We start from the raw sequence: 56,807 nt of genomic DNA on the forward strand, positions 1-56,807 counted from the left end.
TCGGCAGAATTCAGCATGTGCATCCGGCCGCTTCAAGCGGAGTTGAGTGACAATACTCTGACCCTGTATGCACCGAATCGCTTCGTTCTGGACTGGGTACGCGACAAGTACCTGCTCCGGGTCAATGGCATCATCAACGAGCTGTGCGGAGCCGATGCTCCCACCCTGCGTTTTGACATCGGTAATCGTCCCCATCCCGTCGCGGTCGCCAGAGCGCCGGCGCGCGGTGTCGATCCTGTGAATAACTCTCACAAGAGCTGGGAAAGCAAGGCGGAAGCCAAGCCCGAGCCGAACCACAAGAGCAACACCAACGTGAACTACACCTTCGAGAATTTCGTCGAAGGTAAGTCCAACCAGTTGGCCCGTGCGGCGGCCCGTCAGGTGGCCGACAATCCGGGTGGCGCCTACAACCCGCTGTTCCTCTATGGCGGCACCGGTCTGGGCAAGACCCACCTGCTGCACGCCGTTGGCAACGCCATCAAGGAACGCAAGAAAGACGCCAAAGTCATCTACATGCACTCCGAACGGTTCGTGCAGGACATGGTGAAGGCGCTGCAGAATAACGCCATTGAAGAGTTCAAGCGTTATTACCGTAGCGTCGATGCCCTGCTCATCGATGACATCCAGTTCTTCGCCAACAAGGAGCGCTCCCAGGAGGAGTTCTTCCATACCTTCAACGCCCTGCTTGAAGGCAACCAGCAGATCATCCTGACCTCGGATCGTTATCCGAAGGAGATCAACGGTGTCGAGGATCGTCTCAAGTCCCGCTTCGGCTGGGGTCTGACGGTGGCGATCGAACCGCCCGAGCTGGAGACCCGCGTCGCCATCCTGATGCGCAAGGCGGACGAGAACCAGATCCATCTGCCGGACGAAGTGGCCTTCTTCATCGCCAAGCGTCTGCGCTCCAACGTCCGTGAGCTGGAAGGCGCCCTCAACCGGGTGATCGCCAACGCCAACTTCACCGGTCGTGCCATCAACATCGACTTCGTGCGCGAGGCGCTGCGCGACCTGCTGGCCTTGCAGGAGAAGCTGGTCACCATCGACAACATCCAGAAGACGGTGGCGGAGTACTACAAGATCAAGCTGGCGGATCTGCTGTCCAAGCGTCGTTCCCGCTCCGTTGCCCGCCCGCGTCAGCTGGCGATGGCCCTGGCCAAGGAGCTGACCAACCACAGTTTGCCGGAGATAGGGGATGCCTTTGGTGGCCGTGACCACACCACCGTTCTTCATGCCTGCCGCAAGATCGAGCAGCTGAAGGAGGAGAGTCACGACATCAAGGAAGACTATTCCAACCTGATCCGTACCCTTTCTTCCTGATAACGGAACGGAGTGGACAGATGGGGCTCGAATATTCCAACCTGATCCGAAAATTTTCCTCCTAATCACAACGGAGAGCACAGATGCAGCTCGAAATTAGCCGTGAGGCCCTGTTACGTCCTCTGCAACTGGTGTCCGGTGCCCTGGGTGGCCGGCCGACCCTGCCCATCCTCGGCAACGTCCTGCTCGATGTCAGCAATGGCCTGCTGTCGCTGACCGGGACAGATCTCGAGGTGGAGATGATAGGCCAGGTCTATCTCAGCAGCGACAGCCAGGATGGGCGCACCACAGTGCCGGCGCGCAAGTTGCTGGATATCTGCCGCGGCCTGCCGGAAGGGGCGGATATCCGTCTCAACACCGAAGGGGAGCGCCTCATCATCCGCTCCGGTCGTTCCCGCTTCAATCTCTCGACCCTGCCGGCGACCGAGTACCCGAACATCGAGGACTGGGAATCCGTGCTCGAGTTCGACATCAGCCAGCTGGAGCTTAAAAAACTGATCGATGCGACCCAGTTCTCCATGGCCAGCCAGGATGTGCGTTACTACCTGAACGGCATGTTGTTCGAGAGCGAGGGCCACGGCCTGCGCACCGTCGCCACCGACGGTCACCGCCTGGCCACCTGCCGCCGCGAAGTGGTCGGGGAATCGCTGCCCGATCATCAGGTCATCTTGCCCCGCAAGGGCGTGCTGGAGCTGGTGCGCCTCCTGGAGGCAGAAGACAAGCCGGTGCGGTTGCAGGTCGGTCGCAGCAACCTGCGCGCCGCCCTGGATGGCTTCATCTTCACCTCCAAGCTGGTGGATGGCCGCTTCCCGGACTGGCGTCGCGTCATTCCCCGGGGGAGTGACAAGGCCCTGATCGCCGGTCGTGAGGATCTGCGCCAGGCCTTCGCCCGCGCCGCCATCCTCTCCAACGAGAAATTCCGTGGGGTGCGTCTCAATCTGCAGGAAAACCTGCTGCGCATCACCGCCAACAACCCGGAACAGGAAGAAGCCGAGGAGCTGCTTGACGTACAATATGCCGCTGGCGAGATGGAGATCGGCTTCAACGTCTCCTATGTGCTGGACGTGCTGAATACGTTAAAATGTGACCAAATTCGGATCAGCCTGAGCGATTCCATCAGCAGTGCCATTATTGAGGATTTTGACAGCCAAGATGCCCAGTATGTGGTGATGCCGATGCGGATCTAGTCGTGTCCCTGGTCAAACTCCAGCTCAGCGACTTTCGCAACATCCAGCACGCCAGTCTCGCGCTGTCCCCCGGCCTCAATATCCTGGTCGGGTGCAATGGCAGCGGCAAGACCAGTGTGCTGGAAGCCATCCATTACCTCGGTCTCGGTCGTTCTTTTCGTACTCACCTGACCGGGCGGGTCATCCGCCAGGGGGAGAGAGCGTTTACCCTGTTTGCCCAGTGCGAGCTGGAAGGGCGTCAGGTGCCCATCGGGCTTGCCAAGGACAAGGGGGGCGAGACCCAGCTCAAGATCGCCGGGGCCCAGGCCCAGCGATTGGCCGATCTGGCCGAGCTGTTGCCGGTGCAGTTGATCCACCCCGATGGTTTCAACCTGCTGACCGGCGGGCCTCAGGCTCGCCGGGCCTGGCTGGACTGGGGTGTCTTTCATCAGGAGCCGACCTTCTTCTCCCTGTGGGGGCGGGTGCGGCGTCTGCTGAAACAGCGCAATGCGCTGCTGCGCCAGAGCAGCCAGTATCGCCAGCTGGCATTCTGGGATCAGGAGCTGGTGCGGCTCGGGGGTGAGCTGGCGGAGTTTCGCGCCAGTTATTGTCAGGCCATTACTCCCCTGATCAAGGAGATGACGGCGGATTTTCTGCCGGAATTCGACATCAGCCTCGGTTTCTATCGGGGCTGGGAGAGAGAGACTCCCCTCGGCGACTTGCTGGAGGCGGGGTTCGAGCGGGATCGTTCGCTGGGGTACACTGGGGTCGGTCCGCAGAAGGCGGATGTGCGGCTCAAGGCGAACGGGGTACCCGCTCAGGATATTTTGTCCAGGGGTCAGTTGAAGTTGCTGGTCTGTGCCATGCGACTGGCTCAAGGGCTCTATTTGAATCAACATAGCAGCCGTGGCTGTATTTTTTTAATTGACGATTTTGCCTCTGAACTGGATGTCGACAAACGTCGCCTGCTGGCCGCAAGGCTGAAGCAGTGCGCGTCCCAGGTGTTTATCACCGCCATCGATACCGGTCAGCTCGCAGACATGATGGATGCGAGTGACTGCAAGCTGTTCCACGTGGAACAAGGCAAGATCTCCGAAACGTTAGAGAAGGCAGAGAGTAAGCTATGAGTGAAAATACTTACGACTCCTCGAATATCAAGGTGCTGAAGGGCCTGGATGCGGTCCGCAAGCGCCCGGGGATGTATATCGGCGATACGGATGATGGCTCGGGCCTGCACCACATGGTGTTCGAGGTCGTCGATAACTCCATTGACGAGGCTCTGGCTGGCTACTGCTCCGATATTCAGGTCAAGATCCATTCCGACGGTTCCGTCTCCGTCCGTGACAACGGCCGGGGTATTCCGGTCGACATGCACGAGGAGGAGGGCCGCTCCGCCGCCGAAGTCATCATGACGGTGCTGCACGCCGGCGGCAAATTCGATGACAACTCCTACAAGGTATCCGGCGGCCTGCACGGCGTGGGTGTCTCGGTGGTGAACGCCCTCTCTGACAAGCTGCTGCTGACCATACGTCGCAACGGCCACGTCTACGAGCAGACCTATCACCTGGGTGAGCCGCAGGCGCCGCTCAAGCAGATTGGCGACAGCACCGGTACCGGTACCGAAGTGCGCTTCTGGCCGAGCCCGACCATCTTTACCGATACCCTGTATCACTACGAGATCCTGGCCAAGCGCCTGCGTGAGCTCTCCTTCCTGAACTCCGGTGTCTCCATCCGCCTGATGGACGAGCGGGATGGCCGCGAGGCTCACTTCTGCTACGAGGGCGGCATCAAGGCCTTCGTCGAATACCTGAACCAGAACAAGACCCCGATCCATCCCAAGGTGTTTCACTTCACCACAGAGCAGGATGGCATCGGCGTCGAAGTGGCGATGCAGTGGAACGACGCCTATCAGGAAGGGGTCTACTGCTTCACCAACAACATCCCGCAGCGGGATGGGGGCACCCACCTGGTGGGCTTCCGTACCGCGCTGACCCGTACCCTCAACTCCTACATGGATAAAGAGGACTACAGCAAGAAGGCCAAGTCTGCCGCCAGTGGCGACGACGTCCGTGAAGGCCTGATTGCTGTCATCTCCGTCAAGGTGCCGGATCCCAAGTTCTCCTCCCAGACCAAGGACAAGCTGGTCTCTTCCGAAGTGAAGACTGCCGTTGAACAGGCGATGGGCGAGAAGCTGGCGGACTTCCTGCTGGAAAACCCGGGCGACGCCAAGATAGTGGTCAACAAGATCATCGATGCGGCCCGTGCTCGTGAAGCGGCCCGCAAGGCCCGCGAACTGACTCGCCGCAAGGGCGCCCTGGACATCGCCGGTCTGCCCGGCAAGCTGGCGGACTGTCAGGAGAAAGACCCGGCCCTCTCCGAACTCTACATAGTGGAAGGGGACTCTGCTGGCGGCTCCGCCAAGCAGGGTCGCAACCGCAAGAACCAGGCCATCCTGCCACTCAAGGGCAAGATCCTGAACGTGGAAAAGGCCCGTTTCGACAAGATGATCTCCTCGCAAGAGGTGGGCACCCTGATCACGGCGCTGGGCTGCGGCATAGGTCGCGACGAGTACAACCCGGACAAGCTGCGCTACCACAACATCATCATCATGACGGATGCGGACGTCGATGGTGCGCACATCCGTACCCTGCTGCTGACCTTCTTCTACCGTCAGATGCCGGAGATCATCGAGCGTGGCTACGTCTTCATCGCCCAGCCGCCGCTCTACAAGGTCAAGAAGGGCAAGCAGGAGCAGTATCTGAAAGACGAAGATGCACTGCTGCAGTACCAGACCTCCATGGCGCTGGACGGTGCTACCCTGCACGTCAACGAGTCTGCCCCGGCCATCGGTGGCGAGGCGCTGGAGCGTCTGGTCAACCAGCACCGTGCCGTCTCTCACCTGATCACCCGCATGTCCCGCCGCGCCCCGGATGCCGTGCTGACCCAGCTGATCTATCAGCCTGAGTTGAACGAAACCCTGCTGGCCAGCGAGACCGATCTGCTGGCCTGGTGCCAGGGGATGGAAGCCGTGCTCAACGAGAGCAACCACGGCATCCAGTACCAGATCCAGGTACGTCGTGACGAAGAGCGCAGTCTGTTCGTGCCGCACGCCGTGGTACGTCAGCACGGTGTCGACCGGGAATACCCGCTCAGCTACGACTTCCTGCAGTCCGGTGAGTACCGTCAGCTGGTCTCCCTGGGCAAGGAGATTGCCAACCTGATCGAGGAAGGTGGTTTCATCAAGCGTGGCGAGAAGGTCAAACCTGTGGCCAACTTCGTGGAAGCGGTCGACTGGCTGATGGGCGAAGGCAAGCGTGGCATCTACATCCAGCGCTATAAAGGGCTGGGTGAGATGAACCCGGATCAGCTGTGGGAAACCACCATGGATCCGGAAGCCCGTCGCATGCTGCGCGTCACCATAGACGACGCCGTCGGCGCCGACCAGCTCTTCTCCACCCTGATGGGGGATGCGGTCGAACCCCGTCGTGACTTTATCGAGACCAACGCCCTGCGGGTCGCCAACCTCGACGTCTGATCGACGCAGTCAGACAGTAAAAAGCCGCTCCTTGTGAGCGGCTTTTTGTTTTCTGTGCGAGAGGAAAGTGGCGTGTTCCACGTGAAACGTGAAATCGCCTTGGTGTTGATAGCACCGACTCAGCCCGGTTCTGCTGCCAGGCAGTAGAGGCGCAGGCGATGGCCATCGGGATCGAGGGCCATACCGGTATAGCCAAACTCCATCCGGATCGGCTGCTGGATGATGGTCAGGCCGCGTGCCTGCCACTCGGCCAAGCCAGAATCGACACTGGCTTCATCGGGCAGCGGGAAGGCCAGCTCCATGGCGCCGGCACACTGGGTCACGGCAGGCTCCACGGTAGCGCTGGACCAGAGCGCCAGTTTTGCTCCCGACTCGAACACGAACATGACAAAGGTAGGGGACTCCTCTACCGGTGGGCGACCGAAAAGCTCGCGATAGATGCGGGCGCTGCGGGCCGGATTAGAAACATAGAGAATGGTGAACGGTGGGACTAACAACATGGTGATGCTCCTTGATTCGGGGAGGGCGCATCTGCGCCGACCCCGTCAGCATGGCGCTACCTGCTGTCAGTTTCTGTCAGCAATGAATTTCGGCTGCGGGATCTGCTGGGTGGCGCGCCACGCTTTCAGCAAGCTCTCCCTGCTTTTGGGATAGCGGCAATCTTGCGGCTGCATCCGGGTGATGCGATCGACCCGAAAGTGGCGAAAGCCCTGACGCAGTTCGCACCAGGCGACCAGTACCCGCACCTGCTCGAAGTAGCCAAGAGCAAAGGGCCAGACGGTGCGCTCAGAAGCATCTTCCTTGAGATCGCGATAGCTCAGGAGCACTTTGCGCTGCTGGCGGATGGCGCTGCGCAACGGGGCTTCATCGGTGAGGCTGTCGCTGCGGGAGGTGCCGATCAGCAGGGCATTGCTCTGGAGCTGCTGGCGATAGTCGGCGGGCAACACGGCTTCTATCTTGGCTAGTGCGCTGCTGGCCGATGCACTCAAGGCTCCGTCACCGTGCGCGACCACCCAGCGCGACCCCAGCACCAGTGCATCCAGCTCCTCTTCGCTGAACATCAGCGGCGGCAGCATGAAGCCGGGGCGTAGCATATAACCGATACCCGGTTCTCCCTCGATATAGGCACCTTGCGCCTGCAGGGTGGCGATATCCCGATAGAGGGTGCGCAGGCTGATGCCAAGCTGGCTGGCCAGTTCAGAGCCTGTGATGGCGTAGAGGTGGCCGCGCAGCAGCTGGAGCAGGTCCAGCAGGCGTTCGGAACGGGACATGATATGACTCCTGAGTATTTCTGGTTAGCCTGCCATAGCGGGTTGAACCGGTACAGGGGGCGTCATCAGACGTTGTGGCCACGAAAAGAGCGGCGCCATTCACTCGGGGATACCCCGAAACGGGCACGAAAATGCTGGCGCAGTATGGCGGCCGTCTTCAGCCCCACCAGCTCGGCGATGCGATCCATGGAGTGGCCGCTCGTCTCCAGCAACTCCTGGCTGCGCCTGAGACGCTCGGCCAGCAGCCACTCCCCGACGGAGAGACCGGTCGCCTGCTGGAAGCGACGGGTGAAGGTGCGCCGGCTCATCAGGCAGTGCGCTGCCAATGCGTCCAGGTTGTGAGGCTCGGCCAGATGCATGCGCAGGTGATCGAACAGTTGGTTGATCCTGGCGTCCCGGGTGGAGGCGGGCACCGGCTGCTCGATGAACTGGGCCTGGCCCCCTTCTCTATGGGGCGGCACCACCAGCCGTCTGGCCAGCTTGTTGGCGATCCGGCTGCCATGGTGCTCGCGCACCAGGTAGAGGCAGCAATCCAGCCCGGCGGCGGTGCCGGCCGAGGTGATCAGACCCTCATCGTCCACGTAGAGGGCATTGGTATCGAGCCGCACGGCGGGAAAGCGGCCCATGAAGTCCTGCTCGAACTCCCAGTGGGTCGAGGCCCTGCGTCCCTCCAGCAGACCGGCATAGGCCAGCACATAGGTGCCCAGACAGAGCCCCACTATCTGGGCACCCCTGCTTCGGGCGGCAACCAGGGCATCGAGCAGGGGCTGGGCCGGTCGCTCGGCCGGATCGCGCCAGAAGGGGATGATGACGATGTCCGCCCCGATCAATCCCTCCAGCCCGTGGCTGGCGTCGATGCGAAAGCCCTGGGCGGAACCGGGCTGGCGGGTGGCGTCACCGGCGCAGAGCCTGAGTTCGAACAGGGAGGCACCTGGCATCATGGTGTCGCCGAAGATGAGGCAGGGCACAGCGCAGTGAAAGGGGCTGAAGTGATCGAAGGTGATGACGGCGACGACGATGGGATTGGGCATAGTAGCAGACTCCTTTGCACTCGGATCCCCATGATAAGGGGCGGCAACAGAAAGCCGAAGGGCCATGTGGTCACATGGCCCGCTCGATCAGAGGACGATGGACTCGCCATCCTCGGGCACCAGCACCCGCATTGCCATCCCCTGTTTGCCGAGGTAGTCGCGCAGCTCGCGCCTTGTCAGCAGGGCATGATTGACCGCCTCCATGTGGCTGGCGATCAGGATGGCCTGTGGCGCTGCCTGATAGACGGCGGCGACATCCTCCTTGCCCATGATGATGGAACCCAGCCCCGGCACCTGGGCATCGCCACAGTTGAGGATGACGACCTCGGGCTGGTGCTGTTGCAGCGCTTGTTCAACCTGGGCGTTCCAGACGGTGTCACCCGCCAGATAGAGGGTCTTCTCTGCGGGGTGGGAGAAGACCACCCCGGATACCTCACCCAGCCGCTCGCCCAACACCGCCATGACCTGATCGTTGCCGTGTTGCCCCTCGGTCTGTTGCAACCTGATCCCGGCAAACTCGACCTGCTCGCTCAGCAGGCGTACATCCCTGAAGCCGCAGGCGCTTATGGTGTTGGCATCTTTCTGATGCTGCACAAACAGCGGGAGGTGCTTGGGGATCTGCTGCTGAGCGACAGGGTCCCAGTGGTCGAGGTGATCATGGGTCACTATCACCGCATCCACATCGAGGATCTCCGCCATGGGCAGGGGCAGTTCGACCAGCGGATTGCGCAGCTGGCTGTTGGCCGTTCCCTCAAACCCCGGGAGGCTGCCCTTGGCAGACAACATGGGATCGATCAGGAAGCGGGTGCCGGCGTAGCGGATGAGCAGGGTGGCATTGCGAACCTGGGTAACTTGCATGGTGTGCTCCGGTCTCTGGTTGGGGGACGCAACCAGTATGGCGCGCAGCGGATCGGGGGATGAGTGGCCCGCGGGCCGAATATCATATCAATCGGGCCATTTTCGACGCTGACAGGCGACCAAAAATTTCTTTTCATTTTTTCCCTTGAAAGGAAAAAGTGAGCCCCTATATAGGTAACAAGGCCGTAACGCTCGACAGAGGTTTCGACCAGGCGCCCGTCCATATGGAGGGCAAACAATCAGTTATCGCTCACAAGAGGGTAATACTATGCGTTCTATCGACTTTTCTCCGCTCTATCGTTCTGCCATTGGTTTCGATCGTCTGGCCAATCTCATCGAATCTGCGGCCAGCAATGGCAATGCCGGTTATCCCCCCTACAACATCGAGCAGCTGGGTGACAACGACTACCGCATCAGCATGGCGGTGGCGGGCTTTACCCAGGAAGAGCTGGAGCTGAGCTTCCAGGAAAATCTGCTGACGGTGAAGGGCAACAAGCAGGCTGACTCCGAGCGCCACTATCTCTATCAGGGCATAGCCGAGCGCGGCTTCGAGCGTCGCTTCCAGCTGGCAGACTATGTGCGGGTGAAGGGTGCCGATCTCAAGAATGGTCTGCTGCACATCGATCTGGCCCGTGAAGTGCCCGAGGCGATGAAGCCCCGCAAGATTGAGATCAACGGCTGACAGCCTGAACTCACAGCGATTTTCAAATTTCCCGGGTGCCGATGACGGGCCTGTGGAGAGTCAAACCTGTTGCTTACTAGAAGGATAGGATTATGCGTAACCTCGATTTTTCTCACCTCTCTTCCAATGCCGTCGGCTTCGAGCGGATGGCCCGCGAGCTGGAAGGCCTGTTCGCCCAGAAGGCGGCGGCCTATCCCCCTTACAACATCGAAAAGCGGGAGCATGACGGCTACCGCATCACGGTTGCCGTGGCTGGCTTCGAGCGCGACGAGCTGGAGCTGGAGACCGAAAACGGCACCCTCAAGGTGAAGGGGCGCAAGGCCGCTGCGGCCGGTGAGCGTCAGTTCCTCCATCAGGGGATTGCCGAGCGTGACTTCGAGCTCGCCTTCAAGCTGAGCCAGCACGTGGAGGTGAAGGGGGCCAGACTGGAGCATGGTCTGCTGACCATAGATCTCGCCCGCGAATTGCCGGAGGCACTCAAGCCCCGCGCCATCCCCATCGGCAAACCCGATCAGCTGGCGCTGCCGAGTTAAGCCGGGGAGCTGACACCAGAGACGAGAAAGGCCTGCGATTGCAGGCCTTTCTTTTATCCGCAGGCGAGTCAGCTGCCGCGGTAAATGGCGTTGATCTCGTCCGCCAGTATGGCGATGCCGCGCCGCACCAGCTCCTCGCTCTGGGAGTAGTTGAGGCGGATGCACTCCTGACTGTGGCGCCACTCGGGGTCGTCGATGCCGGGGAAGAAGTAGTGACCCGGCACTATCAGCAGGTTCTTCGCCTTCAGCCGCTCGTAGAGCGCCTGGCAGTGGATCGGCAGGCCTTCGAACCAGAGCCAGAGGAAGAGGGCGCCTTCCGGCTTGTGGATGTGGAAGCGCGGATCGGGAATGGCTTCTCGCAGCAACTGGACCGCGAAGTCGGCCTTCTGCTTGTAGAAGGGTTTCACCACCTGCTCGCTCAGGGCGATGATCTCGCCGCTCTCTATCATGGGGATGGTGATGGCGGGCCCCAGGCTGCCCGGTGCCAGGTTGATGATGCCGCTCAGGTTGGTGATGGCCTGGATGATCTTCTCGTCGGCGATGACGATGCCGCAGCGGGTGCCCGGCAGCCCCAGCTTGGAGAGGCTCATGCAGAGTATGGTGTTGGCATTCCAGAACGGCTTGGCCTCGCTGAAGATGATGCCGGGGAAGGGCACGCCGTAGGCGTTGTCGAGCAGCAGCGGGATCCCCTTGTCGCGGGCGATCTGATCCAGATGCTCTATCTCTTCATCGGTCAGCACGTTGCCTGTGGGGTTGGTCGGGCGGGAGACGCAGATCACCCCTATGTCGTCACCCACCTCCAGGCTCTCGAAATCCACATGGTATTTGAACTGGCCGTCGGCCAGCTTCTCTATGGTGGGCTTGTAGGCGACGAAGTGATCCTCCGCCAGGGCCGAGTCCGCATAGCCGATGTATTCGGGGGCCAGGGGGAAGAGCACCTTCTTCTTGCGGCCATCGGCGAATTCGCCGGCCAGCAGGTTGAACAGATAGAAGAAGGCATTCTGGCTGCCGTTGGTCAGGGCTATGTTGCGGGCCGAGATGTCCCAGCCCAGCTCTCTCTTGAGCAGGGCGGCCAGCGCCTTGGTGAACCTGTCCTTGCCTTGCGGGCCATCGTAGTTGGCCATGGCCTTGATCAGCTCGCCATTGTCGAGCAGCTGCTTGGCCTCGGTCTGAAAGCGTTCCAGCATGGCGGGGATGGGTGCCGGATTGCCGCCTCCCAGCATGATGGCGTCCGGATTGAGCAGCCCCTGATTGAGGTCATCCATGAGTTGGGTAATACCGGCGTGGCGAGTGAACTTCTCGCCGAACAAGGAGAATTCCATTCGGTGACAGATCCAGAGTCAGTTACGGGGGAGCTAGCACCATAGCTCAGTTTAAAAGCGGGTGTCGATCAAAATCATGGGACGTTCCACGTGGAACGGGCCCAGGAAAATGGATGTGGTAAAAATAACCACTAATGGGTTTCAAAATAACCAACAAGATGGGAAGGAATGCCTCAAATGGTATCTGTTTTGATTTTATTTAAACAAAATCAACTGTTTATATAGTTGGCACGACTATTGGACTAACTCTCTGGTCATCTCAACCACACCGGAGCAAGCCAGATGAAGACCCTGATCGCGACCCTGATACTGAGCAGCCTGAGCCTGAACGCCATGGCCAACGACAACCCCAGGCCCGAGCTGGATAGCGCCAAGCTGGCGCAGGAGATGCTTGCCCAGCAGCAGCAGGCATCCCGGGAGGTGGTACTGGATGCCATCCACAACCTCCAGCCATTGGCACTGGATACCCTGGTGGTGGAGGTCAGCCCCGCCGTGACGACTCACCCCGAGAGTTGAGGTGACGCAGGGGCGTCTGCCCCGAGTGCTGTTTGAAGAAGCTGATGAAGGCGCTGTCGCTGGAAAACTCCAGGGAAGCGGCAATCCGGCTGATGGGTTCGCTTTCGGCCAGCAACTCCATGGCTCGCAGCAGTCGCCACTGCTGACGCCAGGCCTGATAGTTCATGCCGGTCTCTCTCATGAAGATGCGGCCTATGGTCTTGTCACTGGCACCCACCTCCTCGGCCAGCCGGTTGAGCCGAGGGGGCAGGGTGTCGCCCCGCTTTATCTTCTGCAGCCAGGTCGCCAGACGCGGGTCTGACGGCAACGGCAGCTGCCAGGACTCTCGGGGTGCCTGCCCCAGCTCCTCCATGAACAGTGCCAGCGTCCGCTGCTGCTCCTCTTGCGGCTGGTCCCACGGCCAGAGCGCCATCCGTTCGATCAGGGCGTGCAACAGGGGATTGACCGCCAGTACCGCCATGCTGGTCGGCAACTCGGGGTGCGGGGTGAAGTAGAGAGAGCGATAGGCCACCACCCCGCGCATCAGGACCCTGTGGGGCGTGCCCGCCGGCAGCCAGGCCGCTCGCGTCGGCGGGAGCAGGCAGACCCTGTCTGCCAGCTCCATGGTCATGCAGCCTGATTGGGCGAACAGCAGCTGGTGGCGCTGATGCCGATGCAGGCCGGAGTCGTGCCAGCCGAGCGCGGAGGCGATGCCGATCACGCTGCCCGTCAGCTGGTCGGGGTCGAAAGGGTGATCGGGAAGAATAAAGGCCATGTGTCCGATTCTTGATGTATATAGTCCTGCTTATTGTAATCAGACAATCGGCATCTCTCTAGAATGGCGACCTCTTGTGAAGGAGGTTTGTCATGAACAACAAGTTGCCACCGCGCTGGCTGGTGGTGGGATTGATGATGTTTCCCCAGATAGTGGAGACCATCTACAGCCCGGTGCTGACCCAGATCGCCACCCAGTTCCGGGTGAGCGAGGGGCAGGCATCCCAGACCCTGTCGGTCTATTTTCTGGCGTTTGCGGTGGGTGTGGTCTGCTGGGGCAGGCTCTGCGATCTGATCGGGCGGCGTCCCGCCATGCTGGCAGGTCTGCTCACCTATGGCGTCGGCACCCTGCTGGCGCTGTTGGCCAATGAGTTCGAGGTGTTGCTGCTGGCCCGGGTCATCTCGGCCTTCGGCGCCGCCGTGGGATCCGTGGTGACCCAGACCATGCTGCGCGACAGCTATCAGGGCAGCGATCTGGCGCGGGTCTTCTCGGTGATGGGCATGGCGCTCTCCCTCAGCCCCGTGCTGGGGTTGGTGAGCGGCGGACTGCTGGCCGAGCGGCTTGGCTATCTCGGGGTCTTCAGCGGCCTGCTGGTGCTGGCGGCTGTGTTGCTGCTGGTGGCCGGTCGGTGGCTGCCGGAAACCCGTCCGGCCACGACTCAGCGGGTTGCGCTCTGGCCGCTGGCGTGCCGGATGATGAAAGATGGCGGGCTCTGGCGCAGTGCCCTGCTGGTCGCCCTGTTCAACACCATGCTGTTTGGCTACTACAGTCTGGCGCCCTTCCTGTTTGCCGGGCTGGGATTGAGCACCGGCGAGTTTGGTTACTCGGGGATCTTGCTGGCGCTGGCGACCCTGCTCGGCAGCCTGTTCAACAAGCAGCTGCTGGGAAGAGGGTGGCAGCCGTCATCTCTGATCAGGCTGGCCTGCACTCTGGCACTGGTTGCCGGGCTGCTGGTCTGGGCGAGTCAGGCCTCGCTCTGGTTCCTGCTGCCCATGATGGGGATAGTGGTGGCCTACGGGGTGGCGATCCCCAATGTGCTGAGCCAGGCGCTGCTGGCCTATCGCGAGGTGGCAGGCAGTGCTGGCGCCCTGTTCGGGCTCGGCTACTACCTGCTGCTCAGTCTGGGGTTGGCGGTGGCGGCCGGATTGCAGGATCTCGGCCTGTTGCTCTGTGGTTGTGGTCTGCTGGCGCTGATTTGCTGCGGGCGTCGTTCCACGTGAAACGTCAGTTGCCGATACCGGGTATGGTGTTTCGAACGGGGTAGGCTGCCTGTGACGGTTTCAACTGCCGATGAAGCGGTAGCCGATGCCGGATTCGGTCTCGATCAGACTGGGGTTCTGGGGGTTGTCTCCCAGCTTCTTGCGCAGGCTGGCGATGACGATGCGCAGGTAGTGGGTATCCTCCTTGTGGCTTGGCCCCCAGATGTCGTTGAGCAGCTGGGTCTGCAGCACCAGCTTGCCGGGGTGACACACCAGGGCCTGCAGCAGGGCGAACTCCTTGCGGGAGAGGGGGATCTCCTTATCTCCCATGGTGACCTTGTGACTGCCGGTATCCAGGCTCAGGCCGCATTGGGGAAAGTGGCGGCATTCGCCGCTGCTGACCCCGGCGCGCTGGCGCAGCAGCACCCGGATGCGGGCCATCATCTCGCCGATGCCGAACGGCTTGCTCATGTAGTCGTTGGCCCCGGCATCCAGCAGCCGCACCTTCTCCTGCTCCGAATCTCGTGCCGACAGCACCAGCACTGGGTTGGGGTGGTGCTCGCGGATGGCCTGCAAGATCTGGATGCCGTCCCCGTCCGGCAGGCCGAGATCCAGGATCACCAGATCGGGGTTGAGGTGGCGGTACTGCGCCAGCCCTTCGTTGACGCCCACCGCCTCGCTCACCTGGTGCCCCTCGGCGACCAGGCTGATCCGCAGAAAGCGGCGAATGGCCGCTTCATCATCTATGACCAGGATATGAGCCATCTAACCTCCAGAGGCGAGTGTTGAAGGGTCAGAAACCCGAAATGTATGCATCATACCTCAGGTGAGTTGAGAGAGAGTGGCAGGGAGATGCGCATGCAGGTGCCGTTGCCGTTGGGGCCGGCAAATGCCCAGATGCGACCACCGTGGGCCTCTATCATAGCGCGGGAAATGGCGAGGCCAAGTCCGGTGCCGCGACTGCCGCAATCCCCCACCGGCTGGGTATAGAACAGATTGAAGATCTTGTCCCGATCCGATTCTGCGATGCCGACCCCGATGTCGATGATGTCGATGATGAGGTCGGGATCCGCCAGCATCACCTTGAACTCTATGGGGGTGCCGGCTGGTGAATAGCGGGAGGCGTTGTCGAGGATGTTGACCAGCACCTGCTCGATCAGGGCGCCGTGCACATAGAGCTGGGGGATCTGCTGATCGAAGTGGATCAGCAGCTTGTGCTGGCGCCAGGAGGAGTCCAGCCGCTTGCGGGCACTCTCCACCAGGTCGGCGAGGTCGACCCACTCCCGCTTCAGCTGGAAGTCCGGGGAGCCTATGCGGGTCATGTCCAGCAGGTTCTGCACATAGCTGTGCAAGCGGCGCGCCTCCTCCTGCACCGAGTGGAGCAGCTCGTTGCGATCCTCGGCACTGATCCTGTCACCGTATTCCAGCAGTGTGCTGCCGGCCCCCATGATGGTGGCGAGCGGCGTTTTCAGATCGTGGGAGACCGAGGAGAGCAGGGCGGCGCGCATCCGATCCGTCTCCGCCTGCAGCTGGCTGTCGGCCAGCCGCTCGTTGAGATCGATCCGCGCCAGGGCGGCGCGGATGTCGGTGAGCAGCGCCTGCAACTGATGTTCGGCGGAGGAGGCGAGCGGGCTGGCCAGCCGTATCCCCAGCACCAGTTCATCGGTGAGGTGGTGGTACTGGGCCTCGGCCGCATTGAGGGTGGCGGTGTGGGCCCCGGCGCTCTGCTTCTGGGCCAGGCACCAGTCGATGGCGGCCTTGTCGGTCTGGCCCGGTGCCCGCACCTCGTCTCCGGCTCTGTACTGGTACTCCTCATCCAGGGCGAACACGGGCTGCCCCAGGGCGAGGGAGATGGCCTGGGTACCCTGCCTGAGCACCTCCACCGGGCTGCTGGCGGTGGCCAGCCCCTGGCTGAGAGAGAGCAGGGCGTTGCCGAGCTGCTGGGTCTCGCGCAAGCCTACCAGCTGCTGGCGCTGGCGGGAGGCGAGCCGCCCCGCCGTCATGCCGACGATGAGCAGCACGAACAGGGTGAGCAGGTCGCTGTGGCTGGCGACGCTCAGGGAGAAGTAGGGGGCGGTGAACAGCAGATTGTGCGCGACGAATCCCAGCACGGCCGCCAGGATGGCGGGCACCAGGCTGGTGGTGAGGGCAGTGGCGAGTACCCCCAGCACGAACAGCAGCGGCAGGGAGGCGGGCGGCAGCCAGTGGGAGAGCCCCCAGGCGCTGGCTGAGGTCACCGCCATAATGGCGATGGCCAGCAGGCTCTGGCGAATGTCCTTGGGGTGGAGTGGTTGCAGCCTCAGCCCTGGCTTGTTCTTCTCCGTGTCCACCAGCGTGATCTCGAATCCCTGTGCCTGTTTCAGCAGGTGCTGCACCAGGGAGCGGCGCCAGGGCGGGTTGTGGGGCTTGCCGAGCAACAGCTGCGAGACCTGCTGCTGTTCGGCCGTCTCCAGCAGGGCATCGGCGACCGCCGGGCTGGAGAGGGTCAGCACCTTGGCGCCGAGGTGAGAGGCCAGCGCCAGCGCCTGCTCCAGCTCAGGGGAGCGCTGCCCCTTGCTGTCGATGTGCACCACCAGCCAGGGTAGCTGGCGGCGCTGGGCGAAGCGGTGGCCGTAGCGCACCAGGGCCGAGCCGTGCTGATCCCCGAGGCAGACCATCAGCTTGCCCCGCAGCGGCAGCGTGGTCTTGCCCGCCGCCTGCCATTGCAGTTGCAGATCCCCCTCCACGTGGCTGGCGGCAGTCTGCATCGCCAGCTCGCGCAGGGCGGTCAGGTTGTTGAGGGAGAAGAAGGATTGCAGGGCGGCCTTGGCCTGATGGGGCACATAGACCTTGCCCTCCTTGAGCCGGCCGAGCAGCTCCTTGGGGGGCAGGTCTATGAGGACTATGCTGTCCGCCTCCAGCAGCACCTGATCGGGCAGGGTCTCCTTGACCCTGACTCCGGTCAGCTGCCACACCAGATCGTTGAGGCTCTCCAGATGTTGTACGTTGAGGGTGGAGTAGACGTCTATGCCGGCGCCGAGCAGCTCCTCCACATCCTGCCAGCGTTTCTCGTGGCGGCTGCCGGGAGCATTGGTATGGGCCAGCTCATCCACCACTACGATGGATGGCTTGCGTTCGAGCAAGCCATCCAGGTCCATCTCCTCCAGTCGTTGCTGGCGGTGGTGATGCAGCTTGCGTGGCTGGATGGCGAGCTTGTCGAGCAGCGCCAGGGTCTCCTGGCGCCCGTGGGTCTCGACCACGCCGATGAGAATGTCGACCCCTTCCTTGGCCTGTTCCCGCACCGCCTGCAACATGGCGTAGGTCTTGCCTACGCCGGGGGCGGCGCCGAGGAAGACCTTCAGCTTGCCCTTGTGTTCCTCTTCCAGGCTTGCCAGCAAGGCGTCGGCCCGAACCTCATCACGCATTCACGTGCTCCTGCTTCATGCTTGTCAGCAAGGCCCCCGCCTTAACCTCATCACGCATTCCCGTGCTCCTGCTTCATGCTTGCCAGCAAGGCACCCGCTTTTACCACATCACGCATCATCATCCTTATGGAGCAACTGCCGGCTCGGTTCGAAAATCTGGGTCGCCCTCCAACTCGGGCCAGCCAGGCGCGCCATCATGCGTCCTTGTGCTGATCGAGCAACAGATTCAACTGGAGGATGTTGACCACCTGGGGGCCAAGGATACCAGCTTGTGTCGACGACTTGACCTGCTCCGTCAGGGAAGCGGGATCCAGCCCGCGTTGCTTGGCGACGCGCTCCACCTGGGCCAGCACGGCATCCAGGGGCAGGTGGGGATCCAGGCCCGAACCTGAGCGGGTCAGCATGGCGGGGGACTGGTAATTACCCTGTGCCTTGGCAAATTCGCTGCGCAGGGGGGAGCTCATCCCCAGGTTGCTGGCGCCGCTGCCTATGGTGGTGAAGTCGCTGGCGGAGGGACGGGAGTGGAAGTACTCCGCCCGCTCGAATTTTTGCGCCAGCAGGGCGCTGCCGATCAGCTGCTGCTTGGCATCGGTCAGCTGGCTGCCGTTGGCCTGCCAGGGGAACAGCAGCTGGGCCAGTCCGGTGACGGCCAGGGGGTAGCCGACACCCAGCAGCAGGGTCAGGGTCAGCAGGGTTCTGATTGCTATCATGATTTTCTTGCTCCAAACAGATTGATGGGGTGCAGGCCAGGCTTGCACCCGTTATGTGGTTACACCAGACCCAGGCCTGTGATGACCAGATCGATCAACTTGATTCCAATGAAGGGCACGACCAGGCCACCGAGACCATAGATCAACAGGTTGCGGCGCAGCAGGCTGGCGGCGGAGCCCTTCACGTTGACCCCCCGCAGCGCCAGCGGTACCAGCGCCACTATGATCAGGGCGTTGAAGATGATGGCCGACAGTATGGCGCTCTCTGGGCTGCCGAGTTGCATCAGGTTCAGTGCCCCCAGCTGCGGGTAGGCCGCGATGAAGAGGGCCGGCAGTATGGCGAAGTACTTGGCCACGTCGTTGGCGATGGAGAAGGTGGTCAGGGCACCCCGGGTGACCAGCAACTGCTTGCCCACCAGCACCACGTCCAGCAGCTTGGTGGGGTTGGAGTCCAGATCCACCAGGTTGCCCGCCTCCTTGGCGGCCTGGGTGCCTTCGTTCATGGCCAGCCCCACGTCCGCCTGGGCCAGGGCCGGTGCGTCGTTGGCGCCGTCACCGCACATGGCGACCATGCGGCCATCGGCCTGCTCCTGACGGATATAGGCCAGCTTCTTCTCCGGGGTTGCCTCGGCGATGAAGTCATCCACCCCGGCTTCGGCGGCGATGGCGGCGGCGGTCAGCGGGTTGTCCCCGGTGATCATCACGGTGCGGATCCCCATGTGACGCAGGATCTGGAAGCGGGCCTTGATGCCTGGCTTGATGATGTCCTTGAGGTACACCACCCCCAGCAACTGCTCGTGGGTGCAGACCAGCAGCGGGGTACCGCCCTGACGGGCGATGTTGTCGACCGCCTTCAGGATAAGCTCGGGCACTCCCTTGCGATCGAGGGAGAGGTAGTTGAGCACCGCATCCACGGCCCCCTTGCGATATTGATGACCGTTGCGATCCAGACCGCTCAACCGGGTCTCGGCGCTGAAGGGGATCACCTTGTCGCTCTCGAGCTGGCTCGGCTTGGCCATGCTCTTGCCGGCCAGGGTCAGGATGGACTTGCCCTCGGGGGTGTTGTCGCCGAGGGAGGCCAGCATGGCGGCCTGGGCCAGCAGGGAGGGATCGACGCCGGGGGCAGGGATCAGCTCGTCGGCCATGCGGTTGCCGAAGGTGATGGTACCTGTCTTGTCCAGCAGCAGGGTGCGCACGTCACCGGCGGCCTCCACGGCACGACCTGACTTGGCGATCACGTTCAGCTTCACCAGCCGGTCCATGCCGGCGATGCCGATGGCGGAGAGCAGGCCCCCTATGGTGGTCGGGATCAGGGTGATGAACAGCGCCAGCAGGTAGAGGCGCGGTACCTGGGTGCCGTTGTAGTCGAGGAACCAGGGCAGGGTGGCGACCACCAGCAGGAAGATCAGGGTCAGACCCACCAGCAGGGCATCGAGTGCCATCTCGTTCGGGGTCTTCTGGCGCTTGGCCCCCTCGACCAGCGCTATCATTCGGTCGAGCGTGCTCTCCCCGGGATTGTTGGTCACACGGACCCAGATCTCGTCGGAGACCACAGTGGTGTTGCCGGTCACGCCGCTGCGGTCGGTGCCGGACTCGCGGATGACGGGGGCGGATTCACCTGTGATGGCGGCCTCGTTGACGGAGGCGATACCGGCAACGACTTCACCGTCGGCCGGGATCATCTCGCCGCTGCGCACCAGCACCAGATCCCCTTTTTGCAGGCTGGTGGCCGCGACCCATTCGCCCTGGCCATCTTTCGGATCCCGCACCTTGCGCGCCTGGAGCTGGCTCATGCCCGCCTTCAGGCTGTCGGCCCGCGCCTTGCCGCGGCCTTCTGCCAGGGTTTCGGCGAAGTTGGCAAACCACAGGGTCAGCCACAACCAGGCCGTCAGCTGCCAGGCCAGTGAAGGGGTGACACCGGAAAGTGGCTGCCCCAGCAGGGACTCCACGGTCGCCATCACGGCGGCCAGCCAGAGGGTGAACAGTATGGGGCTGCCAAACAGCGCCTTGGGGTTGAAGCGATAGAAGGCTTCGATCATGGCCTGCACGACTTGTGAGGTCTGTTTCTTGCCCTTGCCCTTCACCTTTTCGGTGCGGGCAGGGATGGAGATGGACTTGCTCATTTGAATGCTCCCAGCATCAGATGTTCGGTCATTGGCATCGGTAAAGTGACTGACATGAACAGGGTCATCAGAGCGCTCCCAGTATCAGGAGATGCTCGGCGACGGGGCCCAGCGCCAGTACCGGCAGGAAGGAGAGACCGCCTATCAGCAGCACTGTGATGATCAGCAAGGTAATAAACAGCGGACCGCGGATGGGGAAGTCACCCTCGCCGGCATCCTGTTGGGAGGCGCGCGAGAGCTGACCGGCGATGGCCAGTACCGGAATGATGTAGCCGAAGCGACCGAGCAGCATGGCCAGACCGATGGCGACGCACTGCCAGTTGTCCGCGGCGGCGAAGCCCCCGAAGGCCGAGCCGTTGTTGCCGGCGGCCGAGGCGTAGTTGTAGATCAACCTGGACAGGCCGTGGGGGCCATCGTGACCCATGATGGTGGCGGCATCCGGCATCAGCAGCGTTACCCCGCCGATCACCAGAACCCCGACCGGCATCACCAGCATGCTGGCGACCACCCATTTCATCTCGGTGATCCCGAGGCGCTTGCCGAGATAGGTCGGCGTGCGCCCGACCATCAGGCCGCACAGGAACACGGTCAGCAGCACGAACAGCATCATGCCGTAGATACCGGCACCCACGCCGCCGAAGATGACCTCACCGAGCAGCATGTTGATCATGCCGACCATGCCACCCAGCGGGGTGAAGCTGTCGTGCATGGCGTTGACAGAGCCGTTGGAGGCCGAAGTGGTCGCCACTTCCCAGATGCTGGAGAGCACGGGGCCGAAGCGGCTCTCCTTGCCTTCCCAGTTGCCTGCCTGGGTGGTGAGCTGGGCGAGCGCAGGATCCGGTTGCAACTCCTGATAGACGGAGAGGCCGAGCCCCATCACGAACAGCAGCGTCATGGCGGCGAGGATGGCGCGGCCGTGACCAGAATCCTTAACGTAACGGCCCAGGGTGCAGACCAGGGCGGCGGGAATGGTCAGCAGGGTGACCATCTCCAGCCAGTTGGAGAGGGCGGTCGGGTTCTCGAACGGGTGGGCCGAGTTGACGCCGAAGAAGCCGCCACCGTTGGAGCCGAGCTGCTTGATGGCGATCTGCGAGGCGGCAGGGCCGAGCGGCAGCAGCTGCTCCTGACCTTCCAGGGCATGGAACGGCAGATAGGCCGACAGACTCTGGGGAACCCCTTGCCACACCAGCAGCAGCGCCATGATCAACGCCATGGGCAGCAGCACGTAGAGGCAGAAGCGCACCAGATCCTGCCAGAAGTTGCCAAGGTGTATGGTCTGCTGGCGGGAGAGACCGCGGAACAGCGCGACGGCGACGGTAGCACCGGTGGCGGCGGAGACGAAGTTCTGGGTGGTGAGCCCCACCATCTGGCTGAAGTAGGAGAGGCTGGCCTCACCGGAATAGGCTTGCCAGTTGGTGTTGGTCATGAAGCTGACGGCGGTGTTGAAGGCGAGTTGCCAGCTCAGGCCCGGCAGCTGTTGCGGGTTGAGGGGCAGCAGCCCCTGAGCCATCAGGATCAGGAACAGCAGACCGAAACCGGCACCGTTGAAGGCCAGCAGGCTGAGGGCGTAGGACTTCCAGTCCTGCTCCCGTCCGTCCGTGCCGCAGCAGGCCAGGGTGGCGCGCTCGACCGGCGCGAGCCAGCGACTCTTGCCCTCGAACACGCGATACATATAGCTGCCGAGCAGGGGTGCCGGCAGCAGGACCAGCAGCACGAAGGCCACCGGATAGATTATTTCTTGCCACATATCAGATCCCTCACTCGTGGTCGCAGTGCATCAGTGCACGCATTGGATAGCCCGTGAGGCCCGGTTGCTTGCAGGCTACCGGATGGATAATTACTTGCCGCATCTTCAAGTCCCTCACTCGTGGCTATGCGTCAGTGCACGCATCAGGTAACCCATCAGGGCGAGGACCAGCAGCAGATATAGCCAATTCATAACGACTCCGTTGAGATAATTAGCGTCGAGAGTCGATGCATATCCATATCGACTCCGTTGGTGTCATTGACGCTGAAAGGGTATGTAAAACGGGCGTAAAGGCGCCATAAAGGGGCATTGGGGGAGCGTAAAATCGGCGTAAAGAACGCCGATTTCAGAGGGAATCGGGTGGGGAGGGATCAAAAAAACCGGCCTGGGCCGGGTTTGGAGAGCGAGGCTTATGCCGTTGCCAGCGGCTCTCAACGCATGGTCACAGACTCTTCTGCGCTGGTGGGATGGGAAGGGGGAACGCAGTTGTCGGTTTGACCTCTGTCTCCCTGTTCCCCTTCCTCAGCCTCAGCGCATGGTGACAAATTCTTCCGCGCTGGTGGGATGGGAAGGGGAACGCAGTTGTCGGTTTGACCCCCGGTGTTCCTGTTCCCCTGCCTCAGCCTCAGCGCATGGTGACAAACTCTTCCGCGCTGGTCGGATGGATGGCGACGCAGTTGTCGAAGTCTGCCTTGGTGGCACCCATCTTCATGGCGACGCCAAAGCCCTGCAGTATCTCGTCCATCGCAAAGCCGATGCCGTGCAGGCCGACCACCTTCTCCTCGGGGCCGACGCAGACCAGCTTCATCCGGGTGGGCTGGCGATGCTGGGTCAGGGCCGAATACATGGCGGTGAACTGGCTGCGGTAGACCTTGACCTGATCTTCACCGTATTCGGCGATGGCTTCCGGCTCGGTCAGACCTATGGTGCCGATGGGGGGGTGGCTGAACACCACGGTCGGTACCAGATCGTAGTTGAGGTGCTCGCTCGGCTTGTTGTTGAACAGCCGCTCGGAGAGGCGGCGACCTGCCGCGACGGCCACCGGGGTGAGCTGGATGCGGCCGGTGTTGTCACCCACCGCATAGAGGTTGGCGACGGCGGTGTTCTGGAACTTGTCGGTGGGGATGAAGCCCTTCTCGTCCAGGGTGATGCCGGTGGCGGCCAGATTGAGGTTGTCGGTGGCGGGCACGCGGCCGATGGCCCAGATCAGGCAGTCCACCGTGAGGTGGCGACCATCTTCCAGTTGCAGGGTCAGGCTGTCGTCGGCGTTCTTGACCACGGCCTTGGGCACGGCGTGGGTGTGCAGCCTGGGCCCTTCCTGGGCCATGATCTCCACCAGGGTCTCGTGGATCATGGGGTCGAAGTTGCGCAGCGGCGCATGCTTGCGCACCACCAGATGGGTCTCGGAGCCAAGCGCCTGCATCACGCCGGCGATCTCGACCGCGATGTAGCCGGCACCGACCACGGCGACCCGCTTGGGCTGGCTTTGCAGATCGAAGAAGCCGTCGGAGTCGATGCCGAGTTCGGCGCCCGGTATGGTCGGGACCTCGGGGCGGCCACCGGTGGCGATCAGTATGTGATCGGCGCTGTACTGCTCGCCATCAACCTCGATGGTGTTGCTGCTGACGAAACGGGCGAAGCCCTTGATGACGGTGATCTGGTTCTTGCCCAGCACATTCTCGTAGGACTTGTGGATGCGGCCAATATAGGCCTGACGGGACTCGACCAGCCTGGCCCAGCTGAAGTGATTGAGGGTGGTGTCGAAGCCGTAGTCGGCCCCGTATCTCAGGGCATCGGCGATCTGGCCGGCATACCACATGGCCTTCTTCGGCACGCAGCCGACGTTGACGCAGGTACCCCCCAGCTCTTTGGCTTCAATCAGGGCGACTTTCTTGCCATACATGGCAGCCCGGTTGGCCGAGGCGATGCCGCCGCTGCCGCCGCCGATGGCGATATAGTCAAAATGCTGTGCCATTGCGAGGTTCTCCGCTCGTTAAGAATGCAATCACAGCATGATGGGGACAAAGTGGCCGGCTCACAAGAGCCGGCGTTCAGTTCTGCCGGATCGGCAGGCGGATATGGAACTGGGCACCCTGGCCAGGTTCGCTGGCGCAATGGATGCGGCCGCGCAGCAGTTGCACCACTAGGTTGTAGATGATGTGGGTGCCGAGCCCGCTGCCACCCTGGCCTCGCTTGGAGGTGACGAAGGGATCGAAGATGCGCGGCAGTATCTCCGGGGGGATGCCGCGACCGTTGTCGCTGTAGTCGATGACCAGCTCGTCACCCTGCTGCTCCACCCTGATGGTGATCTTCTTGGGCCTGTCCCAGCTGTCGAAACCGTGATGGATGGAGTTGAGGATCAGGTTGGAATAGATCTGGGTGAAGCTGCCGGGGAAGGAGTAGATGGCCAGCTTGGGATCGCATTGAATGTCGACCTCGCATTGGGCCTTCTTCAGCTTGTAGCCGAGGGAGACCACCACCTGATGCAGGTTGTCGGCGAGGCTGAAGTTGTAGCGCGCCTCGGACGACTGATCCACCGCCACCTGCTTGAAGCTGGCGATGAGCTCCGAGGCCCGCCTCAGGTTGCCCTGCAGCAGTTGCATCGACTCGTCTAGGTTCTGGGTGAACTCGTTGAGATAGGTGCGCGGCAGCTGCTTGGCCTCGAGGTGCTGCTTGAAGTCGGCCACCCGCTCCTGCAGATAGGAGGAGGCCGTGACGCTGATGCCGATGGGGGTGTTGATCTCGTGGGCCACGCCGGCCACCAGCGAACCCAGGGAGGCCATCTTCTCCGACTCCACCAGGGTCTGCTGCGCCTGTTTCAGATCGTCATAGGCCTTGCCCAGCTGGTCGTTGGCATCGCTCAGGCTGCGGGTACGCTCCGCCACCTTGCCTTCCAGCTGTTCGTTGAACAGTATGATTTCACGCTCCACCTTCTTGAGGGGGGTGATGTCGTAACCGAAGCCAATCAGATACTTGAGATTCGGCCCCTCGTAGAAGGGGGCGAAGGTCCACTGCAGGACGAGTTCGCTGCCCTGCTGGTCGTGCATGGTGATCTCCCTGTCCTCGAGGGAGCCCTGATCCGCCAGGGTGGCCGCGAGCTCGGCCCGCTGCTCCTCGCTGACGAAGAGATCCAGCCAGTTGTGCTGCAGCAGCTCCTCGTGGTGATAGCCGGTGAGCAGTATGGCGGCCGGGTTGATGCTGGCGATGTTGAGATCCGGCTCCATGCAGCAGATGACCATGTTGGCGGAGTTGATCAGGGTGGCGGAGAAGTCCCGCTCCTGCTGGAGTTGATCCGCTGCCTGATGGCGGGCGTTGAACTCGTCATTCAATCGGGTGCGCATCTGGTTGAGGGTGGCGGCCAACGCATCGAACTCGTCCGGGTGCTTGCGGGGTAGGGGACGCCCTTCCAGCGTCAGCTCCACCGCCAGCCGATCCAGGCTCAGTTTCTGGGCGTAGCTGACGATGCGGTTGATATGGCGGATCACCAGGTAATAGATGATGACCAGGATGCAGAGGGAGACGACCAGGGTCTTGATGGTCTGGCTGACCAGGATCAGCACCGATTTCTCGATCAGCCGCTGGTAGACCTGATCCAGGGTGGCGGCGACGAACAGCTTGCCGACCACCTCTCCCTGATAGGTGAGGCTGAATTCGCGGGAGATGTCGTATTGCGCCTGCTCCACCCCCTGGGTCAGCAGCGGCACTTCCGAGTTGCCCAGCATCTCCTTGACCATGACGAACTGCATGTTGGGCAGGTTCATGATGCCTTCGATCTGCACCTTGACCTGCTCTTCATCCAGGTTCCACAGGCTGGCGGAGATGGGTTGCAGGAAGGAGGCCTCGATCTGGTCGATGCTGGCCTCGATGACGGTGACGTCCTTGTTGTAATCCCAGGCGAGCTGCAGCACCGTGATGACCAGTGCCAACACTGTGCTGCAGATCAGAATGTAGGAAAGCAGACGATAAGAGAGTCCGTTAAGGCCTATGGCCCTGGAGAAGATTCCTGACATGGCATCCTTGCGGTCTGGATTGCGAACGGCCTAGTTTAACTGCTTCATGGACTCATGTCGTGGGTCATGAAATGGATAAAAATAAGGCCCCTTTCGGGGCCTTGTTGCTGTTGGCTGAGGATCAATGGTTTCCTTTCGCCTTGGCCGGAATGGACTCGTCGAATTCCGGCAGCGGTTTGTGCTCCGAGGCCAGGAAGGTGTAGATCACCGGCAGCACGAACAGGGTGAACAGGGTGCCGATGGCCAGACCCGCCACGATGACGATGCCGATGCTGAAGCGCTGGGCCGCCCCCGCACCCGCCGCATAGAGCAGCGGGATCAGGCCGGCGATCATGGCCGCCGTGGTCATCAGGATGGGGCGCAGACGCACCTTGGCAGCCTGCATCACGGCCTGCATCCGGTTCATGCCGTGCAGCAGCTGCTCCTCCTTCGCCACCTCGCAGATCAGAATACCGTGCTTGGTAATCAGACCCACCAGGGTGATGAGGCCCACCTGGGAGTAGATGTTCATGGTGGCCAGGCCCCATGCCAGGGCAATCAGGGCCCCGCTGATGGCAAGGGGGACCGACACCATGATCACCAGGGGGTCACGCACCGACTCGAACTGGATCGCCAGCACCAGGAAGATGATGGCCAGGGCCAGGGCGAAGGTGGCATAGAGCGCATTGCCCTCGGTCACGAACTGGCGGGCTTCACCCATGAAGTCGTAGCGATAGCCTTGCGGCAGCTTCTCTTCGGCGGTGGCCTTGAACCAGTTGATCGCATCCCCCATGGCCACACCGGGTGCCGGTACGGCGCCTATGGTGGCAGAGTTCAGCTGGTTGAAGTGGGGCAGGGCGCGGGGCTCGCCAACCACTTCAATCTTGATCAGGCTGCCCAGCGGGATCGACTTGCCGTCGGCGGCGCGCACGTAATAACCCTTGATGGACTCGGGGTTGAGACGGAATTTGCGCTCCACCTGGGGGATCACCTCGTAGGAGCGGCCATCCAGATCGATCCGGTTGACGTAACCGTCCGCCATCATGGTGCCCATGGTGATGCCGATGTCCTGCATGGTGATGCCGTAGGCACCCGCCTTGTCCTTGTCGATGCTGATCTTCATGGTGGCCGAGTCGTAGTTCAGATCGAGATCCGAATAGACGAACTGGCCGTTGGCCTGGGTTGCCGCCAGCATCTCACCCGCGATCAGGAACAGGCTCTCGAAGCTGTTCGGGGTGGTGATGACGAACTGGATGGGCAGACCGCTGGAGGCGCCTGGCAGTTCCGGGAACTGGAAGGTGGTGATGGCCATCCCGGGGATGTCCTTCACCAGACCGGCCACTCGATCCAGCACCTCTTTCTGGCTCGCCTCACGCTGGCTCCAGGGCACCATGGAGGCGATGCCGAAGGCCTGGTTGGCGTTGAACACCCCGGAGAAGACCTGGGAGTAGGCGATCTCGGGCTGGTCATCCAGCACCTTGTTCACGTCCGCCATGGTGTTCTCGATGTAGTCCAGGTTGGCATTGGACGGTGCCGTCCCCAGCACGGCCATGACCCCCTTGTCCTCGGACGGGGCCAGCTCGCTCGGGATGAACTTGAACAGCAGCGGCAGGCTGCCGAACACGATGACGGCGAACAGGATGACCACGATGCGGCGCTGCATGACCGCATGCAGCATGCTGTCGTAGCGGGCCGTCATCTTATCCAGCAGGTGATGCACTGTGCTCTCGAACTTGCCTGGCTGTTCGTTGGCCTTGAGCATCTTGGAGCACATCATGGGCGACAGGGTCAGCGCTATGATGCCGGAGACGAACACGGCCCCCGCCAGGGTCAGCGCGAACTCCTTGAACAGGGAGCCTGTGATGCCTCCCATCAGGGCGATAGGCGCATATACCGCAGCCAGGGTCACCGTCATGGCGATGACGGGCACGGCGATCTCCCGGGTCCCTATGATGGCGGCCCTGAACGGTTCTTCCCCCTCCTTGATGTGTCGGTCGACGTTCTCCAGCACCACGATGGCGTCATCCACCACCAGACCGATGGCGAGCACCATGGCGAGCAGTGTCATCAGGTTTATCGAGAAACCGAACATGTCCATCATCATCACCACGCCGATGAGGCTCAGCGGGATTGTGATGATCGGGATGATGACCGCCCGGAAGGAGCCGAGGAACAGGGTGATGACCACCAGTACGATGGCGGCCGCTTCCAGTATGGTCTTGATGACCTCGTTGATGGACTCGTTGATGGCGATGGTGGAGTCATACAGGATGTTGACCTGCATGGTGCTCGGCATGTTGCTCTTCAGGCTCGGCAGCAGCTCCAGCACATCGTGGGCGATGTTGATGGGGTTGGCGGTCGGCGCGGCATTGATGGCAAGTACCACGGCCTCGCGGCCGTTGGCGCTGGCGCGATAGATGTCGTGGCTCTTCTCCAGCGACACCTTGGCAATGTCGGAGAGACGGATCACCTTGCCATCGCGGGTCGCCACCACCAGACGCTTGAGCTCATCGGTATTGCTGACCTGGGTCTCGGCATTGCCGTTGAACAGGGTGAAATAGCCGGTGGCCTGACCGGTGGCCGACTGATAGTTGTTGCTGTTGAGCACAGTCATCACGTCGCTGGAGGTCAGGTCGAAGGCGGCCATCTTGGCCGGATCCAGCCACACCCGCAGGGCAAACTCGACCCCGCCGTAGAGGTCAACCTTGGATACCCCGCCCACGGTGAACAGCTGGGGCTTGATGACCCGCTCCAGATAGTCGGTGATCTGGCTGGAGTTCAGCTCCGGGCTGGTGAAGCCCATGTAGAGCACCGCAGTGGTGGAACCCGTGGAGGAGGTGACCGAGGGGTCTTCCGCCTCTTTGGGCAACTGGGAGCGCACCGAGTTGACCTTGGCCAGGATGTCGGACAGCGCGGCGTTCGGATCGGTGTTCAGCTTCATGTAGGCCGTCACCGTGGAGCTGCCCAGCTGGCTGGAGGAGGTCATGAAGTCGATGTTGTCGGCTTGCGCGACCGCCTGCTCCAGCGGCTGGGTGATGAAGCCCTGGATCAGATCCGAGCTGGCGCCGTAGTAGCTGGTGTTGACCGTGATGACGGTGTTGATTACCTCGGGATATTCCCGCACCTGCATCTTGAAGATGGCCTGGAAGCCCAGCAGGGCTATCAGGAAGCTGAGCGAGATCGCCAGTACCGGCCGTTTTATGAATATGTCAGTAAATCGCATCGCAGATCTCCGCGCTTACAGCATCGGGGTTTGTGCCGGAACGGCAAGGGCATCATTCTCGACCACGTGCACCTTGGTATCGTTGCTCAGGCGAACCTGACCCGACAGCACGATTTGATCGCCAGCCTTGATGCCGGACAACACATGGACATCATTGCCGCGACGCTCACCCGCCTTGACCACCACCTGCTTGGCGCGTTTCACGCCGTCTGCCTCGTGAATGACGTAGACGTTCTCGCCATAGAGGGTGAAGGAGATGGCAGACTGCGGGATCACTATCTGGTCTTTCACCGTGGGCAGTATGATGCTGGCGCGGGCGAACATGCCGGAGCGCAGCTGGCCGCCGTTGTTCGGGATGTTGGCTTGCACCTGGATCAGGCCGCTCTGGTAGTTGACCGCCGGCTCGATGGCGGTGATCTGACCGTCAAACTGGGTCTGGGGATAGGCATCCACGTTGATCTTGACGGTCTGGCCGAGGGAAATCTTGGAGATGTCGGTCTGGGGCACGGTGAAGCGCAGGCGCATCACGCTGGTATCTTCCAGTCGCACTATCTCGGTACCGGGTTCCAGATACTGGCCGAGGAAGACGTTGCGCAGACCCACGACGCCACCGAAGGGGGCGCGGACTTCGCGGCGGGCTATGGTGCCCTTCAGGCTCTCGATGTCCGCTTCCAGTGAACGGTAGCTCGCTTCGGCATCATCCAGCTGATCCCGGGAGATGGAGTTCTTCTGGTACAGGTTCTGGTAGCGCTCGAACTTGGCACGAGCCGCAGGCAGCCTGGCCCGGGAGGAGTTCAGGTTGGCCTTCTCCACGCTGGAGTCCAGGCTCAGCAGCAGTTGATCCGCCTTGACCTGAGCCCCGGATTCGAAACTGATGTTGTCTATGGTGCCAGCCAGTTCACTGGAAAGGGTGACCCCCTGGTTGGGCTCGATGAAGCCGATCGCCTCTATGGTGGGGATCCAGTCCTGCGCCTTGGTCACCATGGCGGTCACCGGGAACTCGGGCTCGGGTCGATTGGCCATGAACTCTGCAATCTTCTTCTGCTTGAACATATTGAAGCCGATGACACTGCCGAACAGGGCGAGTGCTATCAGCAACATGATGGCCATCCACTTTTTCATGAACAGGCTCCTGTGATGGAATAATTAGGGTTTAAAATGGCATTCCAGCTGGCCCGGATGACCGTTTCCAACTGTTCTTGTGTCAACTCAAATTCGTGAGCCTGGCGTTGTTGTACCAGGTTGACCACGCTGCTCAGACTCAGGGCCTCCAGCACCAGAACGGGCAAATCGATGAACAGACCCTGCTGGCGTCCCTGTTCGAAGAAACGCTCAAGTGGGGCCCATGTCGCCATTATGACCGGATCACGCTCCAATTCAGCCCCCAATGGAGAACTTTCGTACTGCAATTTGCATTTAAGTACGTTGGGGTGGCTGGCAAAGAGGGCGTCGATATTGAGCCAGAGGCGTCGATACTGCCGATAGGACACCTCTTCTATCTGCACATCTTCCATGACCAAGGGATGACACTTGAGAATGGTGTGCTGATAAAGCTGGCGGACAAGATCATCCTTGTCGCTGAAGTAGCGATAGATGGTGCCTGCCGCTACCTTGGCTTTCTTGGCAACCGCGGCAATGGAAAGGCCGTAGAAGCCCTGCTCGCCGAGGATTTCGTGCGCTGCCTCGAAAATCCGTTCTTTCTTATCCATGATGATCAGGTTTTGGCGAGTGAATGAACGTTCATTCATTCTAGGTGGAGAAGAAAGCAAGTCAAGGGATGCCGGCCACTTTACTGTCAGAAGAGGATCCAAAAGTGGGCCGAGTGAGGACGTTTTTGGCCGAACCGCTGAAGAAGAGGCATAAAAGTGTACGAAAAGATTGAAAAACAGACACTTGAACCATGAGGATAAAAAAAGAGTAGACAAGGTGGGCGCCATCATCAATAATGCGCCCCGTTCGACAGCGTAGCGCCCGTAGCTCAGCTGGATAGAGCGCTGCCCTCCGGAGGCAGAGGTCACAGGTTCGAATCCTGTCGGGCGCACCATCAAAGTGTGCCAGTTAAGCGGGCGTTGTTGTGGAACAAAACAGCTGTGGTGGCTGTAGCTCAGTTGGTAGAGTCCCGGATTGTGATTCCGGTTGTCGTGGGTTCGAGCCCCATCAGCCACCCCATTTTACAGCTTGTCAGGTATGCGAAGGTGGCGGAATTGGTAGACGCGCTAGCTTCAGGTGTTAGTGCCCCCCGGGTGTGAGGGTTCGAGTCCCTCTCTTCGCACCATACTTGCTGTATGACGAGGATGACCACATGGTCATCTTTGTATTTTGGAACTACCCCATCGGTGATTAGCGCAGCCCGGTAGCGCATCTGGTTTGGGACCAGAGGGTCAAAGGTTCGAATCCTTTATCACCGACCACATTCTGAAAACCTCGCTTCGGCGGGGTTTTTGCTTTTCTGCGTGTCCGTCGCGCCTCTGTCACCTCTTCTTACATTTCTGCAGGCGCCTGTTCGCCGCGAGTTCGTTATGCTTGGCCGGGAGCCACCCGAAGAGTGGACACCCGCGACCCATTCAGACACAGGCTTATGCACCATCATGCCCCTTCACATCCGATTGTTCGCCCTGATGGCACTGCTGCTCGGCGGCTGTGCCTTGCAGCCGAGACCAGAGAACCTTCTGCTGGGGGTCGCCCCCAGGTCAACGCCGGAGCCCCCGGCCACCCTGGTGACCGACGGCGGTTTCTGCGTGGCCCTGGGCGAGCAGGGCAGCCTGCTCACCCAGCCTTGCGATCAGAGCCCCCGTCAGCTGTTCAGCTGGGATGCGGGGGCCTTGCAGCTGGCGCAGGGTTGCCTGATCGCCAGGGGGGAGGACGGCCTCGCCGTGGGAGAGTGCCAGGACGACAGCCGTCAATGGCAGTGGCAGGGGGATAGACTGTTTAACCGGCAGGTTTCACTCTGCCTGGATGTGGCTGGTCGCCGCCACAGAGCCGCGGTGCCGCTGCGGCTGGCCGAGTGCTACGGTGGCGCCAATCAGAGCTTCACCTGGACGCCGACCGGCAGCCTGCTGGATCGCCTTGGGCTGCCTGGCCTCAGCGGATGAGGCTGTCCCTCGACTCCTGACGGGAGCCGCGCTGGACAGCGGGCAGGGGCACCAGACGCCAGACATCCTCGGGACCGGCCCCTTCCAGTGCATCCAGCCGGCTGATGAGCAGGGTCTGGATGCCGTGCAGTTGATCCGCCCGTTGCAGCGTCTCGACCAGCGGGCAGTGGAGGTGCCGGGGTGACTCGTCCAGATAGTGGAGCGGCCTGACCCCCCGCAGTATGGTCATCTGGTTGAGCAGTGGCTGATCATCGGAGAGCGCCCAGATGGGCCCCTGATGCGTGCCGCGGGAGATGGCGGTGACGGCCTGGCCACCCTTGGTCAGGATGGCGATGCCGCAGGTGTTGTCCAGGCCGAGGCTGGATGTCAGGGTGGTCAGCGCCATGTGATGACCGGCTTGCACCTGGGGTGTGCTGCCCTGAAGCCAGAGTGGCTGCCCGCCGCCCCCGTCCTGCTCGGCCCCCAGGGTGATGCGGGCCATGGCCTCCACCGCCTCGACGGGAAAGTGGCCGGCGGCCGATTCGGCCGAGAGCATGACGGCATCGGTCCCGTCCAGCACGGCGTTGGCCACATCCAGCACCTCGGCCCGGGTCGGCATGGGGCTGGCGAGCATGGACTCCATCATCTGGGTCGCCGTGATCACCGGCCGACCGAGCAAGCGGCAACGCTGGATCAGCGTCTTCTGCACGCCGGGCAGCCTGGCATCCCCAATTTCGACCCCGAGATCTCCCCTGGCCACCATGATGATGTCGGCGGCATGAATGATCTCGTCCATGGCCTCGATGGAGGCGACCACCTCGGCCCGCTCCACCTTGGCGATGATGGCCGCCCTGCTGCCGGTGGCGCGGATCAGCTGGCGAGCCTCCTGCAAGTCCGCCGCGCTGCGAGGGAAGGAGACGGCCACGAAATCGGCGTCAATCTGCCGGGCAAGGAGAATGTCGGCCCTGTCCTTGTCGGTCAGGGCCGGTGCGCTCAGGCCACCGCCGAGCACATTGATCCCCTTGCGACTGGACAGGGTGCCGCCGACCAGCACCCGGGTGTGCACCTCGGTCCCCGCAATCCGCTCCACCCTGAACTGCAGGCGACCGTCATCGAGCAGCAGTATGTTGCCGACCCCGACCTCCGCCACCAGTGCCGGATAGTCGAGCCCGACTCTCTCCTGGTTGCCCTGTGCGGGATCCAGATCTGCGTCCAGGATGAAGCCGTCTCCCGGCTTCAGCTGAATGCTGCCCGCCGCCAGGCTGGCGATCCGGATCTTGGGGCCCTGCAGGTCGGCCAGTATGCCGATGTGCAGCCCGAGCCGGCTGGCGACCTCGCGGATCCGCCTTGCGACTTGCCTGTGCTGCTCGTGGCTGCCGTGGGAGAAGTTGAGGCGAAAGACATTGGCGCCCGCGAGCAGCAACTTCTCCACCATCTCGCAGGAGGAGCTGGCCGGGCCCAGGGTGGCGATAATCTTGGTTTTACGCATGGGGTGACTCTCTTGGGTAGTGCAGGAAACAAAAAAGGTGGTCAAGCGACCACCTTTTTTGCGAGCCGGCATCAGTAGTTGACGACTTTCTTGGCATTCCACACCGTCATGGCGAGCAGCATGGAGACCACAGAGGCTCCGAGCCAGAAGTACTGGGCACTGCTGAAGTCATAGTGGGTGACTCCGTCGACCACGCTGGTCTCGATCAGGGCGGCGGAGACCAGCTCCTGGCCGGAGGCGGCGATGTAGGAGCACAGACCGATGAAGCCCTTCACCGCCCCCACTGCCGTCTTGGGCATCAGGTCGCAGGCGGTCAGACCGGCCAGGAACACCACCAGACCCCCGATGGAGTAGCCGATCAGGGAGAGGGCGACGGCATCCATCATGCGGCTCTGGGGGCCCCAGAACATCAGGCACATGCCGGCGATGTTGGCCAGGCCGTACAGCAGGGTCGGAATGTGGCGGTTGGCGTTGAACAGCTTGTCTGAGATGACCCCGGCCAGGATGGCGCCGATGAAACCGGCGATGGGGTAGGCGGACATGGCGAAGCCGGCATCGATCAGGCTGTAACCCTTCTGCTCCTGCAGATAGAGCACGGCCCAGGAGCTCATGGCATAGCGGGACATGTACATGCAGGCGCAGGCGGCGGCGATGAGCCAGACCACCGGCTGCTTGAGAATGAACAGCTGGGCGCGGCGGATCTCGGCCGGCTCGACCTTCTTGGCGATCTCGGGCTCTTCGCCGAAGGCGACGGCAGGCTCGGGCAGGGCATAGGTCTGCGGGCGATCCTTCAGGACCAGGTACATCAGGATGGCGGCGATACCGGAGGCGATACCGGCGCCGATGAAGCCGGCCTGCCAGCCGAAGTAGCTGACGACGGTGGCGGTCAGGATCCAGGAGATGCCTTCACCTATGTTGCGCGAACCGCCCCAGATGGAATAGACGGAGCCGCGCTGCTTGGGGGAGAACCACTGGAAGATGGAGACGCAGGAGGGGGCCGAGCCGATGGACTGGAACCAGCCGTTCAGGCCCCACATCAGCACCAGGAAGAAGGTGGCTGTGTTCATGCCCATCAAGATGGTGCAGACCGCGGAGGCGCCCAGGGCGACCGACATGAAGCGGCCTATGTTGGCGTAATCCGACAGGAAGCCGTTGGAGAACTTGCCGACCGCATAGGTGAACAGGAAGGCGGAACCTATCACCCCCAGCTCGTCCAGGGTGACTATGCCGGCATCCAGCAGGGGTTTCTTGACCACGTTAAGGCTCATGCGAACCACGTAGAACATGGCGTAGCCCAGTACCAGACCCAGGAAGACCTGCCACTGATACTTGCGATAGATGGATCTTATCTTGTCCGGCGAGGCGTCCATGACCGGCAGGTCGGCTCGCGTCTTGAAGAAGTTGAACATGTTGTGCTCCGTGAAGGTGGGTAGCGGAAGTGCAGAGAGGCTCTGACTGTCGCCGCCATCTTAGGGAGCCTGTTCGGACCCTTACAAAACGCGCTTTTCGGGTCAGTTGTGACTCAAGGGGCCGCTTTCCTGAGTCAGAAATGGCAGCTTTCGCCTGGCCCGCCCATGCGGGATCAAAGACAATAAGCCTGGAGGAGGAGGGGGAATGAGTCAGATCCGGCCCATGGCCCCGACCGGGTGTTTTTGACCGGATCTCGAATCTTTGATCGTTCGCACACATTCGATGACCACGGGGAGTCAGCCAGCCGTTATGCGTACCCATTGCCGACTGCTATCCATCTTGATGCTGAGCTGTGGCGGACTCGGCAACGGGGCCGGTGCCGCCTCGCTGACGGTGCTTACCTCCTTCTCCGAGAGCCCGGTCAGGGCCATGGTGGCGGGGTTCACCGAGGCCAACCCCGGGGTCAGGGTCGAGGTGATCTACAGGCGCACCTTGCCCGCCCTGCGGCTGCTGACCCAGGCCGACGGGGCCCCGGTGGACGTGGTGCTCTCCTCGTCCCCCACCTTCTTCCACTCGCTGGACAGGGCGGGCCTGCTGACCGAATTGCCGATCAAGAGCCGGGCCCCCGCCTGGTTGAGCCCGCATACCATGGGGCTGGAGGAGAAGGTGGCCGTGGTCGGCTATTCCGGCATCGGCATCATGTACAACAGGCGCTATCTGGAAAAATACCGGCTGCCGGTGCCAACCAGCTGGCAGAGCCTGGCCGACCCCGCCTTCATGGGGCATGTGATGATGAGCTCCCCCTCCCAGTCCGGCACCACGCACATGATGGTGGAGAGCATACTGCAGCAATATGGCTGGCAGCAGGGCTGGGCCATGCTGATGCAGATCGGCGGCAACCTGTCCGCCATCACGGCCCGCAGCTTCGGGGTCAGCGACGGCATCAGTCGCGGGCTGGCGGGGGCTGGCCTGGTGATCGAGAGCTATGCCCGCACCAGCAAGGCCCGCTTCGATTACATCGGCTTCACCCCCTTGCCACAGGCGGCCATATTGCCGACCTACCTGGCGGTGACCCGCAGCAGCCGGCAATCGGCGCTGGCCGGTCACTTCATCGATTACCTGCTCTCCGCCGAGGGTCAGGCCATAGTCGGCACCTCGGAGATGGCCAAGGTGACGCTCACCGAGCCGAAGCTGGCGCAGCAGACCGAGTTCGTGATCGACAAGGCACTGCTCTATGGTCGCGCCAACCTGTTGAAGGCGCTGTTCGATCAGACCATCACCCAGCAGTTGCCCAAGTTGCGGCTCACCTGGCAGGGCCTCGCCGAGGCGGATGCCGGAGGGGATGTCGAGCGGGCCGCCCTGCTGGCCAAGGCGAGGGCCCTGGCCAGCACGCCCCCCCTGAGCGAGGCGGAGGCGCGGGAGCCGGCCACCCTGGCGCTGTTTGATGCCATCTACGAGCAGGACAGGCCCAATCCCCAGGCCGAGCGTCTGCAACATCGGTGGCGCCAGCTCACCCGGGACAATCTGGCGGCCGCCATGGTGCTGGTGGAACAGGCGGCCAAACCGTGAGGCGCTGGCGGCTGCGCTGGCCCGGTACCCTGGGGCGGCGGCTCAGACTCTCCTTCGTGGCCATCCTTGTCCTGGCCCTGGCCATGGGGGGCACGGCCTATGTGATGTGGGACAGGCTGGGCCGCCAGGTGGGGCTGATCGTCGAGGAGAGTCTGCCGGCCATCGATGATGCCTACCGGCTGGAACGGGCCAGCTCCCGCCTGCTGCTGCAACTGGCCCAGCTCAGGGACGCCCCCACCCTGGGGGATTTCCAGCGGCTCTCCCGCCAGGTATCGGTGACCCTGCGGCAGATGCGCCAATCCGCCCTCTCCAGCAGCCCGGACAACCGGGAAACCCCCAGCCAGCGCCAGGCCTTCGCCGAGCTCGGCGAGCGGGTCGAGCGCCACGCCGGCTACCTGCGCCAGCAGCTGGATCATCAGGAGATGCTGAGCCAGATGCGAAAGCGCAGCGCCTGGCTGCACCAGGATCTGGTCGAGGAGGTAGCCCCCCTGCTGCAGGAGGTGGAGTGGCACCTGGCCGGCATGGTGGCGAACCAGGAGCAGCGGGAGACCCTGGCTGAGGTGATCAAGGAGTTCTCCGCCCTGCAGGATCTGACCTTCAAGGAGAACGAGCTGCAGGGCCTGGTGGAGGAGGTGATAGCCCAGCGGTATCAGCAGGATCTGGAGAGCGCCTTCCTGTTTATCGGCTACAAGATCGACGAGATCGACGGCCTGACGGCCCGTCTCGCCGATTACCCCTCGACGGTGAGCTATCGCCAGATCCTCGAAGAGATAGTCACCCTGGTCAAACCCGGCGGCCAGCTGCAACAGCTGCTGGCCGCCGACGTGCGGACCCATCAACGGCTGGAGGCGCTGCGCCCCCAGCTGGATGAATCCGTCTCCCGCTACCATGCCAGGGTGAGCCGGGTGGTGACCGAAGCCAACCAGGCGCTGCGCACCCTGAGCCATGACAGCCATCGCATGGTGGCCACCGGCAAGACGGTGATCCTGGTGGGGCTGAGCCTCTCTGTGCTGATCGGGGGCCTGGTGCTGGTGGTGCTGATCGGGCGGCGGCTGATCCGGCGCCTGGACATCCTGGGTCAGGATCTGGCCAGGGTCGCCGCCGGGCAGCTGGATCAACCGATCCGCACCCTGGGGCGGGACGAGATTGGCCGCCTGGGGGAGAGCCTGCGCAGCTTCTGCGAGCAGTTGCAGCAGATGGAGAAGAGCAATGCCCTCAACCTCATCAACAACACCCAGGCCTCCCTCATCACCTGCCATCAGGACGGGACCATAGAGTCCGTCAACCCGAGTGCCCTGACCCTGTTCCAGCAGAGCGCCATCGCGCCGGAGCAGCCGCTGTGGCAGCTGTTCCCCGGCGAGGGCTGCGCCGTGCTGGCGACCCAGTTCCAGCCCGATCAGCCGTTGCAGCGATTCGGCAGCAGCGAATGCACCCTGGCCGTCGAGCTGGCGGGGCAGATACGCTACCTGCATTTCAACTTCCGCCGCTTCGAGCAGGCCAGACGATCCAAGTTCATCATCACCATCACGGATGTGACCCGCCAGGAGCTGACCGCCCGGGAGCTGGGGCTGCTGGTGGCGGAGCGTACCCGGGAGCTGACCGAGAACAACCGGCGGTTGGCCGAGGAGGTGACCCAGCGGGAGCAGGCCCAGCGCAACCTGCTGCAGACCCAGGATGAGCTGATCCAGGCGGCCAAGATGGCGGTGGTCGGCCAGGCCATGACCAGCCTGGCCCATGAGCTCAACCAGCCGCTGTCGGCCATGATGACCTACCTCTACACCAGCCGGATGGCGCTGGCGAGCGGGGAGAGCCAGCGGCTCGGCCAGGAGCTGGACAAGATAGAGCGACTCGCTCAGCGGATGAACCGCATCATCACGGCGCTGCGCAACTTTGCCCGCAAGTCGCCACAGCTCGACGCCCTCTGCCGGCTGGATCTGCACGAGCTGGCGGAACAGTCCCTGCTGCTGGTGGAGAACCGCGCCAGGCGCGAGGCTTGCCAGCTGCACAACGAGCTGCCCCCCGGGCTCTGGATCCAGGGCGATCCCGGTCTGGTGGAGCAGGTGCTGGTCAACCTGCTGGTGAACGGCCTCGATGCCATCGCCGGGCGGGAGTCGCGCCAGCTGCGGCTGATACTGCTCGAGCGGGGAAGTGCGCGGGTGCGCATCGCCCTGTGTGACAGCGGCCCCGGTTTCGCCGAGGCCATATTGCCCAGTCTGTTTACCCCCTTCACCAGCTCCAAGGAGGTGGGGCTGGGACTGGGGCTGACCATCTGCCGCTCCCTGCTGGCGCGCTGCGCCGGTGAAATAGGACTGGCCTCTGCCCTGGAGGGCGGTGCCATGGTGGTGCTGGAGTTTACCGTCGACCCATCGGCGCTGCCGATGACGTCTGCCTATGATGACGCGCGGGAGTGAGAACCATGCTGTTGACCCGTAGTCGCCCCACCGATGTGCTGCTGGTGGATGATGACGAAGATGTACTGGAATCCTATTGCCATCTGCTGAACCTGTCGGGCTACAGGCCCAGGGGGCTCGCCGATCCTGAGCAGGCACTGGCCCTGCTCGACGACCAGTGGCCCGGCGTGCTGGTGTCAGACATCTACATGCCGGCGATGAATGGCCTGGATCTGCTGGCCCAGGTGCAGCAGATAGATGCCGAGATCCCGGTGATCCTGATCACCGGGCATGGGGACATCCCCCTGGCGGTCAGGGCGGTCAAGCAGGGGGCCTTCGATTTTCTGGAGAAGCCGCTGCACCCCGAGGCCCTGCTGGATCTGCTGACGCGCGCCATGGCGCACAGGCGGGAGGTACTGGCCAGGCGCGGCGAGATCCAGACGGCCGTGGAGCATCAGCTGATCGGCACCAGCCCCCAGATCGTCGCCCTGCGTCATCAGCTCAACCAGCTGGCCCAGACCGACAAGGATCTCATGCTGGAGGGGGAGCCTGGCACCGGCCGCCATACCCTGGCCGAGTTGCTGCACCGCATAGGCGCCCGCAAGGAGCAGAGGCTGCAGCTGCACGACTGCGCCGCGGCCCCCGAGCTTGCAGCCTTGAAAGAGAGCCTGGCGTTCAGCCGTGGCGGCACCCTGGTGCTGAATGCGCCCGCCAGGCTGACGCCTGAGTGCCAGCGCTGGCTGGGGGGCCATCTACTAGAGCAGGAGCGCAAGGGGGACAAGGAGCAACGCACCCTAGCCCTGTTTGACGAGGCGCCAGAGCAACTGGTGGAGAGCCACCAGCTGATGCCGGAGCTCTATTACTACCTCTCCCAGGTGCGGCTCAAGCTGCCCCGGCTGGCGGAGCGCAGCTGCGACATCATCCCGCTGTTTCGCGCCTTCCTCCATCAGGGTTGCAAGCGCATCGGCCGGCCCGCCCCCCAGGTTGATCGCGCCTACCTGGAGACGCTCAAGCGCCATCAGTGGCCGGGCAACATCCGGGAGCTGCGCAACGTGGCCGAGCTCTATGCGGTGGGCATCATCAAGCTGGCGGGGGTCGAGCGTGCCATCCCGGCCGCCAGCGCCAGGGAGCCCCTCGACGACCTGGTGGAGGAGTACGAGAAGCGAGTGATAGAGGACACCCTGTTCCTCTTCTCCGGGCGGGTGAGCGAGGCCGCCAGCTACCTCGGCATCCCGCGCAAGAAGCTCTACCTGCGCATGAAGAAGCACAATCTCGAGAAGGAGCAGTTCAAGCCTCGCGGCTGAGGTGCGGGGTTTCCCAATGGGACGACCCTGGCCGATACTGAGGCTGTCTGGATGACGGGAGAGAACATCATGAGATGCCCACACTGCATGAGCCAGGGAGTCGAGAAGGTAGAGGATGAACGGGTCGGTCGGGCCTGTGCCCTGGGTTGTGGCGCGGCGGGGGGCTATGCCTGTGCGGCGACCTTTGCCAAGTTCGGGGCCGGGCTGGGGGCCACGCTGGGTGGCGTGGGGATACCCATAGGCGCCATCGCGGGTGCCCTGAGCGGCGCCCTGGTCGGCGGTGCAACCGGTGGTGGGGTCGGGCTATGGCTGGGTCGCACCCTGGATCGGCAGATCTCCCGGCAGTACTGGTGCAAGGAGTGCAACCACAGTTTCAAGCGATGAGGCGCTCGCGCGCCTATAGTGCCATGGCGATCCCGGGGGAGATCGCCATGAAGGCGGAGATCAGGCCGCGCCTGTCTGATCGATGGCGAACAACTGCTCCAGATAGACGGCGACGCCATCCTCATCCGAACTCAGGGTTCTGTCGTGTTCGCTCAGGGCCAGCTTGAGGCGATCATGGGCGTTGCCCATCACCACACCCCGGCCCACCATGCTCAGCATCTCGAAGTCGTTCATGCCATCACCGAAGGCGACCGCCTGGGACATCTCAAGCCCATGCTGTTCCAGCACGGCGCGCACGGCATTGCCCTTGTGTACCCCGGCGTGCATCACCTCGAGGCAATCCGGCAGGGAGAAGGTGACGTTGATCCGATCACCATAACGCTGGTTGAGCTCTGCCTCTATCTGCAGCAGTTTTTCGTGTTCGCCGATGTAGAAGACCTTGTTGATCTTGTCCAGCGGGTGGCTGGCGAGATCGGTCAGGCGATAGCTGAAGCCGGAGTCGTGATGGAACTGCAGCAGCCAGGGCATCTCCTCTTCCACCAGCCACTCGTCGCCGTAGTAGACGTTGATGTGGATGGAGGGGTCGCGCTCCAGCGCGATCAGCTCGGCTGCCACCGTGCTCGGCAGAGCCTGGTTGAAGACGAGGGTATCCTGCTTGTCGTGCACCACGGCGCCGTTGGAGGTGATGAGGTAGATATCCAGCCCCAGGGCATCGCGGATGCTGCGCACATCCACATGGTGACGGCCGGTGGCCACCACGAACTTGATCCCCTGATCCACCAGACGGTGCAGGGTATCCCGGGTGCGGGAGGAGATCTGGTGCTGCCCGTTGAGCAGGGTACCATCGAGATCGGACACAACTACCTTGAACATCATTACCTCGGCATCAGTGGAACGCCGGGGCAGTGTACCCCAGCGTCCGGTGTGACCCCATTTATTTAGGGATCCAAAAAATAACCAGCCCCCGGGTCTGTTGCCGTGCCGGAGCAGACTGCGCCTGGGTGGCAAGTGACGCCATGCAGGACGCTGGCTACTCCCCCGGCACGTCACGCAACCGGCCACTAGAAGCGGGCGAAGAAGTCCAGGGTTGCGGTCAGGGCAGGCAGGCGCTGGGCATCGGCCTCGATGAACAGCTCGTGCCAGGCCCCCTCGATCCGCAGCGGCTTGCCCCCTTCACATTGGAGCCGGGCACAGAAGCTGTCCTGGGCCTGGTTATCGACAATGCCGTCTTCCCCGGCCTGGATCAGCAGCAGTGGCGTCTTGATCCTGTCTGCCTCCGCGATGGCGGCATCCCCGGCCTTGATGCCCTCGCGGATCCAGTGGGCCGTCACCCCGCCCAGCTTGATCTGCGGATGCTGCTCATAGAGCTGGCGGAATGCCTGGTAGCGGGGCTCGCTGTGGCTCAGGCCGTTGTCGGCAAATTCATGGGAGACATAGCCGGTCTGGCCCGGACCATAGGGGGGCTCGCCCCACCAGCTGCCGACCGTATCCATGGTGGCCGCCAGCCCCTGGGCCAGCCACTTGGGCAGGCCGCCGAGGTTGATGCCCATCATGGGGGAGGAGAGCACGGCTGCCTCGACATCATCCGGCCAGCGCTCCAGATAGCGGGCCGAGATGGCGCCGCCCATGGAGTGGGCCAGCAGGAACAGCTTGGCGGGTTTGTCCGCCAGTATGACCTCGTCATGGAACTGCTTCAGATCCAGCACATAGTCGTCAAAGTTGGCGACATAGCCCTTCTCCTTGTCGGCCAGCAGGCGATCCGACAGCCCCTGGCCGCGGTGATCGATGAGGTAGAGGCTGTAGCCCTGACGCCACAGATCCCAGGCCAGCTCCTGATACTTGAGGTAGCTCTCGACCCGGCCGTTGACCAGGAGTATGGCTCTGTCCACCTTGGCCTGGCGCAGGGCGGCATAGCGGATGGTCACCCCGTCCTTGCCCTTGAAGGCGCTCTCGACGGCGTGCTGGCGCCAGAAGTCGGGCAGGGTCTGTTGATGGAGGGCGGGGACTTCGGCTTCCGTGGTCAGCTGATAGGGATTGGTCACGGCAAGGGCTCCGGCAGAAAACAGGGTCAGGGCCAGCAGGGGCAGAGCGTTAAATTTCATCGGTTGGATACTCCATATCCAGGGGATCGTCCTGTTGTGCGGCCCAGCCCTTGCGGGTCAGCTGCATCCGTTGCCACCAGGCTTCGTCCGCCAGGATCTCGCCGGCCGGGCCGAGCTGGGGATAGGGCATCTCTTTCTCTTTGCAGAGCTGGGCATAGATGGGGTAGCCCCCCTCGAACAGTATGCTGTTCTGCTCCTCCAGGTCGAGCGGGCAGCCGCGCTGATAGCAGCCGGCCAGCTCGCGCTGGCGCTGGGCTTCGTACAGTATGGCGGCGGCGGCCACCGAGACGTTGAGGGACTGCACCATGCCCACCATGGGAATGACGATATGGTGATCGGCCAGGGCCAGCGCCTCTTCGCCGATGCCGTGCTTCTCCTGGCCCACCAGGATGGCGGTCGGTTTGGTGTAGTCGATGGCGCGAAAGTCCACCGAGCTCTCCGAGAGGTGGGTCGCCAGGATCTGCATGCCGGAGGCTTTCAGCTCGGCCACGGCACTGCCGATATCCGGGTGCAGCTTGACGTCGACCCAGTTCTGGCTGCCACGGGCGGTGCCCTTGCGCTTGTGGATCCAGGTCTTGGGCCAGACGGCGTGGACCCGGTGAATGCCGATGGCATCGGCGGTGCGCACTATGGCGGCCAGATTGTGAGGCTTGTGGACCTCTTCCATGCAGACAGTGAGATCGAGCTGGCGCTGAGCCAGCATGTCGGAGATCCGTTTAAAGCGTTCAGGTGTCATGTCAGTTTCTATCGAGTGAGGCTTGTGGACGTCTTTCCAGGCATACAGACAGTGAGATCGAGCTGGCGCTGGGCCAGCATGTCGGAGATCCGTTTAAAGCGTTCAGGTGTCATGTCGGTTTCTGTCGAGTGAGGCTTGTGCATGCAACAAGGCAGGTGGGCTGCTGCATGGGGCCATGAGTGTCTCTTGAAAAGCAGCAGGCGGCTCGCGCCGCCTGTGTGATCAGTTCTTCTGTCGGCTCACCCTGAGCACGTTGGGCATCACCCGGATCTTGCGCATGATGTTGGCAAGGTGGATGCGGCCCTTGGTGGTGATGAGCAGGGTGACCAGATAGACCCGGCCATCCTTCTCTTCTGTGCTGATGGCGTGGATGTTGGCGCCAGTGGCGGCAATCACGTTGGCCAGCTCCGCCAGGGCACCCTGGTGGTTGACGATCTCGATGCTGATGCCGGTGCGGAACTCCTGTTCCTGCTCCTTGTCCACCTCCCACTGCACCGGCAGGTACTTGTCCGGCTCGCGGCTGTAGCCCTTGATGTTGCGGCAGGACTCCTGGTGAATGACCAGTCCCTTGCCCGGGCTGATGTGGGCGATGATGGCATCCCCCGGGATCGGGCGACAGCAGTTCGCGAAGGTGACCAGCATGCCGTCGGCCCCCTTGATGGGCATCTTCTTGCTGCTGGACTTCGGCTGCTCTTCCGGCGGCAACTCGTCACCCAGCATGCGGCGCGCCACCATGACGCTCATGGCATTGCCAAGGCCCACATCGGCCAGCAGCCCCTGCAGGTTCTCGTGCTTGGTGTCGGCCAGCACCTGCTTGATGCGCGGCTCGGGGATGTCTTCGATGTTCTTGGCACCGAGGGCATGGTTGAGCAGGCGGCGACCCAGCACCACAGACTCTTCGGTGCGCAGGTTCTTGAGGAACTGGCGGATCTTGGAGCGTGCCTTGGTGGTCACCACGAAGTTGAGCCAGGCCGCGTTCGGGCGGGCGCCCGGCGCCGTGATGATCTCCACCGTCTGGCCCGAGTGCAGCGGACTGCTCAGGGGGTAGGGGTGGCGGTCGACCCGGGAGCCGACGCAGGCGTGGCCGATGTCGGTGTGCACCGTGTAGGCGAAGTCCACCGGGGTGGCGCCGGCGGGCAGCTCCATGATGCGGCCCTCCGGGGTGAAGACGTAGATCTCGTCCGGGAAGAGGTCGGTCTTGACCCCCTCGATGAATTCAAAGGAGCTGCCGGCGCTCTGCTGCAGCTCCAGCAGGCTCTGCATCCAGCGCTGGGCGCGGATCTGGGCCGTGGTGCCCGAGCTGTCGCCATCCTGCTTGTAGGCCCAGTGGGCGGCGACCCCCTTGTCGGCCATCTGATCCATGAACTCGGTGCGGATCTGCACCTCCACCGGCACCCCGTGCGGCCCCACCAGTGAGGTGTGCAGGGACTGGTAGCCGTTGGTCTTGGGAATGGCGATGTAGTCCTTGAAGCGGCCGGGACGGGGCTTGTAGAGGCTGTGCATCTGACCAAGCACCCGGTAGCAGGTGTCTATGTCCTTCACCCTGACGCGGAAGGCGTAGATATCCATCACCTCATGGAACTGCAGCTCTTTCTTCTCCATCTTGTTGTAGATGGAGAACAGGTTTTTCTCGCGACCGCTGACCTGGGCATCTATGCCGGCCTCGCGCAGGCGGCCCTCAATCTCGCTCTCGATGGAGTCGATGATCTCGCGGCGATTGCCGCGGGCGCGGCGCACCGATTCTCGCAGCACCCGCGAGCGCATGGGGTAGAGCGCCTCGAAGCCCAGCTCTTCCAGCTCGTTCTTCATGGTGTGAATGCCGAGGCGGTTGGCGATGGGGGCGAAGATCTCGAGGGTTTCCCGGGCGATGCGGCGACGCTTGTCAGGCCGCAATGAGCCCAGGGTGCGCATGTTGTGGGTGCGGTCGGCGAGCTTGATCAGGATGACCCGGATGTCCTGGGTCATGGCCATCATCATCTTGCGGAAGTTTTCGGCCTGGGCTTCCTTGCGATCGCGGAACTTCAGCTTGTCGAGTTTGGAGACGCCGGATACCAGCTCGGCGACGGCGTTGCCGAACAGTTCGGCGAGATCGTCCTTGGTGACCGGGGTATCTTCGATGACGTCGTGCAGCACGGCGGCCATCAGAGTTTCGTGATCGAGTCGCATGTCGCCGAGAATGCGGGCAACGGCAACCGGGTGGGTGATATAGGGCTCGCCGCTGGAACGCATCTGTCCCTGGTGAGCGTCACGGGCCACCACATAGGCTTGCCTGAGCTTCTCAACCTGCTCTGGAGGCAGGTAGGAACTGGCTATTTCTTTAAGGTTTTCAAATAAATACAAGACAGTCCCCGCAGCGGTGAAACGACAATCCGTGGAATTGAGGGTATGCCCTCGAGTTTGCGAGGTTTTCGAGCGGTTGTAAATGGGAAGAACAGTCGGCGCCCGGGCGGGCGCCGACCATGAGGAGTAACTTAACCGCGGCCTTCGGCGATGGCAGCAACGGCAGCCAGCTCGGCGGCTTCCTGCTCTTGCTGCTCGTAGCGGTCCTGGGTATCCATCACCTGGTTGTTGACCAGACCCAGTTCGATCTCGCGCAGGGCGATCACGGTCGGCTTGTCGTTCTCTTCGTCGACCAGGGGATCTTTGCCTTGTACCGCGATTTGACGGGCGCGGCGTGCGGCGACCAGCACCAGGTCAAAACGGTTACCTACCTGTTTTACAGCATCTTCTACAGTAACGCGTGCCATGCAGGACTCCAGTGTTTGGGCTTTCTGTGTTTGAAAAAGCAGTGTTTAAAAATGACGCAAAAGTTTACTTGTTTTTGGCCTATTCTGCCAGTAGCTGTTGCAGCAAGTTTTGTTGGGCCTGCTGCTGCTGGCGCAATTCCAGCCGCTGGCACTCTATGATGGCCCTGAGCTGGAACAGCGCCTGCTCAAAGTCTTCATTGATAATGACATAGTCATACTCGTCGTAGTGCACCATTTCGGCAATGGCTTTCGCCATCCGGCCGGCGATCACTTCGCTGCTGTCCTGGCCGCGGCCGATCAGGCGGCGCTCCAGCTCTTCCCGGCTGGGCGGCAGGATGAAGATGGACTTGGTCGGCATCTGCTCGCGGATCTGGCGGGCGCCCTGCCAGTCGATGTCGAGGAAGACGTCGATGCCTTGGGCCAGACAGGCCTCGATGGCGGCGCGGGAGGTGCCGTAGTAGTTGCCGAACACCTCTGCCCACTCCAGAAAATCACCGCGCTCGATCAGCGCCTTGAACTCTTCCACCTGCACGAAGTGGTAGTGCACCCCGTGCTCTTCGCCGGGGCGAGTGGCGCGGGTGGTGTGGGAGACGGAGAGCTGCATCTTGCCGGCATCGTTGTGCTGGGTCAGCAAGGCATTGAGCAGGCTGGACTTACCGGCCCCGCTCGGGGAGGAGATGATATAGAGAGTGCCTTGTTGCGCCATGTCTGTACCTTTAAGCGATGACCCGTGTTTTGGTTGTAGCAGAGGCTGCCGTCATGTGCCCGAAAGGGAGACAGTCGCTCGCAAAACGCGGAAGAATCAGAGTCAGGAGGTTGTAAAGGCGGCGAATGTTAGCAGATGGGGCCGGATAAAAAAACGGCCGGAATCATATTCCAGCCGATCAAAGTATTCGTTGCTTGCTGCGGGAGCGTTACCCACATCGGCCGCTATTCTGCCCCCGGCACCCGGCTCGGGCCATCAGATTATCCCTGCCTCAGGGCTCGGAATTTCCGAGTTGCCCCTCAGCCCGTCAGCTGGCGCTCGGCACAGAGCCGATCGAAGGCAGTGATGACCCGTTCGCTGGTGATCTTGCGCATGGCGTCCGGATCCTTGAGGCGGGTACGCCAGTCGAGCGCCGCCAGCGGCTTGCCGGTCTCCTGCTCGATCAACTCCCGATAGACGCTGACCGCGTGTTCGCGGCACAGATAGGGGCCGGTGCGATCCGGGTTGTGATGGGCGTAGAGGCCGATCACCGGCGTGCCCGCCAGGGTCGCCATGTGGGTGGGGCCGGTATCGGGGGCCAGCACCAGGCTGGCTTCCTTGATGAGTGCCAGCAGTTGCTTGAGGTTGGTCTGCCCCACCAGATCCACCGGCTTGCTCTGGCTCAGGCGCTGGATGTCGGCGGCCAGATCCCGCTCCAGCCTGGCCGGCCCGCCGCAGAGATAGACCTGAAACCCCTTGCTGGCGGCGTGATCCGCCAGGGCGGCATAGCCTTCGGCGGTCCAGTTTTTGAACGCCTTGCTGGCGGCGGCGCAGATGAGCAGGGTCGGCTTGCCGTCTATCTTCTCCCGGGCCCAGGCCTGATGCTCGGCGCTGATGGGCAGTTGCCAGTCCGGGGTTAGATCCCGGATGCCGAGCTCCCTGGCGAAGGCGAGAAAGCCATCCAGCACATGGGGGGAGGCGGGAGAAGGCACTTGATGGTTGGTGAACAGCCACTGACCGTCGTTGGCCCGCGCCTTGTCGAAACCGAGCCTGATCTTGGCCCTGATGCCCAGGGTGGCGATGCTGGCCCGCAGAGCCGCCTGCAGGTGCAGCAGGGCATCGAATTTGCGCCCCTTGAGGGTGCGCCAGAGATCACGGTAGCCACGCCAGCCCTTGCTCTTGTCGAAGGGGATCACCTCCACCCCGGGCAGATCGGCAAACAGGGTCGCCTCAATCTTGCCGGTTACCCAGGTGATGCGAGTCTCTGGCCAGGTCCGCTGGATGACGCGCACCAGCGCCAGCGCATGGCAGCAATCCCCGATGGCGGAGAGCCGCAGGATGCAGATAGAGGAGGGCGGCGTTTGGAACAGCGGCATGATGTGGCGCAATGGTGGCAAAATGGATGGATGGCATTATGCAAACTCCCTTGTGGATTGTAAAATTGCGCCAGCTGCCCGACCGGCACAGTCCCCATGACGGGATGCATTGCGCCCCACTATCGACCGGAATACTCATGATGCTGACACAGACCGCCCACAACCAGATCTGCTGGTATGCCGAAGGCGCCTTCCGCGACCCTTCCCCCGCGTTGTTCGATCCGGCCTGGTGGCAGACCCATCGGCAGGTGGTGGGCTCCGCCATAGGCCGCGGAGTGACCTGGTTCGTGAAGGATGAGTCGCGCCACCTGGTGCTGCGCCACTATTATCGCGGCGGCATGGTGGGCAAGCTGGTACGGGATCGCTTCTGGTTCGAAGGGGTCGAATCGAGCCGCGCCATGGCCGAATACCGTCTGCTGGCCCAGCTGAGCGAGCAGGGGTTGCCGGTGCCACGGCCGTTCGCGGCCCGCATGGTCAAGCAGGGGCCCTTCTATCGCGCCGACATCCTGATCGAGCGCATCCGTGGCGCCAAGGATCTGGTGGCCCTGCTCAAGCAGGGGGCGCTCCCCGACGAGGTGTGGCACAAGGTGGGTCAGACGGTGCGCCGGCTGCACGAGGCCGGGGTCTGTCACGCCGACCTCAACAGCCACAACCTGCTGCTCGACAAGGAGGGCAAGGTGTGGGTGATCGATTTTGACAAGGGGGCTATCCGCTCCCCCGGCAGCTGGCAGCAGGCCAATCTGGAGCGGTTGCTGCGCTCCTTCAACAAGGAGTCGCAGCTGCACACCAGTTTCCACTTCGTGCCGGAAAACTGGCAGGCGCTGATGGCGGGCTATCAAGGCAAGACGGGCTGAGCTCGGCCTCCACTTCGTGTCTGGAGGTTGGCAGGTGCTGATGGCGGGCTATCAGGGCAAGACGGGTTGAGTTCGGCCTCCGCTTCGTGTCTGGAAGTTGGCAGGCGCTGATGGCGGGCTATCAGGGCAAGACGGGCTGAGTTCGGCCTCCACTTCGTGTCTGGGGGTTGGCAGGCGCTGATGGCGGGCTATCAGGACAAGACGGGCTGAGTTCGGCCTCCACTTCGTGTCTGGGGGTTGGCAGGCCCTGATGGCGGGCTATCAAGGCAAGACGGGCTGAGGGAGCGGCTGGTGCGGATAAAAGGGCACCAGGGAAAAGCGAGTTGACGCTGTTGCTCGGCGCAATCGCCAATGTTACTTATTGAGTGTTGCTGTCTGGGCAGACAGTCAGATCCGGTTTCGAGGCGCGTGATGGAAAGGTATGAGACTCCCGGGGTTGAGGTCATTACCCCGCTTGAGGTGACGCTGAAGGCAGAAGCCATGGCGATGCTGGAGGCCGGGATCTGGACCTGGTCGGTCGAACAGGGCCTGAGGCGCGATCCCTCCTGCCTGCAACTGCTGGGGCTGGTGGGGAACGAGCTGGATGATCTCGGCTGGCTGGCCCGGGTGCACCCGGATGACGGGCCCCGCCTGGGGGAGGCCATCGATGCCTGTCGGGAGGGGCGCAGCAGCGGGTTGCGGCTCGAGTACCGCATCCTGCACCATCAGGGCCACTACATCCGGCTGGAAGAGCGGGTGCGCCGCGACGAACGGGGCCAGCTGCTGGGGGTGGTGCGCCATCTGGACGCGGTCATGCCCCAGCTGGACGATCGCCACGACACCGATCCTCTCACCGGGCTCGAGAGCCGCAGTCACTTCGAGTCGCTGCTGGACGAGCGGCTGACCAGCGAGAGCGGCAGCTTCTGCCTGCTGCAGTTCACCGTGGATCACCGCAGCAAGATATTGCAGCTGTTTGGCGAGGCCGCCTGCGACGCCATGCTGGCCAAGCTGGCCCGCATAGTGCGCCGCGAATTGCGGCGGGAAGATCCCTTCGCCCGCTGGGACGAGGACGGTTTCATCCTGATGCTCTCCCAGACAGATCGGCTGAGCGGCCTCGAGATTGCCGAACGGCTGCGTCTCGAGATCGCCGATGCTAGCCTGTTGCCCGAGCGGCCGGTGACCGTCAGCATAGGCCTGGTGCAGAGCCAGAGCGCCGAGCAGCTCGATCACCTGCTGGCCCGGCTGGCCTCCTGCCACGGCCAGGCCAGGCGGGAACGCAACACAGTGGTTGGCTGATTTTTAGTCAGCGCTCACTCACCCGCCGATGCCTGTGGGTCAAAGGAGGCCTGCACCCTCAGGCCTGGTGATCGGCGGTTCGTCACTCCGCGCTGCGCGCCGGCTGACGCTGGCAGACCCAGAGGGAGGCCAGCATCAGCAGGGCGCCTAGGCTGAGCCTGAACAGATCCGTATCCTTGCCCCAGAGCACCAGATTGACCAGCAGACCGGCGGGGATCAGGGCGTTGTTCATGATGGCCAGCACGCCGCTGCTCACCAGGGTGGCTCCCTTGTTCCACAGGAAGTAGCCGAGCCCGGATGCCCCCACCCCCAGCCAGAGCAGTATGCCCCACTGCAATCCACTCGTCGGGTATTGCGGTTGGCCCAGCAGCCACCAGGCGGGCAGGGCGATCACCAGGGCCCCCAGATAGAAGCAGCCAAACACCGCCAGCTGGGGCGGTTGCTGCGCCTCTCGCGCCAGCAGCACCTTGTAGCCCACCTGGCCCAGGGCGAAGCAGAGGTTGGCTCCCTGCACCACCAGGAATCCCATCACATAGCTCTCGGTCAGGCCGTCGAAGCGGATGACGGCCGCCCCCAGCACCGCCAGCAGCGCCCCCCACAGGTAGGTCGGCTTGAAGCGCCCCTCCAGCAGATCGTGGATCAGGGTGACGTAGATGGGGGTGAAGATGGTGAACACCAGCACTTCCGGCACCGTCAGCAGCAGGAAGGAGTGGTAATAGAACAGATACATGATGCCGAGCTGGATGGCGCCGAGCGCCATCAGCTTGGCCACCAGATCGGGGCGCAGCCAGCGGCGGCGCAGGAAGGGCAGGAACACCAGGCTGGCGAGGACGATGCGGGTCAACACCGAGAAGTAGGCGTCCACCTGGCCGGCGAGGTAGACCCCGATCAGGCTGAAGGAGAAGGACCAGAGCAGGGTAACCCCTATCAAGTAGTTCATGTGATTGAATTGTCGTCAGTTGTCAATTTGGAGGGCGCTATGATGGCCGAGTTGGAAAGCGCGATCCAGCGTTTATGGGGGCAGTTGCCACAGATCGGTGTGTTTGCCTTCGAGGCGAGCAACGGGGCGGGCTCCGCGACCGACTGGAACGGCCGTGGCGAGGGGGAGGTGCGGGTGACCGATCATCAGGGGGGCTGGCTGTTTACGGAGCAGGGGCGCTACACCACGCCCCATGGGCGGGTGCTCACCATGCACAACCGCTTCTGGTGGCAGCGTGGCGAGCGGGGGATCCGCCTCTCCCACCTGCGCCACCAGGCGCCGGTGCTGCTGTTCGAGCTGCTGCCCCAGGGAGACGGGCGCTGGCTCACCGCCGAGGCGCACCTGTGCGGCCAGGATCACTACAGCGCGGAACTGACGCCGACCGAGGACGGCTTTCTGCTCGCCTGGCAGATCACGGGGCCGCGCAAGAACGAGCGGCTCAGCTACCGCTACTGCTCGGAGGGCGGGAAACCGGCATAAAAAAACCGGCGCAGAGCACCGGTAGCGGGGACAAATCGGAGGTTTTTTTTAAAACGGTCCCAAAAACAGGAGAGATACACTCTCGTCACACATTCAGAGATGGCATTCAGGCATTCAGGGCATAGCTCAGCATGGCCTGCAGCTTGCTGTCGAAGAACCAGGGCAGGGTCAGCATCAGCAGGCCGAGCAGTCCGGCCAGCCGGTGGCGATATTGCCAGCCGGCTATCAGCACCAGACCGCCGCAGAGTGTGGTCAGGATGCCTGACATAGGCTGGCCTCCCGACGGGCACGACGCTGCTGTGCCCACTGGTTCAGGGCGACCGAGCCCAGGATCAGCGCCAGTGCCACGGCCGTGGTGGAGTGCACCTGCTCGCCGAGGAAGAGGGCACCCAGCATGACGCCGAACAGCGGCACCAGGTAGTTGCTGAAGGAGGCGAAGGTCGGGCCCGCCTTCTGGATCAGCGCCATATAGAGGAAGTAGACCAGACCGGTACAGAAGACACCCAGCACGGTCACGGCACCGATGGCCTGCTGGCTCGGCAGGGTGAGGGCGCTCAGATCGGTGACGAAGGGCGCGGCCAGCAGCAGCTGGATGGCTGACGAGATCAGTATGTTGCGGGCCACCACCACGGGGTGGTCCTTGGCGAAGCGCTTGATCATCAGCAGGCCGATGGCGAAGCAGCTGGCGCCGAACAGTATGGCCATGGCACCGAGCAGACCGGCGTTCATGCCGTTGGCCAGTTTTGGCCAGAACAGCACCAGCACGCCGACGAAGCCGATGACCACGGAGAGCAGACCGCCCTTGGTGATTCTTTCACCAGAAATAAACAGGGGCGCAGCCAGAATGGTCACAAAGGGAATACAACCCATGACCACGGCGGCGATGGCGCTGTCCACATACTGCTGACCCCAGGCCACCATGATGAAGGGGATGGTGGCATCGAGCAGGGCGATCAGCATATAGGTACGCCAGGGGGTGTGCTCGCTCTTGAGGCGCATGAACAGGCAGAGCAGACCCAGGGTCAGGCTGCCGCACAGGGCGCGACCGGCCGCCACCATGATGGGGGGCAGTTCGGTCACGGCCTGATGCATGAAAATGAACTGGGAGCCCCACAACAGGCCAATCGCCAGCAATAACAGATAGCTACGCATGTTAATCTCCGTGTAATTCGCCCGCGCATTCTATGCAATCTGCTACTATGCCAAAAATGAATTGTCGTCATTCAACTATGGCCAATATCGATGGAACTCCCCCTTTCCCGCCTCGACCTCAACCTGCTCAATGTGTTCGACATGCTGATGCAGGAGCGCAACGTCACCCGTGCAGCGGAACGGCTCCACCTCTCCCAGTCCACCGTCAGCCACGCCCTGGGGCGCTTGCGCCAGGCGCTGGACGACCCCCTGTTTGTCATGAGCCGGCGGGAGATGATGCCCACCGAGCGCGCCAAGGCGCTGGCCGGGCCTGTGCGCCAGGCGCTGGCCATGCTGGAGCAGGGCCTGCGCCAGGCCAAGGGATTCGAGCCCGCCAGCGCCCAGCGGGTGTTTCGCATCGCCACTCCGGGCTCGGTGGAGCACGGCCTGGTGCCGACCCTGGTGGAGCGCATGGTCCAGCAGGCGCCCCATTGCCGGCTGGAGGTGTGCGAGCTGGCGGACAGCGACTACGAGCGGGAGCTGGAGAAGGGGGAGCTGGATCTGGTGATCGGCTTTGCGGGCGCCAACCACCTCTCGCCCCGCTTGTGGCGCGAGGAGTGGTTCAGCAATCCCCTGGTCTGCCTGTCACCCCTTGGCAGCGCGCTGCCCGATGAGCTGGGGCCGGACGAGCTGGTGAGCCGCCCCCACATCCACACCTCCAGCTGGGGGCACAGCCAGGCCATGGTGGATCTCTGGCTGGCCCGCTTCGGGGTGGCGCGGGAGCTGGGGGTGCGGTTGCCGAGCTTCATGGCGGTGCCGCAGCTGATGGCGACCGGCCGCTATCTGGTGGTGGTGCCCGAGATGATAGGGCGTCACTTCTGCCGCTACTACCCGCTGCGGCTGCATCAGCTGGAGCCCGCCATTCCCATCGTCTACCTGATGGCGGGCCACCCGCTCAGCGCCCACGACGAGGCGATCGGCTGGTTCAAGGGGCTGCTGCACCGGCTCGCCTTCGAGCGTTACGGTGCCGACGCGCTGGGGGCGCCGACTCAGCGCAGCCCGGCGAAGTAGTCCAGTCCCATGGCGTTCTTGACCTCTGCCAGCACCTCGTCAGTGAGGGCGCGGGCCTGCAAGGTGCCCTGCTGCAACAGGCGCAGCAGCTTCTCCTTGTCGGCGATGGCCGCCTGACGTCGCTCCCGCATGGGGGCGAGCAGGGTCTGCAGGCAGTCGTTCAGCACCTGCTTGCAGCGCATGTCTCCCAGCCCGCCGCGCTGGTAGTGGGCCTTCATCTCGGCCACCAGCGCCTTGTCCGGGTGGAAGGCATCCAGATAGGCGAACACAGTATTCCCTTCGACCTGGCCCGGATCGTTCACCCTAAGGTGGTTGGGGTCGGTATACATGGCAAACACCGCCTGCTTGATCTCTTCCGCCGACATGCCGAGCTCTATGGTGTTGCCGAGGGACTTGGACATCTTGGCCTTGCCGTCGATGCCGGGCAGGCGGCCGGTGTCGCTCAGGATGGGCTGACATTCGGTCAGCACCTCTTTTCCTACCAGGGCGTTGAAGCGGCGCACTATCTCGTTGGTCTGCTCCAGCATGGGCAGCTGATCCTCGCCCACCGGCACATGGGTGGCGCGAAAGGCGGTGATGTCGGCGGCTTGGCTGACGGGATAGACCAGAAAACCGGCAGGCAGGCTGCGCTCGAACCCTTTCTGCTGGATCTCCGCCTTGACGGTGGGGTTGCGCTCCAGCCGGGCGACGCTGACCAGGTTGAGGTAATAGGTGGTGAGCTCGGCGAGGGCGGGCAGGGCGCTCTGCAGGCAGAAGGTGGTCTTGGCCGGATCCAGGCCGGCGGCCAGGTAGTCGGCCATCACCTCCAGCACGTGATCTGTCACCTTGGCCGGGTTGTGGCCGTTGTCGGTCAGCGCCTGCAGATCGGCGATCATCACGAACTGGCGGTAATGGTGCTGGGCCTCGACGCGCTGGCGCAGGGATCCGACGTAGTGGCCTATGTGCAGTTTGCCGGTGGGGCGATCGCCGGTCAGGATAACGGGGTTGTGCATGTCACTCTCTCCAGTGGGGGTGGGCCGGGAGGCGACAAAGGGATGAAAACAATGACCGCCTCTCGGCGGTCACGGTGTTTTCTTTGGGAAAAATCACATAGAAAAGCAGTGCCGCCTGTTTATAAGCAGCACCACCAGTAGTTGTGATTGACGATGGTCATGTTCATGGCAAATCAAGCTACGCCTGTTTGATCACTTCTGCAAGGGCACGACCAGCAGATCGCAGGGCACCGTATTCATCAGCTGGCGGGCGCTGGAGGTGAGCAGGCTCCAGAAGCTCTGGCGGTGGCCGCATACCAGCAGATCTATCTGGTAATCCTTGACCGCCTGATTGACCCGCTCGCTCAGATCGCCGCAGATCACCAGCTTCTTCTCTATGGGGTAGTCCACCGAGGCGAGGAAGGCCTCCAGCTTCTCTTTCGCTTCGGCGATCACCTGATCCTGCACGTTGTCGATGTCGATATCGATCATCTCGGTGTAGAGATCCTTGAGGTCCACGTCCACATGGATCACCGACAGTTTGGCGCCATTGGAACGGGCCCGGTCGACCGCCTTGTCGATCACCTTGCGGTTGTCTTCCGACAGGTCGATCGCCGCCAGTATGTGCTTGTAATAGGTTCCACTCATGGGAATTCTCCTCACTGATCCTGGGTTCACTATACCAATGTCCGCTGAAACTAAAACGGCGATGTCACCACAGTTTCAGGATTTGCATGGCAAGCCCGTACTCCCTGGTTGCCATTGCGGATAAAGGATCGCACATATTTTGAACAGGAGTTTGAAGCCGATCACAGCCGTTCTATTGCCCCGACTGAGTGAGGGGAATAGGATGTGCCCGTGCTTCGCAATGAACACAACACAACAAAAAGCATCTGAATACCGCTTTGGGGAGCCTTGTGCTCCCTCTTGTTTTTCTGCCCCCTTTTCTTGCCCCTATGCCACCCGACATCAAGGTAATCCACGGCTTCTTGGTTATGCTCTAGCCAATTCCCGTGGCGATGCCGCCGACGCTCGCTGCGGCCGCTCCCCGTATTCCATCGATCCCTTGGAGATTCATTCATGATCATTCATCCCCAGATCCAGGGCTGTGTGGCCCGCAACTGCCATCCCATCGGCTGCCGCGCCGCCGTGCAGCAGCAGATCGCCAGCGTCAAGCGGGCGGGCCCCTTCAACGGGCCGAAACGGGTGCTGGTGCTGGGGGCATCCTCCGGCTTCGGGCTGGCGTCGCGCATCGCGCTGACCTTCGGCGCCGGCGCCGATACCCTGGGCATCTCGTTCGAGCGCGGGCCCTCCGACAAGGGGCTCGGCAGCGCGGGCTGGTACAACAACATCTGGTTTCGCCAGGCGGCGGAGCAGGAGGGGCGCATCGCCATCAACCTGAT

General features: G+C 62.6%; 48 protein-coding genes, 4 tRNA genes and 1 pseudogene (1 of these 53 running past the window's edge). 22 read left to right on the top strand and 31 right to left on the bottom strand.

Going from position 1 to position 56,807, the window contains the following annotated elements; all coding sequences use genetic code 11:
* From dnaA to gyrB, 4 genes are all read left to right on the top strand, one after another.
* Positions 1-1,317, top strand: a 1,317-nt coding sequence (gene dnaA / locus ACWPWQ_RS18075; RefSeq protein WP_454010436.1) for a chromosomal replication initiator protein DnaA, incomplete at its 5' end; no start/stop codon positions are given.
* A gap of 83 nt (positions 1,318-1,400) precedes the next feature.
* Complete coding sequence (gene dnaN / locus ACWPWQ_RS18080; RefSeq protein ID WP_005326306.1) at positions 1,401-2,504, top strand: DNA polymerase III subunit beta; 1,104 nt, start codon at positions 1,401-1,403, stop codon at positions 2,502-2,504.
* 2 nt (positions 2,505-2,506) lie between these two features.
* Positions 2,507-3,610, top strand: a complete 1,104-nt coding sequence (gene recF, locus ACWPWQ_RS18085; RefSeq protein ID WP_005326309.1) for a DNA replication/repair protein RecF — start codon at positions 2,507-2,509, stop codon at positions 3,608-3,610.
* Positions 3,607-6,018, top strand: a complete 2,412-nt coding sequence (gyrB, locus tag ACWPWQ_RS18090; protein WP_454010437.1) for a DNA topoisomerase (ATP-hydrolyzing) subunit B — start codon at positions 3,607-3,609, stop codon at positions 6,016-6,018. Before recF ends, gyrB begins: the two co-directional genes overlap by 4 nt.
* Before the next feature lie 119 nt (positions 6,019-6,137).
* Here the strand turns inward: gyrB and ACWPWQ_RS18095 are convergent, their stop codons facing one another.
* The 4 genes from ACWPWQ_RS18095 to ACWPWQ_RS18110 all read right to left on the bottom strand — a co-directional run bounded on the left by ACWPWQ_RS18095 (position 6,138) and on the right by ACWPWQ_RS18110 (position 9,178).
* Positions 6,138-6,515 carry a VOC family protein gene (locus tag ACWPWQ_RS18095; RefSeq protein WP_454010461.1) on the bottom strand — a complete coding sequence of 126 codons (378 nt, stop codon included), beginning with the start codon at positions 6,513-6,515 and terminating at the stop codon, positions 6,138-6,140.
* 69 nt (positions 6,516-6,584) lie between these two features.
* Complete coding sequence (locus tag ACWPWQ_RS18100; RefSeq protein ID WP_454010438.1) at positions 6,585-7,289, bottom strand: helix-turn-helix transcriptional regulator; 705 nt, start codon at positions 7,287-7,289, stop codon at positions 6,585-6,587.
* A gap of 65 nt (positions 7,290-7,354) precedes the next feature.
* Entirely contained in the window at positions 7,355-8,320 is a 966-nt protein-coding gene (locus tag ACWPWQ_RS18105) for a GlxA family transcriptional regulator (protein WP_139437121.1), read from the bottom strand.
* An 87-nt stretch (positions 8,321-8,407) separates the two neighbouring features.
* Positions 8,408-9,178 carry an MBL fold metallo-hydrolase gene (locus ACWPWQ_RS18110; protein WP_454010439.1) on the bottom strand — a complete coding sequence of 257 codons (771 nt, stop codon included), beginning with the start codon at positions 9,176-9,178 and terminating at the stop codon, positions 8,408-8,410.
* Between the two features lie 268 nt (positions 9,179-9,446).
* On the opposite strand from ACWPWQ_RS18110, the gene ACWPWQ_RS18115 reads away from it, so the two are divergent.
* Positions 9,447-9,860, top strand: coding sequence for an Hsp20 family protein (locus ACWPWQ_RS18115; RefSeq protein ID WP_042000332.1), 414 nt, complete (start codon positions 9,447-9,449; stop codon positions 9,858-9,860).
* 92 nt (positions 9,861-9,952) lie between these two features.
* Entirely contained in the window at positions 9,953-10,393 is a 441-nt protein-coding gene (locus ACWPWQ_RS18120; protein WP_454010440.1) for an Hsp20 family protein, read from the top strand.
* Positions 10,394-10,461: 68 nt separating this feature from the next.
* Here ACWPWQ_RS18120 and ACWPWQ_RS18125 read toward each other — a convergent pair whose 3' ends face one another.
* Positions 10,462-11,715 carry a valine--pyruvate transaminase gene (locus ACWPWQ_RS18125; protein WP_043132726.1) on the bottom strand — a complete coding sequence of 418 codons (1,254 nt, stop codon included), beginning with the start codon at positions 11,713-11,715 and terminating at the stop codon, positions 10,462-10,464.
* A gap of 282 nt (positions 11,716-11,997) precedes the next feature.
* On the opposite strand from ACWPWQ_RS18125, the gene ACWPWQ_RS18130 reads away from it, so the two are divergent.
* A complete protein-coding gene (locus ACWPWQ_RS18130; RefSeq protein ID WP_319914244.1) occupies positions 11,998-12,231 on the top strand; it encodes a hypothetical protein in 234 nt (77 codons plus the stop codon).
* On the opposite strand, the gene ACWPWQ_RS18135 is transcribed toward ACWPWQ_RS18130, so the two are convergent.
* Positions 12,197-12,985: an AraC family transcriptional regulator gene (locus tag ACWPWQ_RS18135; protein ID WP_454010441.1), complete on the bottom strand. Its 789-nt coding sequence runs from the start codon at positions 12,983-12,985 to the stop codon at positions 12,197-12,199. The two genes, ACWPWQ_RS18130 and ACWPWQ_RS18135, sit on opposite strands and share 35 nt — an antisense overlap.
* A 92-nt stretch (positions 12,986-13,077) precedes the next feature.
* Here ACWPWQ_RS18135 and ACWPWQ_RS18140 point away from each other — a divergent pair, with 92 nt between their 5' ends.
* Positions 13,078-14,205 carry a multidrug effflux MFS transporter gene (locus ACWPWQ_RS18140; protein ID WP_454010442.1) on the top strand — a complete coding sequence of 376 codons (1,128 nt, stop codon included), beginning with the start codon at positions 13,078-13,080 and terminating at the stop codon, positions 14,203-14,205.
* 60 nt (positions 14,206-14,265) lie between these two features.
* Here the strand turns inward: ACWPWQ_RS18140 and ACWPWQ_RS18145 are convergent, their stop codons facing one another.
* The 10 genes from ACWPWQ_RS18145 to ACWPWQ_RS18190 all read right to left on the bottom strand — a co-directional run bounded on the left by ACWPWQ_RS18145 (position 14,266) and on the right by ACWPWQ_RS18190 (position 31,089).
* A complete protein-coding gene (locus ACWPWQ_RS18145; RefSeq protein WP_454010443.1) occupies positions 14,266-14,949 on the bottom strand; it encodes a response regulator in 684 nt (227 codons plus the stop codon).
* A gap of 50 nt (positions 14,950-14,999) precedes the next feature.
* Positions 15,000-17,588, bottom strand: a complete 2,589-nt coding sequence (locus ACWPWQ_RS18150; RefSeq protein ID WP_139437107.1) for a sensor histidine kinase — start codon at positions 17,586-17,588, stop codon at positions 15,000-15,002.
* 194 nt (positions 17,589-17,782) lie between these two features.
* Positions 17,783-18,298 carry a potassium-transporting ATPase subunit C gene (locus ACWPWQ_RS18155; RefSeq protein WP_202047987.1) on the bottom strand — a complete coding sequence of 172 codons (516 nt, stop codon included), beginning with the start codon at positions 18,296-18,298 and terminating at the stop codon, positions 17,783-17,785.
* Between the two features lie 59 nt (positions 18,299-18,357).
* Entirely contained in the window at positions 18,358-20,421 is a 2,064-nt protein-coding gene (gene kdpB, locus ACWPWQ_RS18160) for a potassium-transporting ATPase subunit KdpB (RefSeq protein WP_139437104.1), read from the bottom strand.
* A 67-nt stretch (positions 20,422-20,488) separates the two neighbouring features.
* On the bottom strand, positions 20,489-22,168 hold the full coding sequence (gene kdpA / locus ACWPWQ_RS18165) for a potassium-transporting ATPase subunit KdpA (RefSeq protein ID WP_202047986.1): 1,680 nt from the start codon (positions 22,166-22,168) through the stop codon (positions 20,489-20,491).
* 625 nt (positions 22,169-22,793) lie between these two features.
* Positions 22,794-24,143, bottom strand: coding sequence for a glutathione-disulfide reductase (gene gorA / locus ACWPWQ_RS18170; RefSeq protein WP_319916375.1), 1,350 nt, complete (start codon positions 24,141-24,143; stop codon positions 22,794-22,796).
* A 76-nt stretch (positions 24,144-24,219) separates the two neighbouring features.
* Positions 24,220-26,178 carry an ATP-binding protein gene (locus tag ACWPWQ_RS18175; RefSeq protein ID WP_454010444.1) on the bottom strand — a complete coding sequence of 653 codons (1,959 nt, stop codon included), beginning with the start codon at positions 26,176-26,178 and terminating at the stop codon, positions 24,220-24,222.
* A 121-nt stretch (positions 26,179-26,299) separates the two neighbouring features.
* On the bottom strand, positions 26,300-29,380 hold the full coding sequence (locus ACWPWQ_RS18180) for a multidrug efflux RND transporter permease subunit (protein ID WP_139437096.1): 3,081 nt from the start codon (positions 29,378-29,380) through the stop codon (positions 26,300-26,302).
* 15 nt (positions 29,381-29,395) lie between these two features.
* The gene (locus tag ACWPWQ_RS18185; RefSeq protein WP_454010445.1) at positions 29,396-30,502 is read right to left on the bottom strand and encodes an efflux RND transporter periplasmic adaptor subunit; all 1,107 of its coding nucleotides are present in this window, start codon (positions 30,500-30,502) and stop codon (positions 29,396-29,398) included.
* Positions 30,499-31,089: a TetR/AcrR family transcriptional regulator gene (locus tag ACWPWQ_RS18190; RefSeq protein WP_139437092.1), complete on the bottom strand. Its 591-nt coding sequence runs from the start codon at positions 31,087-31,089 to the stop codon at positions 30,499-30,501. Before ACWPWQ_RS18190 ends, ACWPWQ_RS18185 begins: the two co-directional genes overlap by 4 nt.
* 258 nt (positions 31,090-31,347) lie before the next feature.
* Between ACWPWQ_RS18190 and ACWPWQ_RS18195 the strand changes: the two genes are divergently transcribed.
* From ACWPWQ_RS18195 to ACWPWQ_RS18215, 5 genes are all read left to right on the top strand, one after another.
* Positions 31,348-31,424: transfer RNA gene (locus ACWPWQ_RS18195), tRNA-Arg, on the top strand.
* A gap of 49 nt (positions 31,425-31,473) precedes the next feature.
* Positions 31,474-31,549, top strand: a tRNA-His gene (locus ACWPWQ_RS18200).
* A gap of 20 nt (positions 31,550-31,569) precedes the next feature.
* Positions 31,570-31,655 (top strand) — tRNA-Leu (locus ACWPWQ_RS18205).
* A 59-nt stretch (positions 31,656-31,714) separates the two neighbouring features.
* A tRNA-Pro gene (locus tag ACWPWQ_RS18210) sits at positions 31,715-31,791 on the top strand.
* Positions 31,792-31,968: 177 nt separating this feature from the next.
* Positions 31,969-32,472 (top strand): RICIN domain-containing protein, encoded by a 504-nt coding sequence (locus ACWPWQ_RS18215; RefSeq protein WP_454010446.1) that lies wholly within the window; start codon positions 31,969-31,971, stop codon positions 32,470-32,472.
* Here ACWPWQ_RS18215 and pyk read toward each other — a convergent pair.
* The gene (pyk, locus tag ACWPWQ_RS18220; protein ID WP_454010447.1) at positions 32,462-33,940 is read right to left on the bottom strand and encodes a pyruvate kinase; all 1,479 of its coding nucleotides are present in this window, start codon (positions 33,938-33,940) and stop codon (positions 32,462-32,464) included. The genes ACWPWQ_RS18215 and pyk overlap by 11 nt on opposite strands.
* 71 nt (positions 33,941-34,011) lie before the next feature.
* Positions 34,012-35,349 (bottom strand): MFS transporter, encoded by a 1,338-nt coding sequence (locus tag ACWPWQ_RS18225; RefSeq protein ID WP_139437088.1) that lies wholly within the window; start codon positions 35,347-35,349, stop codon positions 34,012-34,014.
* A 310-nt stretch (positions 35,350-35,659) separates the two neighbouring features.
* Between ACWPWQ_RS18225 and ACWPWQ_RS18230 the strand changes: the two genes are divergently transcribed.
* The 4 genes from ACWPWQ_RS18230 to ACWPWQ_RS18245 all read left to right on the top strand — a co-directional run bounded on the left by ACWPWQ_RS18230 (position 35,660) and on the right by ACWPWQ_RS18245 (position 40,997).
* A complete protein-coding gene (locus ACWPWQ_RS18230) occupies positions 35,660-36,919 on the top strand; it encodes an ABC transporter substrate-binding protein (RefSeq protein WP_454010448.1) in 1,260 nt (419 codons plus the stop codon).
* Entirely contained in the window at positions 36,916-39,330 is a 2,415-nt protein-coding gene (locus tag ACWPWQ_RS18235) for an ATP-binding protein (protein ID WP_454010449.1), read from the top strand. The genes ACWPWQ_RS18230 and ACWPWQ_RS18235 overlap by 4 nt, the downstream gene beginning before the upstream one ends.
* Positions 39,331-39,335: 5 nt before the next feature.
* The gene (locus ACWPWQ_RS18240) at positions 39,336-40,613 is read left to right on the top strand and encodes a sigma-54-dependent transcriptional regulator (RefSeq protein WP_202047980.1); all 1,278 of its coding nucleotides are present in this window, start codon (positions 39,336-39,338) and stop codon (positions 40,611-40,613) included.
* Between the two features lie 69 nt (positions 40,614-40,682).
* A complete protein-coding gene (locus tag ACWPWQ_RS18245; RefSeq protein WP_454010450.1) occupies positions 40,683-40,997 on the top strand; it encodes a hypothetical protein in 315 nt (104 codons plus the stop codon).
* Positions 40,998-41,057: 60 nt separating this feature from the next.
* Here ACWPWQ_RS18245 and ACWPWQ_RS18250 read toward each other — a convergent pair whose 3' ends face one another.
* The 8 genes and pseudogenes from ACWPWQ_RS18250 to ACWPWQ_RS18285 all read right to left on the bottom strand — a co-directional run bounded on the left by ACWPWQ_RS18250 (position 41,058) and on the right by ACWPWQ_RS18285 (position 48,655).
* Complete coding sequence (locus tag ACWPWQ_RS18250; RefSeq protein ID WP_139437077.1) at positions 41,058-41,870, bottom strand: Cof-type HAD-IIB family hydrolase; 813 nt, start codon at positions 41,868-41,870, stop codon at positions 41,058-41,060.
* 188 nt (positions 41,871-42,058) lie between these two features.
* Positions 42,059-43,099: an alpha/beta fold hydrolase gene (locus ACWPWQ_RS18255; RefSeq protein ID WP_139437075.1), complete on the bottom strand. Its 1,041-nt coding sequence runs from the start codon at positions 43,097-43,099 to the stop codon at positions 42,059-42,061.
* Positions 43,089-43,835 (bottom strand): tRNA (guanosine(18)-2'-O)-methyltransferase TrmH, encoded by a 747-nt coding sequence (gene trmH / locus ACWPWQ_RS18260; protein WP_139437073.1) that lies wholly within the window; start codon positions 43,833-43,835, stop codon positions 43,089-43,091. Before trmH ends, ACWPWQ_RS18255 begins: the two co-directional genes overlap by 11 nt.
* A 9-nt stretch (positions 43,836-43,844) precedes the next feature.
* Positions 43,845-43,948, bottom strand: a pseudogene (locus ACWPWQ_RS18265) (tRNA (guanosine(18)-2'-O)-methyltransferase TrmH); the annotation flags it as partial.
* Positions 43,949-44,057: 109 nt separating this feature from the next.
* On the bottom strand, positions 44,058-46,175 hold the full coding sequence (gene spoT, locus ACWPWQ_RS18270; protein WP_139437071.1) for a bifunctional GTP diphosphokinase/guanosine-3',5'-bis pyrophosphate 3'-pyrophosphohydrolase: 2,118 nt from the start codon (positions 46,173-46,175) through the stop codon (positions 44,058-44,060).
* Between the two features lie 131 nt (positions 46,176-46,306).
* Positions 46,307-46,582: a DNA-directed RNA polymerase subunit omega gene (gene rpoZ / locus ACWPWQ_RS18275; protein WP_005307060.1), complete on the bottom strand. Its 276-nt coding sequence runs from the start codon at positions 46,580-46,582 to the stop codon at positions 46,307-46,309.
* Between the two features lie 79 nt (positions 46,583-46,661).
* On the bottom strand, positions 46,662-47,288 hold the full coding sequence (gmk, locus tag ACWPWQ_RS18280) for a guanylate kinase (RefSeq protein WP_139437069.1): 627 nt from the start codon (positions 47,286-47,288) through the stop codon (positions 46,662-46,664).
* 299 nt (positions 47,289-47,587) lie between these two features.
* Complete coding sequence (locus tag ACWPWQ_RS18285) at positions 47,588-48,655, bottom strand: glycosyltransferase family 9 protein (RefSeq protein WP_454010462.1); 1,068 nt, start codon at positions 48,653-48,655, stop codon at positions 47,588-47,590.
* A gap of 128 nt (positions 48,656-48,783) precedes the next feature.
* Here ACWPWQ_RS18285 and ACWPWQ_RS18290 point away from each other — a divergent pair, with 128 nt between their 5' ends.
* Positions 48,784-49,497: a 3-deoxy-D-manno-octulosonic acid kinase gene (locus ACWPWQ_RS18290; RefSeq protein ID WP_342059263.1), complete on the top strand. Its 714-nt coding sequence runs from the start codon at positions 48,784-48,786 to the stop codon at positions 49,495-49,497.
* Positions 49,498-49,908: 411 nt separating this feature from the next.
* Entirely contained in the window at positions 49,909-50,772 is an 864-nt protein-coding gene (locus ACWPWQ_RS18295; protein ID WP_319916364.1) for a GGDEF domain-containing protein, read from the top strand.
* A gap of 82 nt (positions 50,773-50,854) precedes the next feature.
* Here ACWPWQ_RS18295 and ACWPWQ_RS18300 read toward each other — a convergent pair whose 3' ends face one another.
* Complete coding sequence (locus ACWPWQ_RS18300) at positions 50,855-51,712, bottom strand: carboxylate/amino acid/amine transporter (protein ID WP_454010451.1); 858 nt, start codon at positions 51,710-51,712, stop codon at positions 50,855-50,857.
* 42 nt (positions 51,713-51,754) lie between these two features.
* Between ACWPWQ_RS18300 and ACWPWQ_RS18305 the strand changes: the two genes are divergently transcribed.
* Positions 51,755-52,231, top strand: coding sequence for a DUF6314 family protein (locus ACWPWQ_RS18305; RefSeq protein ID WP_454010463.1), 477 nt, complete (start codon positions 51,755-51,757; stop codon positions 52,229-52,231).
* Between the two features lie 106 nt (positions 52,232-52,337).
* Here ACWPWQ_RS18305 and ACWPWQ_RS18310 read toward each other — a convergent pair whose 3' ends face one another.
* The gene (locus ACWPWQ_RS18310; protein ID WP_005326376.1) at positions 52,338-52,499 is read right to left on the bottom strand and encodes a hypothetical protein; all 162 of its coding nucleotides are present in this window, start codon (positions 52,497-52,499) and stop codon (positions 52,338-52,340) included.
* A complete protein-coding gene (locus ACWPWQ_RS18315; RefSeq protein ID WP_139437058.1) occupies positions 52,484-53,383 on the bottom strand; it encodes a DMT family transporter in 900 nt (299 codons plus the stop codon). The genes ACWPWQ_RS18310 and ACWPWQ_RS18315 overlap by 16 nt, the downstream gene beginning before the upstream one ends.
* A 90-nt stretch (positions 53,384-53,473) precedes the next feature.
* Between ACWPWQ_RS18315 and ACWPWQ_RS18320 the strand changes: the two genes are divergently transcribed.
* Positions 53,474-54,433 carry a LysR family transcriptional regulator gene (locus tag ACWPWQ_RS18320; protein ID WP_202047971.1) on the top strand — a complete coding sequence of 320 codons (960 nt, stop codon included), beginning with the start codon at positions 53,474-53,476 and terminating at the stop codon, positions 54,431-54,433.
* On the opposite strand, the gene trpS is transcribed toward ACWPWQ_RS18320, so the two are convergent.
* The gene (gene trpS / locus ACWPWQ_RS18325; protein WP_454010452.1) at positions 54,412-55,425 is read right to left on the bottom strand and encodes a tryptophan--tRNA ligase; all 1,014 of its coding nucleotides are present in this window, start codon (positions 55,423-55,425) and stop codon (positions 54,412-54,414) included. The genes ACWPWQ_RS18320 and trpS overlap by 22 nt on opposite strands.
* 192 nt (positions 55,426-55,617) lie before the next feature.
* On the bottom strand, positions 55,618-56,052 hold the full coding sequence (locus tag ACWPWQ_RS18330) for a universal stress protein (protein WP_025325220.1): 435 nt from the start codon (positions 56,050-56,052) through the stop codon (positions 55,618-55,620).
* Positions 56,053-56,484: 432 nt separating this feature from the next.
* On the opposite strand from ACWPWQ_RS18330, the gene fabV reads away from it, so the two are divergent.
* A protein-coding gene (fabV, locus tag ACWPWQ_RS18335) for an enoyl-ACP reductase FabV (protein ID WP_454010453.1) crosses the window boundary here: on the top strand, positions 56,485-56,807 show its 5' portion. It continues 865 nt past the right edge of the window; the window shows 323 of its 1,188 coding nt (coding positions 1-323); its start codon is at positions 56,485-56,487; its stop codon lies beyond the right edge, outside the window.

The organism is Aeromonas sp. Marseille-Q7275 (assembly GCF_965119515.1).

Bases quoted from the DNA above. Each gene is read 5' to 3' on its own strand.
- ACWPWQ_RS18300 (WP_454010451.1), bottom strand. From the start codon at position 51,712: ATGAACTACTTGATAGGGGTTACCCTGCTCTGGTCCTTCTCCTTCAGC.
- ACWPWQ_RS18155 (WP_202047987.1), bottom strand. From the start codon at position 18,298: ATGATAGCAATCAGAACCCTGCTGACCCTGACCCTGCTGCTGGGTGTC.
- rpoZ (WP_005307060.1), bottom strand. From the start codon at position 46,582: ATGGCACGCGTTACTGTAGAAGATGCTGTAAAACAGGTAGGTAACCGT.
- ACWPWQ_RS18175 (WP_454010444.1), bottom strand. From the start codon at position 26,178: ATGTCAGGAATCTTCTCCAGGGCCATAGGCCTTAACGGACTCTCTTAT.
- ACWPWQ_RS18145 (WP_454010443.1), bottom strand. From the start codon at position 14,949: ATGGCTCATATCCTGGTCATAGATGATGAAGCGGCCATTCGCCGCTTT.
- ACWPWQ_RS18190 (WP_139437092.1), bottom strand. From the start codon at position 31,089: ATGGATAAGAAAGAACGGATTTTCGAGGCAGCGCACGAAATCCTCGGC.
- ACWPWQ_RS18310 (WP_005326376.1), bottom strand. From the start codon at position 52,499: ATGTCAGGCATCCTGACCACACTCTGCGGCGGTCTGGTGCTGATAGCC.
- ACWPWQ_RS18330 (WP_025325220.1), bottom strand. From the start codon at position 56,052: ATGAGTGGAACCTATTACAAGCACATACTGGCGGCGATCGACCTGTCG.
- ACWPWQ_RS18115 (WP_042000332.1), top strand. From the start codon at position 9,447: ATGCGTTCTATCGACTTTTCTCCGCTCTATCGTTCTGCCATTGGTTTC.
- ACWPWQ_RS18320 (WP_202047971.1), top strand. From the start codon at position 53,474: ATGGAACTCCCCCTTTCCCGCCTCGACCTCAACCTGCTCAATGTGTTC.
- trmH (WP_139437073.1), bottom strand. From the start codon at position 43,835: ATGACACCTGAACGCTTTAAACGGATCTCCGACATGCTGGCTCAGCGC.
- gmk (WP_139437069.1), bottom strand. From the start codon at position 47,288: ATGGCGCAACAAGGCACTCTCTATATCATCTCCTCCCCGAGCGGGGCC.
- ACWPWQ_RS18315 (WP_139437058.1), bottom strand. From the start codon at position 53,383: ATGCGTAGCTATCTGTTATTGCTGGCGATTGGCCTGTTGTGGGGCTCC.
- ACWPWQ_RS18305 (WP_454010463.1), top strand. From the start codon at position 51,755: ATGGCCGAGTTGGAAAGCGCGATCCAGCGTTTATGGGGGCAGTTGCCA.
- ACWPWQ_RS18290 (WP_342059263.1), top strand. From the start codon at position 48,784: ATGCTGACACAGACCGCCCACAACCAGATCTGCTGGTATGCCGAAGGC.
- ACWPWQ_RS18230 (WP_454010448.1), top strand. From the start codon at position 35,660: ATGCGTACCCATTGCCGACTGCTATCCATCTTGATGCTGAGCTGTGGC.
- ACWPWQ_RS18180 (WP_139437096.1), bottom strand. From the start codon at position 29,380: ATGCGATTTACTGACATATTCATAAAACGGCCGGTACTGGCGATCTCG.
- kdpA (WP_202047986.1), bottom strand. From the start codon at position 22,168: ATGTGGCAAGAAATAATCTATCCGGTGGCCTTCGTGCTGCTGGTCCTG.
- ACWPWQ_RS18255 (WP_139437075.1), bottom strand. From the start codon at position 43,099: ATGAAATTTAACGCTCTGCCCCTGCTGGCCCTGACCCTGTTTTCTGCC.
- gyrB (WP_454010437.1), top strand. From the start codon at position 3,607: ATGAGTGAAAATACTTACGACTCCTCGAATATCAAGGTGCTGAAGGGC.
- ACWPWQ_RS18225 (WP_139437088.1), bottom strand. From the start codon at position 35,349: ATGTTCAACTTCTTCAAGACGCGAGCCGACCTGCCGGTCATGGACGCC.
- ACWPWQ_RS18125 (WP_043132726.1), bottom strand. From the start codon at position 11,715: ATGGAATTCTCCTTGTTCGGCGAGAAGTTCACTCGCCACGCCGGTATT.
- gorA (WP_319916375.1), bottom strand. From the start codon at position 24,143: ATGGCACAGCATTTTGACTATATCGCCATCGGCGGCGGCAGCGGCGGC.
- ACWPWQ_RS18100 (WP_454010438.1), bottom strand. From the start codon at position 7,289: ATGTCCCGTTCCGAACGCCTGCTGGACCTGCTCCAGCTGCTGCGCGGC.
- ACWPWQ_RS18110 (WP_454010439.1), bottom strand. From the start codon at position 9,178: ATGCAAGTTACCCAGGTTCGCAATGCCACCCTGCTCATCCGCTACGCC.
- dnaN (WP_005326306.1), top strand. From the start codon at position 1,401: ATGCAGCTCGAAATTAGCCGTGAGGCCCTGTTACGTCCTCTGCAACTG.
- ACWPWQ_RS18150 (WP_139437107.1), bottom strand. From the start codon at position 17,588: ATGCGTGATGAGGTTCGGGCCGACGCCTTGCTGGCAAGCCTGGAAGAG.
- ACWPWQ_RS18245 (WP_454010450.1), top strand. From the start codon at position 40,683: ATGAGATGCCCACACTGCATGAGCCAGGGAGTCGAGAAGGTAGAGGAT.
- trpS (WP_454010452.1), bottom strand. From the start codon at position 55,425: ATGCACAACCCCGTTATCCTGACCGGCGATCGCCCCACCGGCAAACTG.
- ACWPWQ_RS18185 (WP_454010445.1), bottom strand. From the start codon at position 30,502: ATGAAAAAGTGGATGGCCATCATGTTGCTGATAGCACTCGCCCTGTTC.
- ACWPWQ_RS18215 (WP_454010446.1), top strand. From the start codon at position 31,969: ATGCCCCTTCACATCCGATTGTTCGCCCTGATGGCACTGCTGCTCGGC.
- ACWPWQ_RS18130 (WP_319914244.1), top strand. From the start codon at position 11,998: ATGAAGACCCTGATCGCGACCCTGATACTGAGCAGCCTGAGCCTGAAC.
- ACWPWQ_RS18250 (WP_139437077.1), bottom strand. From the start codon at position 41,870: ATGTTCAAGGTAGTTGTGTCCGATCTCGATGGTACCCTGCTCAACGGG.
- ACWPWQ_RS18295 (WP_319916364.1), top strand. From the start codon at position 49,909: ATGGAAAGGTATGAGACTCCCGGGGTTGAGGTCATTACCCCGCTTGAG.
- pyk (WP_454010447.1), bottom strand. From the start codon at position 33,940: ATGCGTAAAACCAAGATTATCGCCACCCTGGGCCCGGCCAGCTCCTCC.
- ACWPWQ_RS18240 (WP_202047980.1), top strand. From the start codon at position 39,336: ATGCTGTTGACCCGTAGTCGCCCCACCGATGTGCTGCTGGTGGATGAT.
- ACWPWQ_RS18120 (WP_454010440.1), top strand. From the start codon at position 9,953: ATGCGTAACCTCGATTTTTCTCACCTCTCTTCCAATGCCGTCGGCTTC.
- ACWPWQ_RS18105 (WP_139437121.1), bottom strand. From the start codon at position 8,320: ATGCCCAATCCCATCGTCGTCGCCGTCATCACCTTCGATCACTTCAGC.
- ACWPWQ_RS18140 (WP_454010442.1), top strand. From the start codon at position 13,078: ATGAACAACAAGTTGCCACCGCGCTGGCTGGTGGTGGGATTGATGATG.
- kdpB (WP_139437104.1), bottom strand. From the start codon at position 20,421: ATGAGCAAGTCCATCTCCATCCCTGCCCGCACCGAAAAGGTGAAGGGC.
- ACWPWQ_RS18135 (WP_454010441.1), bottom strand. From the start codon at position 12,985: ATGGCCTTTATTCTTCCCGATCACCCTTTCGACCCCGACCAGCTGACG.